Source organism: Kribbella qitaiheensis (assembly GCF_042657745.1).
Classification (GTDB): Bacteria; Actinomycetota; Actinomycetes; order Propionibacteriales; family Kribbellaceae; genus Kribbella; species Kribbella qitaiheensis.
On sequence record NZ_JBHSKE010000039.1, the window covers coordinates 1,170 to 49,668 of the forward strand.

Consider the following 48,499-nt stretch of genomic DNA (forward strand, 5'->3'; position numbering starts at 1 on the left):
AGCGGGCCAGGCTCGAACGGATCCGCGCCAAGCCCCGCACGTCGGGCAGGGGACGGGAACCGGTGCCGATCGAGGACCAGGAGTTGGTGCACCGCGCCCGCGTCGCCTACGAGGCCGCCCTCGCTCACACCGTCGACAACCACGCCACCGAGGACCAGGCCGCTGAGACCGTCGGCGATGACGGCAATGACGGCAATGACGGCGATGACGGCGAGGCGACGAGCGAGCAGGGCGCCACGCCGGACCAGCCGGCCGAGCGGGTCAGGGCGAATGTGACCGATCCGGAGTCGCGGCTGCTCAAGACCCGCAACGGCTGGATCCAGGGCTACAACTGCCAGACCGCGGTCAGCGACGATGAGTTCTTCGTCTCCGCCCGCGCAACCCAAGACACCAACGACATGGCCCAGTTCGAGCCGACCGTGCAAGACCTCACCATCACCACGGGCCGGCTGGCCGACCGCTGCGGCCGCGACGACCTCACCATCGGTGTGATGATCGGTGACGCCGGCTACGACTCCGACGCCAACCTCACCGCCGACGGCCCGGACCGGCTCATCGCCGACGCCAAGGCCCACACCATCGACCAGCGCGCCAGCACCGACCCCGCCACCGGCGACCCGGCCACCGACGCCACACCACGCGAGACGATGAACCACCGGCTGCGAACCCCCGAAGGCCACGCCCTCTACCAGCGGCGCTCCCCGATCGTCGAACCACCCAACGCCTGGCTCAAAGACCGCCGCGGACTACGCCGCTTCGCCCGCCGCGGACTCGCCGCCGCCCAAGCCGAACTCTCACTGGCCTGCGCGGTCACCAACCTGCTCAAACTCCACACCAAAGGCATCACCACCGCCCAACTCCAAACCGGATAACCAGCCACCGAGCCAGCCGCCCCGGCCAACCCCCCCGCCCCAGATCACCCAGCCACCCCCCCAACACCTGAACCTCGAGCTGACCGCACCCCACCCCAGCCAACCAAAGAGCAACAGGCTCTCGGACAGAAATGACCTGTCCCAGGTCCCTATACGGTGTCCAAGGTCCCCACAACCGCACCACCATCCGGCTGCCACACCCCCGAGAAGGTGTCCGCGGTCCCCACAATTGCACGGCACCGGCGCCGCCGGCGGATCCGGGCCGGGCGGCGGGCTCTCGGTAGCCGGTTGTTCGGCGGCTGGCGCCTTCGAAGCCGCCAGTCGGCGAACAAGCCGTCAGGGGCGGCAGATTCGGGGGCGGGGTTGGCCGAAGGCGGAGACCAGTACGCCGGTACGTCGGGCGCAGGGGACGCGGCGCACCGGCGTACTGGCCGCTTGCGGGGTTAGGCGCGGGCTACGCCGTCCTGGCGGGCGGCGTTGGCGACGGCGGTGGCTACGGCCGGGGCTACTCGGGGGTCGAACGGCGAGGGGATGACGTAGTCCGGGCGGAGGTCTTCGTCGGAGATGAGGGCGGCGAGGGCTTCGGCGGCGGCGAGCTTCATTCCTTCGGTGATGCGGGAGGCGTTCACGTCGAAGGCGCCGCGGAAGATGCCCGGGAACGCGAGCACGTTGTTGATCTGGTTCGGGAAGTCGGAGCGGCCGGTGGCGACCACCGCGGCGTGCCGGTGGGCGATGTCCGGGTGGACCTCCGGGTTCGGGTTCGCCAGCGCGAAGATCATCGCCCCGGGCGCCATCCGCGCGACGGCCTCCTCGGGCACCGTGCCGCCGGAGACGCCGAGGAACACGTCGGCGCCGTCGAGCGCGTCCACCAGCCGGCCGGAGAGACCGCCGGTGTTGGTGTCCTTGGCCAGCGACAGCTTCACCGGGTTCAGGTCGGCCCGGTCCTCGTGCAGAACACCCTTGCTGTCGACAACGGCGAGGTCGCCGACGCCTGCCCGCAGGAGGATCCGCGCACACGCTACCCCGGCGGCACCCGCGCCGGAGATGACCACCCGGATGTCCTCGATGTTCTTACCGGTGAGGCGGAGGGCGTTGCGCAGAGCGGCCAGTACGACGACCGCCGTACCGTGCTGATCGTCGTGGAAGACCGGGATGTCGAGGCGTTCCTTCAGCTTGCGCTCGATCTCGAAGCAGCGCGGCGCCGAGATGTCCTCCAGGTTGATGCCGCCGAAGGTCGGGGCGAGGCGGACGACGGTCTCGACGAACTCGTCCACGTCGGTGCAGTCCAGCGCGATCGGCACCGAGTCGACGCCGCCGAACTCCTTGAAGAGAAGGGCCTTGCCCTCCATCACCGGCAACGACGCGGCCGGCCCGATGTTGCCCAGCCCGAGGACCGCGGTGCCGTCGGTGACGACGGCGACCACGTTGGACTTCCAGGTGTACTTGCGGACCAGCGACGGGTCCTCGGCGATCGCGGTACAGACCCGGGCGACGCCGGGGGTGTAGGCCATCGACAACTCGGCGGCGTTGGTGACGTGCACGGCCGAGGTGACCTCGATCTTGCCACCGACGTGCAGGTCGAACACCGGATCACCGGCGTACGGGTCGGAGACGGCTTCGGACGGGAAGGCTTCGGCAACCATGGTGACCCTTCAGGAACAGCGGACCGGAGACAAAAGCAGAGCGGCCCACCACGAAGGGTGGGCAGCGGTTACAGGGAAGTGGGGGCTGGGGCGGTTCGATCGGGTGCGTCGAGCACCGCCATTGCCACTCGGGGGTCACCCGTGGCTACGAGTAAACCACAGGCGGCAGTGGTCTGCTCTGTGAGCACCCCCACAAGGCCTCGAAGAGGCCCGCGGAGGCGGCGGGACGGTGACGATCGAGTCTCGGCGACCGTTACCAGCCGACACGCACCTGCCTGCTGTGTCAGGATGCGGTCATTCCGGGCCGGTAACGTCTGGACCGGAATTCCAGAACAAGTGTCGAGGAGTCCTAGCGATGAACATCGTCCCCACCCTCCGCAAGCGTCGTGTCATGGCCGCCGCTGCTTCGGTCGCAGTGTTCGCTCTCGTCCTGTCCGCCTGTGGCAGCGATGAATCGAGCAGTGGCGGAGGTGGCGAGGACAAGGCCGCGGCAGCGGGTATCACGCTGGTCAAGTCCGACAAGCTGACCGTCTGCACGCACCTGCCGTACAAGCCGTTCCAGTACAAGGACGGCACCAAGGTCGTCGGCTTCGACGTGGACCTGCTCGACCTGCTCGCCAAGGACCTCGGCCTGGAGCAGGAGGTCGTCAACATCGAGTGGGCCCAGGTCACCTCGGGCGCCGCCTTCCAGGCGAAGAAGTGCGACATGGGCATGGGCGCGATGACGATCACGCCGGCCCGGCAGGCCGCGATCAGCATCACGGCGCCGTACATGGACGCCACCCAGGTGCTGCTGGTGAAGAAGGACGCCCCCTACAAGTCGCTCGAGGACCTGAAGGGCAAGAAGGTCGGCGTCCAGGCCGACACCACCGGCAAGGACTTCGCCGACGAGCAGGCCAAGAAGATCGGCTTCGAGGTGATCGTCTTCAACGACCTGGCGCTGCAGGAGAACAACGTGAAGTCCGGCCGGGTCGATGCCGCGATCAACGACAACGGCGTGCTCTACGACTTCGTCAAGGCGAACCCGGACACCGCCGTCGCGGCCGAGTTCAACACCGGCGAGCAGTACGGCTTCGGCGCGCTCAAGGACGGCAGCGGCCCGAAGCTGGTGGAGAAGTTCAACACGCTGCTCACCTCGGCCAAGTCCGACGGCAAGTACAACGAGATCTACAAGAAGTGGTTCGGGGTTGAGCCGAAGAAGTGAGCGCGCCCACCGACACCGTTGAGCGGAGGGGGCTGAGCCCGCGGCAGCGGGCCCAGCGCTCCCGCTGGATCCAGTACGCGATCCTGATCGTGCTGGCTCTGGTGGCGGCCTTCACGGCCGACTGGGGCCAGATCGGCAGCGTCTTCTTCAACCCGAAGTACATCAAGGCCGCCTTCGAGGACGGTCTGCTGCAGGCCCTGGTGAAGACGCTGGAGTACACCGCCGGCGCCTTCGTGATCGGCCTGTTCGGCGGCACCCTGCTGGCGCTGATGCGGCTGTCCAGCGTCGGCCCGTACCGGTGGATCGCGACCGCCTACATCGAGTTCTTCCGGGGCCTGCCGGCCATCATCGTGTTCATCGCGTTCAGCCTGCTGCCGCTGGCGTTCGAGGGTCTGACGATCCCCCTCGACCCGTACGGCGTGGTCTGGCTCGCGCTGGGCATCGTCGCCGCGGCGTACATGGCCGAGGTGATCCGGGCCGGCATCCAGGCGGTCCCGAAGGGGCAGATCGAGGCGGCCCGCTCGCTCGGCATGCCGTTCGGCCTGGCGACCCGGAAGATCGTGCTGCCGCAGGCGTTCCGGATCGTGCTGCCGCCGTTGACGAACGACCTGATCCTGCTGGTGAAGGACTCGTCGCTGGTGTTCATCATCGGCACCAGCGCCGAGGCGTACGAGCTGACCGGGTTCGGCCGGGATCTGGCGAACACCTACGCCAACCTGACCCCGCTGGTCACGGCCGGCTTCTGCTACCTGATCATCACTCTGCCGCTGGGCATCGTGGTCCGCCGGCTCGAGGCGAAGGCTGCGAGGGCGCACTGATGGCACTGGTGGAGATCAAGAACCTGCACAAGTCGTTCGGCAGCAACCACGTCCTGCGCGGTATCGACTTCACCGTCGAGCAGGGCGAGGTGGTCTGCGTGATCGGGCCGTCCGGCTCGGGCAAGTCCACGCTGCTGCGCTGCGTCAATCTGCTGGAGGTCCCAGAGGAGGGCCAGGTGATCGTCCGCGGCGAGGACATCACCGACCGGGACTGTCACCTGGACGCCGCCCGCTCCCAGATCGGCATGGTGTTCCAGCAGTTCAACCTGTTCCCACACCTCAACGTGCTGGCCAACTGCACGGTCGCCCAGACGACCGTGCTGAAGCGCAGCTCGGCCGAGGCCGAGAAGATCGCCCGGGCCAACCTGGACCGGGTCGGCCTGAACGACAAGGTGCTCGCCTACCCGATGCAGTTGTCCGGCGGACAACAGCAGCGGGTCGCGATCGCCCGGGCGCTGTCGATGGACCCGCAGCTGATGCTGTTCGACGAGCCGACCTCGGCGCTCGACCCCGAACTCGTCGGCGATGTCCTGACGGTGATGCGCAAGCTCGCCCTGGACGGGATGACGATGCTCGTGGTCACCCACGAGATGGCCTTCGCCCGCGAGGTCGCGGACCGGGTCGTCTTCATGGACGCCGGCGTGATCGTCGAGCAGGGCCCGCCGGCCGAGGTGATCGGCAACCCGCAGCACAACCGCACCCGCAACTTCCTCGCCCGGGTGCTCAACCCGACCCACGTCGAACCGACGTAGGACGGGCGATTCCTCGGGTTCGGGGCCGGTTCCGCTGCGCGGGACCGGCCCCGGCCGTCGTGACTGTGCATAGAACGGCCGCAGAGTGGAAGATGTAGGCGGTGGGCCGACCACAGCCCAGGAGATCAGCCCGCCAGGGAGGCACAGCACTGTGAGCAGCACCGGACGACCCGCCGAGGTTCACCTCAGCATTCCCGCGGACAGCGCCTACATCGCGGTTCCGCGGTCGGTGGTCGGCAATCTGGCGGCCCGCAACGACTTCACCGTGGACGCGATCGACGACCTGCGGATCGCGGTGGACGAGGCGTGCGCGCTGCTGCTCCCACAGGCCGCCGACGGCGTGCTCGAACTGGTCTTCGCGATCGATCCGCCGCAGCTGACCGTCCGTACCTCGGCCGTCGTGCCGAACGGGTGGAAGCCGGACACGACGTCCTTCGGCTGGACCGTGCTGACCGCACTGGTGGAGTCCGTCGCGGCCGAGACCGTCGACGGGCGGCTCACGATCACCGTGTCGGCGTCCGCCACCGCCTCGGAGAAGGCGTGACCGACGAACGACCCCTGGCCGAGCCCCAGGAACCTGACCTACGCACCCGCACTGCCACCCTCTTCCAAGCCATGGCGTCCGCGACCCCGGGCGACCCCGCGCACATCCTGGCGCGCGACGGCCTGGTCTCGCTGCATATGCCGCTGGTGGAGCACCTGGCCCGCCGCTTCCGCAACCGCGGCGAGCCGTACGACGACCTCGTCCAGGTCGCCACGATCGGCCTGATCAAGGCGGTCGACCGGTTCGACTCCGACCGCGGGGTGGAGTTCTCCACCTATGCGACCCCGACGATCCTCGGTGAGATCAAGCGGTACTTCCGAGACAAGGGCTGGGCGATCAGGGTCCCCCGCCGGCTGCAGGAGCTCCGGCTGTCGCTGACCGCGGCGACCGCGGAGCTGACCCAGGAGCGCGGCCGGGCCCCCACCGTCGCCGAGCTGTCGGACCGCCTGGGGCTGTCCCCCGACCTGGTGATCGAGGGCCTGGAGTCCGCGAACGCCTACAACACGCTTTCCCTGGACGCCCCGGACCAGAACGAGGCGGACGCCACCACCGTGCTGGACGGCCTCGGCGGCGAGGACGAGGCGCTGGAGAGCGTGGAGTACCGCGAGTCGCTCAAACCCTTGCTTGCCCAGCTGGACACCCGGGAGAAGCGGATCCTGACGCTGCGGTTCTTCCGTGGCATGACGCAGTCCCAGATCGCGGAGGAGATCGGCATCTCCCAGATGCACGTCTCCCGCCTCCTCGCCCGCACCCTGACCGAACTCCGCACCGGCCTCCTCAAGGAGTGACACCGGCTGGACCGGCCCTCAGGGCCCGGAGCTAGCGGACTGGACGGTCCTTGGTCGGATTGTCGGCCAAGGCCTCCATCGACACCTTCTGGAAGATCCCGACCAGTACCGCGACTGCCGCGATGGCCAGAATCACGGAAACGGGCTTGGTCGACCCACCCCAGAAGCTGACCGCCATCAGCAGTTGGATGAGCTGGGCGAACACGGCCGGCCCACGGCTCCAGGTGGACGTCCGGAACAGTCCACGAGCCACCAGCAGCAGCGCCCCGCCGTACAGCAGCAGGAAGGCCGCGGTGGTCAGTCCGAGAGTGAGCCTGTCGTTGCTGATCGTTATAGCTTCGACAATTCCGAGAACGGCGACCACGAGCCCTTCCCCAGCGACCACAGCCGAGGCTAGCTTGAGCGGGCGCGGAGCGGTGGACGGCGTGGATTCGGTCGGCACAACCGCAAGCCTAGTAGCAACCCGTCCAGGTCTGGTCGGCTCCTTCTTCCCCTGTGGTGAGGGCCATCGGCAGTGGGCGGCGGGCGCGCGGGGACGACGACCTCTGCCCCCGGCACCCATCAGGGTCGGAGAACTTCAGCCCCACAGGGATTCGAGGTTTTGCGTAACCCCGAGGCTGTTCGATCGGTTACCTGCAGTGAACGGGTGATTGCTGGAAGGTCAGCCCGTCCGTATTGCGGACGCGGTGAACCGCTGTGCACCGGTTCGTAGTGTTAAGGAAGTGTTGTGATCGGATCGACAAGTCCAGAACCCTTGTTTCGCTAACCCGAGATTGGGAACATGGTGTCGTTCGTGAAAACGTTCACAACGCTTCGCACCACCCCCGTGCGAGTACAGGCGCGCTGATTGGGCACAGACCACCATCAGCGCAGACAAACTACTGAGAGAGATGGGATCCGCCATGGATTGGCGCCACCGGGCCGTTTGCCTCGATGAGGACCCGGAACTGTTCTTCCCCATCGGCAACACCGGCCCCGCGATCATGCAGATCGAGGAGGCCAAGCAGGTGTGCCGTCGCTGCGACGTGCGTGAGCAGTGCCTTGCCTGGGCGCTGGAAGCCGGCCAGGACCACGGTGTCTGGGGTGGCCTGAGCGAGGACGAGCGACGCGCTCTCAAGCGCCGCAACGCCCGCGCTCGCATCCGCACCGCCTGAGCAGACCACGACGCAGGCCCCGCGGGATCCGCGGGGCCTTTCGATTGCCAGGCCAGAGATGAGACCGAACAACCTAGACCTGTACTTCGACTCCCGGGCAGCGCGTTGTATCTGAAGAACTGTGGACAAGGACCCACGGCTGTTCAGACATAACGACCCGGCTCACTCCTTCACCGGAACGTCGAGCACCACCGTCGTTCCGGGCCCGTCGTGGCGTGGGTGGAACTCCAGCACCCCGTCGAGCTCACCGATCACCAGGGTGCGCACGATCGACAGGCCGAGGTTGCCGGACGTCTCGGAGTCGAAGTTCTCCGGAAGCCCCTTGCCGTCATCGGTGACCACCACCCGCAGCCGACCGACCGAGCGTTGGGCGGCCACTTCGATCCTGCCCGACGCGTCTCCGCCCGCCCGGGTGCTGAACGCGTGCTCCACCGAGTTCTGCATGAGCTCGGTCAGCACCATCGCGAGCGGGGTCGCCACTTCGGAGTCCAGTACGCCGAAGCTGCCGGTCCGGCGGATCTCCACCTGGGTGGACACCGTCGACACGTCGGCCACCATCGCCGCCACCCGGTCCGCCACGTCGTCGAAGTCCACGTGCTCGTCGAAGGACTCGGACAGGGTCTCGTGCACGATGGCGATCGACCCGACCCGGCGGACGGCCTCGGCCAGCGCGGCCTGGGCTTCCGGCACGGTGATCCGCCGGCCCTGCATCCGGAGTAACGCGGCGACGGTCTGCAAGTTGTTCTTGACGCGATGATGAATCTCCCGGATGGTCGCCTCCTTGGTGACCAGTTCCCGCTCCCGGCTCCGCAGCTCCGTCACGTCGCGGAGCAGGATCAGCGCGCCCACGTGTTCGCCGCCGGCCCGCAGCGGGATCGCCCGCAGGAACAAGGTGGCCTCGGGATTCTCGATCTCGAGCTCCTTGGCGGCCCGGCCGGTGAGCACCGAGGCGAGCACGTCGTCCACCTTGCGGCCGCTGTGGATCAGCTCGGCGGTGATCTCCTTCAGCTTGCTGCCGACCAGGTCGGTGACGAGCCCCATCCGGCGGTACGCGGACAACGCGTTCGGGCTGGCGAACGTCACCATGCCGTGCCGATCGACCCGGATGCACCCGTCCCCCACCCGGGGAGTCGTCGACAGCAGGCGTTCCCCGCCGTACGGGAAGATGCCGTCGGTGATCATCCGGGCCAGGTCGGTGGCGCTCTGCAGGTAGGCGATCTCCAGCCGGGACGGGGTCCGGACCCCCAGCAGGTTGGTATTCCTGGCGATCACGGCGATCACCCGGGTGCCCCGGCGTACCGGGATCGTCTCGACCCGGACCGGGACGTCGTCGCGCCACTCGGGGTCGCCCTCGCGGCAGATCCGGCCCCCGTCGTACGCCTGGTCCAGCAGCGGCCGGCGGTCGCGCGGGATGAAGCTGCCGACGATGTCGTCCAGGTACGCCGTGGGTCCCGTGGTCGGGCGCATCTGCGCCCCGGCCCAGAACCCGAGTCCCTCGGTGTCGGGCAACCAGAGCACCAGGTCGGCGAAGGACAGGTCGGCCAGCATCTGCCAGTCGGACACCAGCAGTTGCAGCCGGTCCAGGTCCGCCTGGTCCAGCGTCGTGTGGTTCCGCGCCACATCGGTCAAGGACGGCACGGGGTCGAGCCTAGGGCACGGGGCGAGCAGACCTGCCCTTGCGCCCGCGGAGGCCCAGAGCCGCCCGCGCCGGGGAGCAGGCTCGACAGATCTCGCGGATGGGTGTTGATTGAGCAGGTCCAAGTGAAAGGATGCATCGGTGGAGTCGACGTACTGGCAGGACGTGATGGCCGCGGACTACGCGGTACCGCGCGACCGTGCGCTGACCGACCTCACCGAGGAGCTCGTCCGTGGCCTGGCCAGTACGAACCCGCAGGTGCGGGACGCGCTGGCCTATCCGACGCTCGCCACCTGGCTCGAGCGCGGGATCTACGACGACTTGCTGCCCGGTTTCGGTGACGGTCTCTGCGCGGGACTCGCCTATGGGCTCGGGGAGGACGGCACCGACACGGTGTTCCGCCGCTCCTTCACCGCGCTCACGCTCGCGGAGGTGATCCATCGCGACAACGCCGAGTTCCTGGTACACGACGAGGTGGTGATGCGCTGGGGTGACCGGCTGGCCACCTGGCTGCTGCGCGAACGCGACCTGCGCGGCTACGTCGCGGACTGCGGATGGGCCCATGCCGTGGCGCACGGCGCGGACGCGATCGGCGCGCTGGCGAGGTCCCGGCACTGCGACGCCGGCGTACTGCGCGCGCTGCTGGACGTGCTCGCCGACCGGATCGTGAAGGACACGCAGTACCGCTGGGTGCACGAGGAGCACGACCGGGTCGCGCACGCGGTGATGACGATCCTGCACCGCAACATGCTGACCAGCGACGAGCTCGAGCGCTGGCTGAAGCCGGTCGCGGCGACCGCGGCGCAGCAGCCGCTGATGCACGAAACGCTGCCGGAGTGGCCGACGCCGTCGGTCTTCAACGCCCGCGGCGTCCTGCACGTGCTGCTGAGCCAGCTCGCGATCGGGGTGAAGGGCTTCCCAATCCCCGGCGACGACGAACTGTTCGGCCGGCCGATCGAGGCCCGGGCCGACATGCTGCTGATGCTCACCGAGGCCGTCCGGTCCTCCCAGCCGTACATCTACCGCCCGGCGGCCAACCAGACCTAGAGCTGTGGGTCAGTCGCTCTTGGGCACCGCGACGCTCGCGACCGCGGCCCGGTGGTCGCTGCCCTCGATGTCGTACGTCTTGAACTTGCCCGGGATGATCCCGTCCGTGACGAGCACGTGGTCGATCTGGGTCCGGAACAACGCAAGGCGATCCGCCGGCCAGGTGCCCTGCAGACCGGCTCCCACCGATGGCGCGACGCTCCTGCAGTCGGCCCCGAGCGCGCTCCGGAAGTCCGCGTGGTCGGGGGTCGCGTTGAAGTCGCCGGCCACGATCGTCGGCTGACCCGCGGCACACCAGCGGTTCACCACCAGCAGGTCCTGCTTCCAGGTGGTCACCTCGGACGGCAGCGGCGGGTAGCCGTGGTACGCGATCAGCCGGAGCTTGCCGAGATTGCCGCCGGTGACGATCACGTGGCCGAACCGGGTGGTCGTCTGCGCGGTGTCCGTCGTACCGGGCTGCTGTGCACTGACCCTGCTGGGGTCGAGCGTCTCGGACCGGAACTCGACGTCGCCGAGCGAGTCCGACACCAGGACGCTGGTCGCGCTCTCCACCGCGGAGTTCGCCTGCTGGGTGTAGCCGCGGAAGTTCAGGCCCTGCAGGTGTGACTCGATCTCCTGCCGTACGTCGGCCTGTGCCTCGGGCAACGACACCAGGTCGGGCCGCCGGAGCCGGATGATCTTGGCGACCTCGGCGGCATCCGCTCCCCCGCCGAGCACGTTCGCCACCATGATCGTCAGCTCCCGGGTTCCCGGCGGTGGCGGATTCGGGTCGGAGAGGTACCTCGGCGCCGTCAGCACTCCACCGGTGACGGCCAGCAGGATGGTCAGCACGGCGGCGATCCGCCAGTTCCAGCGCAGCAGCATCCCCAGCCCGACCAGCAGGACGAGCACCAGCGCCTGCGGACGGAACGCGACCAACTGGGTGAACGGGGTGACCTCGTCCAGTCCGTAGAGCTCGGGATAGAGCGGTAGGGCAACGACCAGGAGGAACAGGACGGACAGGACGACTCGCCGAACTTGCCATGCTCCTGCTGTGTCCATGCCCCACCCTGAAGTTCTAGTCGCCGGAGGTCTAGTCGCTGCGCGTGGCTGAACGGTAGCGTTCGGCGTTGCGCCTGTGTCCCGAGGAGGTTGCTGTGTCCAAGCTGTCCGCGGTCAAGCCCGCGTACTGGATAGCCGGTGTTCTGCTGGCGTTGTCGATCGTCGTACCACTTCTAGTCTCCACCTACGCCAAGGACGAACCCCGATTGTGGGGGTTTCCCTTCTTCTACTGGTACCAGCTGCTCTGGGTGTTCATCTCCGCAGCGACGGTGAGCATCTCGTACCGGCTGGTGATGAGCGTGGAACGGAAACGTCGGGCGGCCCAGGGGCTCGACGGCGCGGCGGACAAGGAGGGTGACCTGTGAACGACGTCGACTGGGTTCAGCTGATCATCGTCATCGTCATCTTCGCCGCGGTCACGGTGATGGGCTTCATGGCCGCTCGCTGGCGCCGCACGGGTGAGCTCGACAGCCTCGACGAGTGGGGTCTGGGTGGCCGGGGCTTCGGCACCTTCATCACCTGGTTCCTGCTGGGTGGCGACCTCTACACGGCGTACACGTTCGTCGCCGTACCGGCGGCGATGTATGCGACCGGCGCGATCAGCGGCTTCTTCGCGGTGCCGTACACGATCGTGGTCTACCCGGTCATCTTCATCTTCATGTCCCGGCTCTGGTCGGTCTCGCACCGCAACGGCTACGTGACCCCGGCGGACTTCGTCGGCGGCCGCTATGGCAGCCGCGGGCTCTCGCTGGCGGTCGCGGTGACCGGCATCCTGGCGACGATGCCGTACATCGCGCTGCAGCTGGTCGGCATGCAGGCGGTCTTCGAGACAATGGGCCTCGGTGGCGACAACACCCTGGCCAAGGACCTGCCGCTGCTGATCGCGTTCGCCGTCCTGGCGGCGTACACGTACTCGTCCGGTCTGCGCGCGCCGGCCATGATCGCCTTCGTCAAGGACGGGTTGATCTACCTGGTGATTGCGGCAGCGATCCTCTATCTGCCGGGCCAGCTCGGCGGCTGGGACAGCATCTTCGACGCCGCGAAGACCAAGATGGAGACGACCAACCCGGCCACCGGGAAGCCCACCGGGTCGTTCATCCCGGGCGCGGCGGGCTACTCGGCGTACTGGACGCTGGCGCTCGGTTCCGCGCTGGCGCTGTTCATGTACCCGCACTCCGTGACCGCCGTGCTCTCGACGAAGAACCGCAACGTCGTACGGCGGAACGCCGCGATCCTGCCGGCGTACTCGTTGCTGCTCGGCTTGCTCGCGCTGCTCGGCTTCATGGCGATCAAGGCGAACGTCAACGTGAAGGGCCTGGACGGACTGGCGAACCCGCAACTGGCGATCCCGCGCCTGTTCGACCAGGAGTTCCCGGCCTGGTTCGCGGGCATCGCCTTCGCCGCGATCGCGGTGGGCGCGCTGGTCCCGGCGGCGATCATGTCGATCGCAGCCGCGAACCTGTTCACCCGCAACATTTACCGCGACTTCCTGAAGAAGGACGCCACCCCGGCACAGGAGGCCAAGGTCTCGAAGCTCGCGTCGCTGCTGGTGAAGTTCGGCGCGCTCATCTTCGTGCTCGGGATGGACAAGACGATCTCGCTCAACCTGCAACTGCTGGGCGGCATCTGGATCCTGCAGACGTTCCCGGCGATCGTGGTCGGCCTGTTCACCCGGTGGTTCCACCGCTGGGCGCTGCTGGCCGGCTGGGCGGTGGCGATGGTGTTCGGCACGATCTCGGCGTACAACGTGATCAACCCGGCGACCAAGAAGCACTTCGGTGGTTCGCTGGCGAACATCCCGTTCACCGAGACCCAGGTCTACATCGGCCTGACCGCGTTCGGGATCAACCTGATCGTGACGATCGTGCTGACGCTGATCCTGCGGGCCCTCAAGGTGCCCTCCGGAGAGGACGCGACGCACTCGACGGACTACCTCGCCGACGCGGGCGACCCGGGCGTCAAGGACCTCCCCGAGCTCCTCGACGAGGGTGGTGCGGCTCCGGCCAAGTCCTGACCGCACGGCTTCTCGCGGCCCCTGTCTCCGGTACGCCGGGGAGAGGGGCCGCGGCACTTTGTCGACCCGCCGTCACGGATTGCGGTTATATCGACACGCTGGGGAGTTTCGGGGTTCGGGGGATGCGGCGACCGGCGCGGCAGAATCGCCAAGATGTTGCTGGTCTTCCTCGTCATGCTGCTCGCCGCGGTCGCGGCGCTGCTGACTGGTGGCCGCTTCACCCGCCTGGCCGACAACACCCTCACCGGAGTCCACTGGCTCGCCGCGGCCGCCACAGGGCAGCTCCTCGGCTCGGTGACGGGCGGAATCGGCTACCCCGTCGGGCTGATCGGATCAGCCGTCTGCATCGGCGTCTTCCTCCGGCTCAACCTCTTTCGTCCCGGCGTGGCCCTGCTGGCCGTGGGCTTCGGGGCCAACGCTCTGGTCGTCGCCCTGAACGGCGCGATGCCCGTGTCGGTAGCGGCTCTCGAACGCGCCGGCCTCGACCGCTTCGTGGAAGACCCGCGCCACGAGCTGTCCGGAGTACAGACCCTGCTTCCCTGGCTCGGAGACGTAGTACCGGTTGCACTGCCGGGAATCGGTCAGGCGGTCAGCCCGGGCGACGTACTGATCGCCGCCGGCGCCGGCCTGCTCCTCTACGCCGGCATGGGTGGCACCGGCCGGGTCCCGGTGGAAGAACCACCCACCTGGACCGCCCTAGAAGCGAAAACCGCGCCCGACAACGCGCCGAAGTGACTCGACCACCACCGGGTCGTACTCCGCCCCGATCCCCAGCCCGATGTTCTCCATCGCCTTCCCCGCGCTCTGCCCGCTACCTTCACCAACAAGCTGCTCATACGCCAGCGCAACATTGACGATCCCACTCTCGACCGGGATGCTCCGGTCGCTCGCCCGGCCCTGGCGGTAGGGATCGTTGGAATGCCGGACGATCTCGGCGACGTGGTCCAGCACTCCGGACCGCTCGATGATCGAGGCCCCGATCTCGGCCGCCTGCTGCCGCTCCTCCCGGTTCCGCAACAAGGAAGCCCCACCAGGACTGGGATCCGCCAGCGCCAACTGCCCCACCCCGGACAACAAGGCCGCATACTCCAACGCCTCCATCCGCGGCGGCGTCAACCCCAGATCGTTGCCTATGGCAATGGCCAGCTGGGCCGTCCGCGCATTCTGCCCCGGACTGCTGAACCCGGCGATCTCCGTACTGCGGGCCATTGACCGCACGGTGGCCCGGTAGGTCCGCTGCGCCGACGCGAACCGGCGGAAAGCGATCTGCGTCAGCAACAACGGCACAATGATCAGCGGCGGCGCCCACAGGCCAAGCAGAGAGGTGCAAGAGGCCAGCAGCACCCCGCTGATACCCATGCCCAGCCCGATCCGGGCCAGCACCACCAGCTCATCGCGCAGGGCGGCCGGAAATGGTCTGTTGAAAGCCTCGGTTGCCTGCCCCGCGCCGACCAGCGCATCGCTGATCCCGGCTGTGAGCACAGCCAGGAACATCGCGGCGGTGATCGGTAGTGCGTGGGACCAGGTGCCGTTCCACTGCATGTCGGTTGGAATCACCGCGGAGAAGGCAGCTGTGGCGGCGGCTACCGACAGAACCCGCCGGGCCGAGATCACCACCTCCCAGCGAAGTCCCGCCACCACGCGAGGAACGAGGCCGGCGATGGTGGCAATGGTGACGACGGCAACCACCTGCGCGACATCGGGCGGTACGCCGACCTCGGGCCCCCGCAGCATCGCGTAGCCGAGCGCGGCGCTGGTGGCGATCGGAGCTCGGTTGCGACTCCGGTCCACCCTGAACTGGACCATCTCGCCGACGGCGATCAGGACGCCGAACGTGATCGCGAAGGACCAGCCGGTGAGGCCGCGCTCGATCGTCAGGATCAGTGCGGCCAGGCCGAGTGTGGCCGCGGCAAGGACGATGGCAACACCGCTACCCGAGACCCTGACCTGGTAGCTCTGGCTCTGTGCGTTCATCAAGCGATCGGACCCGCCGCTGAACCAGAGGCGCCGCCACCGCTGCCGAGGCTCAGGTCGTCGTGATCGACGCTGGCCTGCACGTTGCCGTCCGGTGCCGGCTGGTCGACGGCGGCCTTCCAGCCCTTGGCCCGGATCACCTGCACGAACGCGTCGACCAGCTCGGGATCGAAGTGGGTGTGGCGGTCCTGGACCAGGACCGCCAGAGTCTCCTCCACTCCGCGGGCGGGCCGGTACGAACGGGTCGAGGTCAGACAGTCGAAGGCGTCGACAATGCCGATGATGCGGGCGAAGTACGGAATGTTCCGGCCCGCCAGACCGGCCGGATAGCCAGTGCCGTCGTACTTCTCGTGGTGGTGCAGCACCGCCGACTTCACTTCCTCGAGGAAGGGAATGTTGCCGATCAGCTCGACGCCCCGGGCGGGATGCAGCCGGATCGCGTCCATCTCGGCGTCGTCCAGGCGCCCCGGCTTGCGGATGATGCTGGTCGGCACGCCGACCTTGCCGACGTCGTGCAGCAGTCCGGCATGCTCGAGCGCGCTCTGCCGCTCGTCGCTCAGCTGGAGCTGCCGGCCCAGCATTCCGACTCCTTCACTGACCCGCTCGGAATGACCGCGGGTGTAAAGGTCCTTGGTCTCGATCACCTGGATGAAAGCTCGCATGGTCGCGGCCTGCGCCGTCTTCTCCGCCTCGTACTGCGAAAGAGCCCACCGCGCGAGCACCAGCGGGCCGAGGATCAGCACACCCGCGAAGATGTTCAGGCCGCCGAGCCACACCACGGCCATCGACAGACCCAGCAGACCGTAGCCCAGGACCGGGATCGCGGTGGTGCGCACCACGTGCCGGAAGAACTCCCCCACACCGCCTGGCCCGCGTTCGAGGCTGAGGACCATCGAGACGAGCAGCGCGTTGACCACCTGCAGCGCGATGCTGGCCGCGGTGGTCGCGATGAGCGCGTCGGGCACCCGATCGAAGACCTCTGTCCCCACCGGGCCGTCCAGAGCCGCATAGGCCACCGCGGCACCGGCAGCGGACAACACGCGCTGGGCGCTGTTGAAGATGAGTTTGATCTTGGGCGCCGGCGCCTGAATCAGGGAGGCGACTGCCGCGACGATGACGGCTGCCGCCGGACCCGCGATCACGTACACGGCGACAAGAACCACCGAGACGAGTTCGATCTGTCGCTGGGTGTGGACCGAGCGCAACGAACTCGCGATCAGAGCGACCAGACACAGTCCCGCCACCACGAGACCGTTCTGGACCTCAAACAGGGCGAAGACCAACGTGGCGATGGCAAGGGCTGCTGTCAACGCGACAACAAGCCATAGGGCCCTGGCACGTGGGCGCCACGTCATGTCATGCCCCTCCATGCCAGAAGGATCACCAGTCCCAGACGTCACCGAACATAGTACGTCACCTCCGATCAGCGGTCGCGGTCTTGTGTCCCGCCGGGGTGCGGGCACAGGGGGGCAGACAGCACATCGCTGACTAGAACTAATTTTGCTCTTCAGGACTGCGCCGAAACACTGTAAGCCAGACCGTGACTCGCCGCACGATGCTCAACACCCTGTTGTGGTATGAGAGACTGTGACTCTTTGCAGTTGTTACAAGGAGGCTTTCAAATGGGCAAGACCGGCCGCAAGCGTCGCGCACGCAAGAAGAAGGGCGCGAACCACGGCAAGCGCCCCAACGCCTGAGTCAGGCGGCTACGTACAGCGAGGACCCCGGGTAAAAACCGGGGTCCTTGCAATTTGGTCACATGTCACAACAAGGCCAATAATCTCACTGGTTCGTATACCCAGTGCAGCAGACTGAGTACTCACCGCTAATCCGTCGAAACTCAATTCGTCAGCGACCAAACACGGATCGACATGAATTGTTCCGCCGGTCTTATCCCCTGCGGTCCGGCCTTCCAGAGATCCCGCCTGTGGACGACCGCCGCCCGGACCGGGCCTTCGTCCGTACAGTTAGCCGGTGGGATGGGGTCCCTGGCTACTGGATCCATCGTCGAGCAGCAGGACCGGAGGTGAGTCGATGTCGGTGTCGTTCGGTGAGTTGCTGCGCAGCCACCGGCGCTCGGCCGGTCTGACCCAAGCCGGGCTGGCTGAACTGGCGAACCTCAGTGAGCAGGCCATCAGCCTCCTCGAGCGCGGCACCCGACGCCGGCCACGGACCGAAACGATTCAGGCACTGGCCGATGCGCTCAGCCTCGATGATCAGGCGGTCAGCCTGTTCACTCGTGCTGCGCAGGCCGGCCGCAAGACTCTGGAGCGAGCATCGGGCGCATCGATCCAGGCGCCCAACTCCGGCGTCATACGCCAACTTCCGCCCGCGTTGTCCGACTTCACCGGTCGTAGCCGGGAAGTCGACCTTCTCGTCCGGACGCTGACCGTCGTCGACGAGCGGCCGGGGACGGTTCAGATGGTCGCGGTGACAGGGATGGGCGGGGTCGGCAAGACGTCGCTGGCGGTGTACGCCGCCCACCTCGCCGCCGACAACTTCCCGGACGGCCAGATCTACCTGGATCTCCGGGGCTACGGCCCGGGTGCTCCACTCAGCCCCGGTGAGGCGCTCATCCAGTTGCTGCGATCGCTGGGCGTCGACGACAGGACTGTTCCTGAAGGCACGAACGAGGCCGCGGCCGTCTACCGGTCACACCTGGCCGGCCGGCGGCTCCTGATCCTGCTCGACAACGCCAACAGGGCGGGGCAGGTCATCCCGCTGCTTCCAGGCGCGCCGGGCTCGGCGGTCATCGTCACCAGTCGTCGTGCGCTGACGACGCTGCCCGGCTTTCGGCAGGTCAGTCTCTCGCCACTTTCCGACGCGGATTCTGTTGAACTGCTGTCGAAGATCGCCGGGGATGCGCGGGTCGCAGCCGAAGGTGCCGCGGCCCGTTCCATCGCCGAACTGACCGGCCGGCTGCCACTCGCCGTCCGCCTCATCGGTGCGCGGCTCGCGGCCCGTCCGACCTGGCCGATCGAGCACATGGTGGGCCAGCTGCAGGACGAACACCGGCGACTCGACGAGTTCGGCACCGGAGAATCCGGAGTCCGCGCGAACATCGCCGGCTCGGTCGAGTTTCTGGCCGGCAGCGATGAGGACCTGGACATCCGGGCCGCGGCGGCACTGGAGCTGCTCGGCCTGCCGAACGGATCCGACCTGACCACGATCACAGCCGCCCAGCTGCTCGACAGCTCCGAAGCCGCCGCCGAGCCAGTGCTGGAGAGGCTCGTCGACCTCAACCTGCTCGAGTCCGTTGCTCCTGGCCGTTACCGGCTCCACGACCTGATCCGAGCCTATGCGCGCGAACGCGCGAGTCAGCACCTCTCCGAGGGCGCGAGGGAGGACGCGTTGGCGCGGGTGCTGAAGCTCTACACCGGCGTGGCCTGGCGATGTCAGGAGCTGACCCACCCCGACAGCCGAAGGCTCGCCATGGCAGGCAGGCCGAGCCGCTCTCTGCCGGCGCTACCCGAGGCCTCGATTGCTCTGACCTGGCTGGACAACGAGCGATCCAACCTTCTCGGTGCGTTCCACCAGGCGCGCCAGTCAGCCGGACTGCGCGGATATGTTCCGGAGCTCGCCCTGGCCCTCTTCGGCTACTTCATCGTCAACCTGCGCTGGTCCGAGATGCGCGCGATCGACCAAGTGGGCCGAGAGGTGGCGGCCGAGCTCGGCTATCAACGGCTCGCCGCATGGCTCGAGCACGATCTGGCGATTCCCGACGTCGAGCGGGGCGACCTCGGGCCGTCGCAGGCTCACTTGCTGCGAAGCCTGGAACTCTTCCAGGCGATCTCGGATCTGGCCGGTCAGGCACGCTGCTGCTCCTCCCTGAGCCACATCACGGAGCTGATGGGGCGACTAGACGAGGCTGTCGAATGGGGTGAGCGAGCGCTCGCCCTCAGTCTGCGGATCGGCGATCAGAGTGTCGAGGGAATCAGCTACATGGCGCTGGGGACTCTGCACGTGCGCCGGGGCGAGCATGAAATGGCCCAGCAGAGGTTCGATCTGAGCATCGCGCTGGCCGAGAAGGCAGGGAACCTCCGCTCGCTGTCGAGGCGATACCAGTACGTCGGCCAGGCCTACCTGGGCGGTGGCCTGAACGCCCTCGCGGAGCAGGCCCTTCTCAAGAGCCTCGAGGTCTTGGTCGAACTGGACGACCAGAACGCGGCAGCGGAGACGTTGCAACACCTCGCAACCAACCACCTGGCCGTCGGGGACCACACGGCCGCAACCGAACGCGCCGAAGGCGGCCTGCAGTTGGCTCGCGCCAATGGCAACAAGCTGCGCGAGGGCCGCCTGCTGATCGTGCTAGGCAAGATCAGTGCCGCCAAGGACGACCTGCCAGCGGCTCGTTCGCTCTGGCGGCAGGCCGCGGATGTACTTCGTCCTCTGTCCCCCAATGACGAGGCCGCCGCCCTCCAAGTCCTTGCCGACCACGAGGACGGACGGCGGTACGACCCCTCGGCCTCCGCGGAGAACTGAGGTCAGTCGGTGATAGTGATTTCGGCTCGGACCTGGTGGCCACCGGCCACTACACAGACCAAGCCGGTGAACTGGCCCGTGCCTATGGCAACTATCAGCGCGCGGGCCTCATCCTGAGTGAACCAGGCAAGGCCAAAACCGATGTCCGATGACGCACAGCGAACGGCGCGCCCTGAGACGAAGTCCGCCCCAGAACGCGCCGGTCCACCGGGTCGATCTGTCTGTTAGCGACGGCGAGGTTCGCCGTCCCACGTGCCTCGATTTTCTCGGAACCAGCACCAGCTCCGATCGCATTCCCAGCCCTCGGGCTTCGCCCGACGGGATGGGTCCTAGTCGGTGGTGGTGATTTCGGCTCGGACCTGGGTGATGCGGAGGAGGATCTTCTGGCGGAGGGCCTCGGGGGCATGTTCGTCGCCGCAGGAGCGGTGGACGAGCTTCTTGACGCAGCGCTCCAGGTCGTACTGGTCGAGGCAGGGTGCGCACTCTTCCAGGTGCTGGCGGATCTCGTCGTTGCTGGCGTCTTCGAGTTCGTTGTCGATGAAGACGTAAACACGCTGCAGGATCTCGCTGCAGTCCACGTCGTGGTGCTCGCCGCAGCTCACGACTCCTCCTCCTCAGCGGTCGCCGCGGCCTCGGTCGCGGCTGTGTTGTCCTCGTCCGAGGCGGGGATCAGGCCCCGCTCGCGGGCGTAGTCGGCCAGCAGCTCGCGCAGCTGACGCCGGCCTCGGTGCAGCCGGGACATCACGGTGCCTACCGGCGTCCCCATGATCTCCGCGATCTCCTTGTAGGCGAAGCCCTCCACGTCGGCCAGGTACACGGCCAGCCGGAAGTCCTCCGGGATCGACTGCAGAGCCGACTTCACGTCGGAGTCCGGCAGGTGCTCGAGAGCAACCGCCTCGGCCGACTTCAGTCCACCGGGAGTGTGCGACTCGGCGGCGGTGAGCTGCCAGTCCTCGATCTCCTCGGTGGGCGACTGCGTGGGCTGACGCTGCCGCTTCCGGTATCCGTTGATGAAGGTGTTCGTCAGGATCCGGTACAGCCACGCCTTCAGGTTGGTGCCGGGCGTGAACTGGTGGAAGGAGCTGTACGCCTTCGCGAACGTGTCCTGGACGAGGTCCTCGGCGTCGGACGGGTTGCGCGTCATCCGCATCGCGGCGGCGTACATCTGGTCAAGGAAAGGCAGGGCCTCGCGCTCGAAGCGCTCGGTCCGCTGCTCGGGTGTCTCGGTGGTCGTCGGAGTCGGCATCGTGATCGAGAATACCGGTGTCTTCCCAGTAGTCCGCGCGGGAGCCACACTCGTTGCCATCATGTTCGTCACAACAAGCTGCCCAGCGGGGTCATTCCCCGCCCGCCGAGCCCAGCCGGACTAGTTCGCCTGGACCGGTTCAGCCAGACACTTCCCGGGTCACCCATTCGAAAACAGCTTCGACCAGCACCTCGTAGCTCTCGTCCTGGGTGAGCTCCGCCCGCTTAGGCACCTTGAACGAGTGGTCGGCATCCGGGACGACGGCCATCTCCGTGAGCGGCGGGAACTCCTCCGGCGAGCCGAACGGGTCCTTCTCCCCCTGCACGACCAGCGTCGGCAGCCGCGCCGCCCGAAGCTCGTCGACCCGCGACTTGTCCGGCTTGCCCGGCGGATGCAGCGGGAACGACAGAGCCAGTACGCCGGACGCTCCCAGGCCGGCGGCGGTCCGGCAGGCCACCCGGGCTCCGGCGCTGCGTCCTCCCAGCACCAACGGGGTCCTGATCCGGAGCTGGCCGATGATCGCGATCCAGGCCTCGTCGAGGATCTTCGGCGCCGGTGCGAGCTTCTTCCCGGCACGGCGCCAGGGCTGCTCGATCAGGAACACGTTCACGTCCTGCTTCGGCAGCCGCGCGGCCAGCGCGGTCAGGTCGCCGGCCTCGATCCCAGCCCCGGCCCCGTGACCGAGTGCGAGCGTCGCCACCGGTCGCCGGGCCCGGTATGCCACGATCCGGGCCTCACCGTGCGGCGTCGCCACAATCCGTTCATCGGTCACGGGCCCCATCCTGTCATTGCGGGGCTACCGATCACGTCGCCGCGACCACGTGTCCGGCCCTCAGAAGAGGGTGATCTCCTCCGGCTCGTCCGGCTTGTCGATCGGGTCGACTCCATCAGGCGGCAGCGGGTCCACCAGATGGGGTCCGTTGTTCTTCACCGAGCTGACTGCTTTGGAGACGGCATAGGCCTCGAGCCGACCGGGCGCGGCGGGCACCAGGAGATCGAGCAGTTCGTCCGGATCCGAGCTGAGGGGATCCAGCCAGGCGTTGTAGCGCTCCGGCTCCACCAGTAGCGGCATCCGGTCGTGGATCCGGCCGAGCTCGTCGGTCGCGGTGGTCGTCAGCACGGTGCAGGTCCACAGCCAGGCCTCGTCCAGCTCCGGGTCAGCCACAGCCTTGTTGCGCCAGATCTCGTACAGCCCGGCCATCGCGAGCACGCCACCGTCGGCCGGGCGGATGAAGTACGGCTGCTTCACGGGCTTGCCGTTGACCTTCTGCTCCGACGCGTACCACTCGTAGTACCCGTCGGCCGGCAGGATGCAGCGCCGTACGGCGAAGGCCTTCTTGAAGGCCGGCTTCTCGGCAACTGTCTCCATCCGCGCGTTGATCAGCCGGCTGCCGATGGAGACGTCCTTCGCCCAGGACGGCACCAGGCCCCACTTCACCGTGGTGAGCTTGCGGACCACCTCGTCCGGCTGCTCCCGGTTCTTCCGCTCGACGACGGCGATCACCTCGTCGGTGGGCGCGACGTTGTAGTTGTCCGGCAGCTCCTGCACGGACTCCCTCACGTTGCCCGCCTCGATCTCGAACTCGACCACCAGATCGGCCGGATCCCGGCTGGACGCATATCTGCCACACATAGGTCGCAGCCTAGTCATCGCCGCCGACAAACTCCCGTACTCCGTGGGTGCCCGGTGGGTCCGCGAGTAGGGGACAAGGAGAAGGACAGCGACGGCGGATCGCCTACCCCGTGATAGGCGATCCGCCGCCGGTTCGCTGCGCCCGGTCGCCCCCCTGTAGACGGCCGGACGCAAGTCCTCAGGCGGGGCGTGCCAGTTCGTCCAGCACGCGGCCGGCCCACTGCTCGGAGGCCGGCAGGCCCTCGATCCAGATCCGGGCCAGCTGTGGTTCATCGGTGTCCAGGCGCCACTGGGTGATCAGGGCTCGGACCGTCTCGACCTGCTCCGGCAGGTTCGGCTCGCGATCGACGAGCGCCGCCGCGCGGTGTGAGCCGAGGCGCCCCAGTACGTCACCGCCGCAGAAGACAATGCGCAGGCACTCCGCGATGTCGATGAGCCGGAGCTCGCGGTCCACGGCCGACGTACCCGCCGGACTGAGCGGTTCGACCACCACCAGTGCGTGGGTCGCCGGTACGGAAGTTCCACGGAGCTCTGCCTCCCGATAGATCTCGCCGAGCCGGGACCGCAGGTGCGCCAGGCTGGACAGCCCGGTCAGCGGGTCCTCGCAGGACAGCGAGTGCAGATAGATGAGTGACGCCTCGGCCCAGCTGGAACTGAGTGCGCGTACCGCCGCGAAAGCCGGCTCGCCCCCGGCGATCGAGCGGTACAACGCACCCAGCCCATCAAGTGCCTCGAGCAACGAGACTCCGTCTTCCGCCAAGCGGCGGCCGACCTCGTCACTCGCAGGCACGACATCGGCACCGTCACGCAGGGCCTCGGCGATCGCGAGATAGGCACTGCGGTCGGTACCAGCTGTGCCGTGCGGCTCCCTCCTTCCGCACGGTTGCTCAGGTGACGACGCTTCCGGCCGGCCCCGGGCGGGCGACCCCGCCAGGTTCAGGGACCGGATGGGGCGCAGGTCGAGCCGTCGGCGGATGTCCGCGAACAGCGACATGTCCCCTCCTCGGGTGGTCCCTTCGTCTCCCGACCGGGTGGCCGGAAGCGTCGTTCTGGGAGAGAGACAGCGCCGTGACGCGTTCATGACGCGGATTTCAGGAACCTTTTTCGCGTAACCTCGGCACCGCCGCTGTCGTCATGAAAGGTGTGCGGAAGCGTCCCTCATGGGAACCTTGATCCCGGCAACCAAGTGACAGACGGTGACGAAGCAGTGACAGACCCAGGGGGCAGTTCGATGGAGACGCCGGAAGGACCGAGCGACGCCGAACTCATCGCGCGCGTCCGGAACGGCGACCTCGAGGCGTACGGCGAGCTCTTCGGCCGCCACCACCACGCCGCCGAGCGGATGGCGCGCCAGCTCGTCCCGCCGAATGACGCCGACGACCTGGCCGGCGACGCCTTCGCCAAGGTGCTCGACGCCCTCCGCAACGGCGGCGGCCCGGACATCTCCTTCCGCGCGTATCTGCTCACCACCGTCCGCCGCGTCCACGTCGACCGGATCCGCGCGGGCAAGAAGGTCCAGACGACGGACGACATCGCGGCGTACGAGCGGGAGCCGGAGACCTTCGACGACCCGACGGTCACCGGGTTCGAGAGCGGTGCCGCGGCCAAGGCGTTCGCGTCCCTGCCGGAGCGTTGGCAGGCCGTCCTCTGGCACACCGAGGTGGAGGGCGAGAAGCCCGCGGCCATAGCGCCGATGCTCGGCCTGACCGCCAACGGGGTCTCTGCGCTTGCCTACCGAGCCCGCGAGGGCCTGCGGCAGGCGTACCTGCAGCAGCACCTGGCCGATGTCGCCGGGGACCGCTGCCGCTGGACCAGCGAACGTCTGGGGTCCTACGTCCGCGGCGGCCTCACCAAGCGCGAGAACCGCAACGTCCGCGAGCATCTGGACGACTGCGCCAAGTGCACCGCGGTCTACCTGGAGCTCGTCGAGGTCAACAGTGCGCTGCCGGCGCTGCTCGCCCCGGCCCTGCTCGGTACTGCGGGGCTCGGCTACCTGGCCGCTGCCTCCGGCGCCAAGGTCGGCTTCGTCGGCTTCCTGGTCACCGGCTGGCGGAAGGCCACCGAGAACAGCACCCGTACTGCGGTCGGCGCCGGCACGGTCGTCGTCGTGGCCGTGGCTGCCGTGCTCGCGGCGATGGCGTTGACCGGCAACGAGACTCCCCCGGTAGCGATCGACAAGCCGCAGACCCAGCAGCCGACCCAACCGCCGGGGAACCCGCCCACGGCCAATCCACCGACAGCCAAGCCACCGACGGTGAAGCCGCCGGTGGTCCCGCCGACGCAGCCGGAGCCGGAGCCGACTCAAACGACGACTGAGCCGACCACGGCGCCGCCGACCACCGCGCCCACCAGTGAGCCGCCGGCTCCGACCCCGACGCCGGTTGAGCCGACAACGCCGATCTTCGACGAAGGGCTGCTGACGATCAGCGCGCCACAGGGAGGTGGAGCGCCCGGGGGTGCCGCGCCGGGTGCCCGGTCCGTGGGAACTCGGTCCGTGATGGTGGAGTCCGCGGCGGCCGCCAAGTGGCTGATCACCATCAAGGTCCCGGCGAACAACACGAAGCCGGTGACGATCGGGATCAAGTACGGCGGTTCCCTGAGCTGGCCGGTCAGCGGCAGCCCGGCGGGGTGGACCTGCGTTCGCGCCGCCGACGCCAAGAGCGGCAAGTGCACGGCGCTGAATCCGAGTGCGCCGGCCACGGTGCCGCTGAGCTTCGCCGATCTGACCGGCGGATCAGTGGCGGCCCGGACGTTCACCGTCTCGGCCAAGGCCGGCCGGCTCTACGACGACGACTCCGAGACCATGACGGCACGGGCGCGGACGGACGAGAACCTGCTGAAGCTCAGCGTCCGCAAGAGCGACCCGGACGTCTACTACCGCACCCTCACGGTTGCCCCCGGCACCGACCGGACCGCCGTCACGCTGAAGATCCAGTACGGCGCGGCGCTCTCCTGGCCGATCAAGGGCACCCCGGCCGGGTGGAAGTGCAGCCAGCCGGCGAAGACCTGTACTGCGCTCAACCCGGCGCGACCGGCTCCCCTGTACGCCGAGTTCGCCGTACCGGACGGGTCTGCCGCGGCGCGCACGTACTCGGTGAGCGCGACAGCCGGGCTGGTCAGCGACACCGACTCCGAGACCCTGCCGGGAATCCGTGCGGACGAGTCGCTACTGCAGATCCTCACGCCGGGCCCGAAGGAAGACCCGAACCCGTTCGTCTACAACCGCTTCCTGAAGATCAGCGGAACCAGCGGCCCGGTCACCCTGGAGATCTCCTGGGGCCGCAACCTGAGCATGCTCTCGTCCCTCCACCGCGGCTGGACCTGCTCCCGCTCGATCGACATCCGCCGAGCCACCTGCACCACAGACCACTACACGAAGTCCCTCAACACCGAGTGGGCCTCCTGGCCAGGCAGCGGCCCAGCCAACACCGTCACCGTCAAGGCCACCACCCCGTCCAGCTACGACACCGACACCGCCCCCATCCCCCCAGCATCCTCACGCCGCTGACCACCCGGCGCCGGACAGGCCTGCCAGACCGGGAAGCGGGGCAAGGGGCTGGTCGCGGCGCCCACCACGGCACTGCGCCGAAGGCGCGGCCTCACCGCAGTACAGAGAAAGCGTTTTGCTTGAGAAGACGACCGCGCCTAACCTGGTGCTTGTTCGCGGTGATGGAACCGAGTAGCGCCGTTCACCCGTGCAAGAGAGAGTCGCCGGCAGCTGGGAAGGCGACGCACGGACCGGTCGTGAAGACACTCCTGAGCGAATGAGACGCAAGAGGCCGGACCACCAAGGTCCGGTGAAGGTGTGGTGGCACCGCGAGATTCCCCTTCGCCCACACCTCCGGGGTTCGAGATGACCAACGGAGGTGAAACAGCGATGCGCATTCTCAACCACGAGATCCCCTCAGCAGTAGGCCAGACCGTCACGGTGGCCGGCTGGATCCATCGAAGACGACGGCTGGCAGCCGTCAGCTTCCTGGTACTGCGGGACCGCTCCGGCCTGAGCCAGATCGTCGTCAAGACGCCGGAAACCCAGGCCCAGCTGGACGAACTCGGCGAGGAGACCGTCGTCCAGGTGACCGGTACGGTCGCCGCCAACCCACAGGCACCGGGTGGAGCCGAGATCGTCGACCCGGTGATCGAGCCGCTCACCGAGCCGGCCGAGACCCCGCCGATCGAGCTGTGGCGCCCGACCGTCGGAGCCGGCCTGCCGGTGGTCCTCGACAACGCCCCGGTCGCTCTGCGCCACCCGGCGATCCGGGCCGGCTGGGAGGTCGGCGCGGCCGCCCTGCACGGTTACCGCAAGACGCTCGACAGCCTCGGGTTCACGGAGATCCAGACGCCGAAGATCGTCGGTACCGCGACCGAGTCCGGCGCGAACGTGTTCGCCCTGGACTACTTCGGCGGCCCGGCGTATCTGGCGCAGTCGCCGCAGTTCTACAAGCAGACGATGGTCGGCGTGTTCGAACGCGTCTACGAGGTCGGACCGGTCTTCCGGGCGGAGCCGCACGACACCGTCCGGCACCTGGCCGAGTACGTCTCGCTCGACGCGGAGTTCGGGTTCATCCATGACCACCGCGACGTGCTCGCAGTACTTCGGGACGTCATCGCCGGCATGCTCGCAGCAGTGGGCGAGCGCGCTCCCGCGGCGCTGGAGCGGCTGCAGGTGGAACTGCCCGAGATCCCCACCGAGGTGCCGATCCTGCACTTCAGCGAGGCCCTCAAGCTGGCCGGCGCGAACCCGGACGAGCCGGACCTGTCCCCCGCCGACGAGCGGGCGATCGGCGAGTGGGCTCTGCGGGAGCACGGCAGCGCGTTCGTGGCTGTCGAGGGATACCCGATGGTGAAGCGGCCGTTCTACACGCATCCGCAGCCGTCGGACCCGCGCTGGTCCAACTCGTTCGACCTGCTGTTCCGCGGCGTCGAACTGGTCACGGGTGGGCAGCGGCTGCACAGGTACAGCGAGTATGTGGCGGCGCTCGAGGCTCGCGGTGAGTCCGCGGAAGCCCCGGCGTACAGCTCGTACCTGCAGGCGTTCAAGCACGGGATGCCTCCGCACGGCGGCTTCGCGATCGGCCTCGAACGCTTCGTCGCCCGGCTCACCGGCGCCGAGAACGTCCGCGAGGTCACGCTGTTCCCCCGCGACCTGCACCGCCTGACTCCGTAGTACCGGCTGCGTTCCTCCTCGGCGTTGATCCTCGCCGAGGAGGAACCAGTCGACAGCCGTCCGGCAACTCACCAGTCCAGGATGGATGATGTTGGGATGCTGAGTGAGGTGGAGCGGGCTGTGCTGGCCGCGGTTGACGACGGCTTGGTCGTGGACGAGCTGCGCGAACTGGTGCAGATCCAGAGCGTGGACGGCACCGCAGGTGAGAGTGCGGCGCAGGTTTGGTGTGCTGAGCGGTTGCGGCGGCTGGGGATGGAGGTGGATCACTGGGAGATCGATCTGCCGGCCGTCACCGCCGATGCCGAGTTCCCCGGGATGGAGGTCGAGCGGGCCGAGGCCTGGGGGTGTGTAGGAGTGCTCGGCAGCAGCGGCTCGCCTGGGCTGGTGTTGAACGGGCATCTGGATGTGGTGCCGCCGGGTGACCTGGCGCTCTGGCCGGACGGGGATCCGTTCTCGGCGCGGGTGAGTGGCGGAATCATGTGGGGGCGCGGGACCTGCGACATGAAGGGTGGCGTCGCCGCGATCATCGGCGCGGTGGCCGCGATCGTTGCCGCGGGCATCACCTTGCGGAAGCCGCTCGCGGTGCACACGGTGGTCGGCGAGGAGGACGGTGGCGTCGGGGCTTTCGCGACGCTGCAGCGCGGTCATACCGGCGAGGCGTGCCTGATCGCCGAGCCGACGGCCGGCCGGGTCATCCCCGCGAACGCCGGCTCGCTGACCTTCCGGCTGGAGATCTCCGGACTCGCGACGCACGGCTCGACCAGGACCCGCGGAGTCAGCGCGATCGAGAAGTTCCAGCTCATCAACCGTGCCCTCGCGGACCTCGAGGCCGAGCGCAACCGCGACCCGCACCCCCTGCTCGAGCACCTCGACCTGGCGAACCCACTCTCCGTCGGCACGATCCACGCAGGCGACTGGGCCAGCACGGTCCCGGACCTCCTGGTCGCCGAGGGCCGGTACGGCGTACGCCTGGGCGAGCCGGTCACCGCCGCCCGGCAAGACTTCGAGCGGGCGATCGCCGAGGTGTGCGCCAAGGACGACTGGCTGCGCGATCACCCGGTCAAGGTCACCTGGCCCGGCGGGGTGTTCGCGTCCGGCCTGCTCCCGGAGGGCGATCCCCTGCTCGAGGACACCCTGCGGGCAGCCACCGACGCCGGGGCGAACGCAGTACCGGAGGTGAAGGGCGGGCCGTACGGGTCGGACCTGCGCCTGTACGCCGCTGCCGGGATCCCCACGTTGCAGTACGGCCCGGGGGACGTCCGGTACGCGCATGCCACCGACGAACACGTCGTACTCGCCGAAGTCCTCCACTGCGCCCGAGCCTACGCCCTCCTCGCCGTACGCCGCTGCGCCTGACCAGCCCGAGGCCAAGCCAGCGCAGGTGGTCCACCGAGACCGCCCGGGTGGTTCGCCGACCCAAGCCGCTCCAGCGTCTCAGCCCCAGCGTCGGAGCCGGGGGCGTCGATGTCCGAAGTCGTCTGCACGGGTTCAGCGCTCCGAAGTGGCCGGTTTGCAAGCGAGTGCGAGTCATTGCGGTGTACCGAAGTCGTCTGCACTACGTCCTGAGTTCGGGGTCTTCTCGAGGTTGGAGACGCGACTTTGGGCCAGGACGAGGTATCTGAACGTGGCGTGCTGACGGCGTCAGACGAGCTGTGGGAGACCGCCGTACGACAGGCCGCCGTGATCAGCCGCCTGGCGACGCTGGATTGCGCGGGCGTGAGCGCTGTGGACGAGGCAGCTGACGAGCTGGGGTCGGCGTTCTTGTGGCAGGAGATCAGCGCAGTGGTCGTTACGGCCCACGCTGGCGCGGTACTGCCCAGGATGATCACGCTGACCATCGCGAGTGCAAGTAGGCATTTGCTTAGAGCTTTCTTCATCGACAGAGCGACGGGTACACGGTCGTCGTCCCGGCCGTCCCGCTCCGGGGTATCGCCAGAGACGCGTCGTACCTGTCCGGCGTACTGGCCGGGATCAGCGGTCCGAAGGTGCTGGTCGGACACTCGTACGGCGGTGCCGAGATCACCGAACTCGCGGACACGGCGGGCGTGAAGGCACTCGTCTACGTCAACGCCTACATCCCGCAGGCCGGCGAGACGCTCGGTGCGCTGACCTCCCAGTTCCCCGGCAGCCAGATCGGACCGGACACCACCGACACCATCACGTACCCCGGTGGCACCGACCTGGTGATGAAGCCCGGGTCGTTCCCCGGCGTGTTCGCCGCGGGCCTGCCGGCCACGGAAGCTGCCTCGCTGGCCGCCTCGCAGCGCCCGGTCGCCGCCGCGGTGTTCGGCGAGCCGGTCCAGAAGAGCGCGCCCGCCTCGATCCCGAAGTACGCGGTGGTCAGCAGCGGTGACAAGGCGATCCCGCCTGCGGCCGAGCGGTTCATGGCCAAGCGGGCCGGGGCCACCATCGTCGAGGTCAACGCCCCGCACCTGGTGATGCTCGCCGAGCCGGGCACGGTCACCAAACTAATCGAGAAGGCCGCGCCCGGACCGTCCGCATGACACCAGTCAGATCGATGTCGAGAATGCGGTACCAGTCCTCGTCCGTCAGAAGTTCCGTGGTCACGCGGTCACCTCGTCGAGGCCGAAGATGCGGGCGGTGTTGCCGCCGAGGATCAGCTCGGCCTCCGCGGCGGTGAAGTGTGCCAGCTCGACCCGCAGGCGTTCGTACTCCATCGTGAACTGCGGTGCGGCGGTGGCGAACAGCAGCCGTTCCGGGCCGAACTTCGCCACCACGCCCTCCAGGAAGTCCTCGCGGTACATGCCGCTCGTGTGCACGTGAACGTTGGCGTTGCCCAAGGCGAGCTGCGCATCGAACTGGGACATCCCGGAGATGTTGAACTGGCCGCCGTTGGTCAGCACGAACGTGTTGTCCGGTGTCCATTCCGCCGCCGCTCCCAGCTGCAACGGCTCGGCGAACAGGTGGTAGCCGGCAGCCACCATCACCGGTACCGCCAGGTCGGCCGCACACTCGACGATCGGCCGGACGAGGACGTCGTCGTTGATCCGGAAGCGCTCCTCCGACGGATGCAGGAAGAGACCACGCGCTCCCTCGCCCACCGCGCGCCGCAGTTCTCCGATCGCAGCCTCGCCCTCCCAAGGGTCGACCCGGCAGAGCGGGATCAGCCGGCCGTCCGACTTGCTCGCGACGTCGGCAAGGGCGTCGTTGGCTGCTGTGAAGTCGCCGCGATGCGGATGCATGGGTGCAGCGATGGCGACGTCGGTGCCGACCGCGTCCATTCCGGCCAGGGCTTCCGCGGCGTCGAGTCGATAGCCGAAGTGAGAGGCGCCGAGGAACAGCAGTCCGTCGATGGTCGTCATGCCGCCAACCCCAGCAGCTTCTCTGCGTTGCCGCCCAGGACCAGACCGGCCGCTTCCTCGCCGAGCCCGGAGATGACCACCTTCTGCTTCTCGAGGTTGGGCGAGCTCACCGGACCGTCGCTGCCGAAGACGACCCGCTCGGCGCCGACCCGGGCGACCGCGGTTCGGATCTTGTCCGGATAGGGCATGGCGGAGGTCTCCAGGATGATGTTGGGGAACCGCTCGGCCACGTCGAGCGCCTCGTCGACGTGGAAGTAGCCGCCCATGTGTCCGAGGATGATGGTCGCGTCGGGACACGCGGCCGCGGCCTGAGCGATCGACAGCGGAGTGCTCAAGGGCTCGTCACCGCAGTGGAACAGCGTCGGCACGCCGAGTTCGCCGGCGAGCCGGACGAGGTCGATCGTCGCCACCCCACCGGGGTGCTGCAAGGTCGACACCGGATGCAGCTTCAGTCCCTTGAAGCCGAGCTCGGTGACTGCCTGCTTCAGCAGTTGCTTCGAGGTCTCGAGGTGCGCCGGGTTCAACCGGAGGAAGCCGTAGAGCCGGTCGCGGTACTGCTCGCACGCCTCGGCGATCAGCTCGAGACCCTGGGGATTCAGGCCCGGCAGGTCCGTCAGCGTCATCACCGCCGACCGCTCGACCCCGGCCTCGTCCATCGCGCGGATACAGTCCGCCGCGGACATCTGCCAGCCGAGCGCCGTGCTCTCCTCGATGTGCATGTGCAGGTCGAAGATCATCTGGTCCTCCATCCTCGTTGAAGCCTTTGTACTGCGTACTGCGTCAAGCGGGGGCTCCACCAGCACCGGACTCCCTCACGTACGTGGTGATCTCGCACGACCCGTCGCTGCTCAGGTACATGTCGGAGAAGACGGCCGGGCTGGCGGGCGAGATCGCCTCGGCCTTCGACCCGCCCACCGGCTGCCGCTTCCGCACCCGCTGCCCACTGGCCACGGACCTGTGCGCCGTCGAAGAACGTCCGCTCGTACTGCGGGACGGTCCGCACGCCGTCGCCTGTCACTACCCGCTCACCCACCGACGGGCCGGAGCGGGAATAGGTGGTGTTGCAGACTAGTTGCTTTTTTGCATGCGTATAGACATCTGGTCCGATGTGGTCTGCCCCTGGTGCTACATCGGCAAGCGACGTCTCGAGCAGGCGCTGGCGGAGTCCGGCGACCAGGCCGAGATCACCTGGCACAGCTTCCAGCTCGACCCGTCGTCGACCAACGACGACCCGCGGGACCTAGCCGAGCGCCTGGGTTCGAAGTACGGGCGCGGCCGTGAGTGGGCCGTCCAGGCGAACGAGCACGTGACCTCGGTGGCCGCGGCGGCCGGTCTGGAGTTCAACCTGCAGGACGCGAAGGCGGCCAACACCGTGGACGCTCACCGGTTGATCCACCTGGCTCGCGAGCTGGCGGAGTCCGGCGAGAAGGATCTTCATGGGCTGCTGAAGGAGCGGCTGATGAAGGCCTACTTCACCGACGGGCTCCCGGTCGGCGACCACGCCACGCTCACCCGCCTCGCGGTTGAGGTCGGCCTGCCCGAGGATCGCGTCACCGAGGTGCTCGCCGGTACGACGTACGAGGCTGAGGTGGCCGCGGACCAGGCGCAGGCCCTCGCGTACGGCGCGAACGGGGTGCCGTTCTTCGTGATCGACGAGATGTACGGCGTGAGCGGCGCTCAGCCGGTCGAGGTGTTCCAGGAGGCCCTGCGGCGGGCCAACGCCGACCGGAAGCCGGTGACCCTGATCACCGCTCCCGGCGCCACGGACCCCTCCGACGCTGCCTGCGGACCCGACGGCTGCCCGATCTGACCGCCTGACGGCCCGGCGGGCCGCAGTACTCCCAGGCGCGGTTCAGGGGTGGGTACAAGACACACGGGGCACCTGGTGACCCCAAGGCATTGTCGGACGAGGTAAGAAGGAGACATGACTGTCGTGCGCGCACTGGCCAGGCCGTTGCTGTCCGCTCTCTTCGTCGTCCAGGGCGCGAAGGCGATCCGGGACCCGGAGCCGCATGTCGCGAAGGCGAAACCCGTCGCGGACCGCCTCGTACCGCTGATGAAGAGGGTTGCTCCGGCGCAGGTCGGCGACCGCATTCCCGAGAGCACGGCCAACCTGGTCCGCCTGAACGGCGCGGCTCAGGTCATCGGCGGTCTCGCGCTGGCGAGCGGCAAGGGCCGCCGCCTCGGCGCCGTGCTGCTGGCGGGTTCGCTGGTGCCGACCACGCTGGCCGGGCACTCGTTCTGGCAGGAGTCCGACAAGGCTGTGCGGTCGGCCCAGAAGGTCCAGTTCATGAAGAACCTGGGCATCATGGGCGGTCTGCTGCTCGCCGCCGTCGACACCGAGGGACAGCCGGGTCTCGCCTGGCGGGCCACCCACAGCGCGAAGGTGGCGAAGCGGGAGACCAAGCGCAGCGCGAAGCTCGCCAAGCGCGAGACCAAGCAGTTCGCCAAGGCCGCCCGTCGCGAGGTCAAGCTGGCCGCGGCCAGCGCGAAGGCCGAGCTCCCCTTCACCTGACCGGCGCCGCGGGCGTTCCCGCTAGGCTCAGGGCAGAAGTTCGCCCAACGAGCCGAGGAGTGGGATGGGAACGCAGCAGGGCTGGCCGGCACCGCGAGCCGAGGGACCGGTCACCGGCCGGGTCACCGTGCCCGGGTCGAAGTCGATCAGTAACCGCGCGCTCATCCTCGCCGCGATCGCGGACGGCCCGTCGACGCTGACGGGCCTGCTCGCCGCCCGTGACACCTCGCTGATGCGGTCCGCCCTGGTCTCCCTCGGCGTCGGCATCACCGAGAAGGACGGCCTGGTCACCGTCACCCCGGGCTCCCTCAAGGGCCCGGCGAGCGTCGACTGCGGACTGGCCGGCACCGTGATGCGGTTCGTACCTCCCGTCGCCGCGCTGGCCGACGGCGAGGTCGCCTTCGACGGCGACCCGTACGCCCGCGAGCGCCCGATGAACGTGATCCTAGGTGCCCTGCGCACCCTCGGAGTACAGATCGAGGACCAGGGCACCGGACGGATGCCGTACTCCGTGAGCGGGTCCGGCGCGGTCCGGGGCGGCAAGGTCACCCTGGACGCGTCCGGGTCGAGCCAGTTCGTGTCGGCGCTGCTGCTCGCCGGAGCGCGGTACGACGAGGGCGTGGACATCCGCCACGACGGCAAGCCGGTCCCTTCCCAGCCGCACCTCGACATGTCCGTCGGGATGCTCCGCGAGCGAGGCGTCCAGGTGGACGACAACGAGCCGAACCGGTGGGTCGTTGCCCCCGGCCCCATCCGGGCCCTGGACACCGCGATCGAGCCGGACCTGTCCAACGCGGCCCCGTTCCTGGCCGCCGCGGTGATCACCGGCGGCTCGGTCACCGTGACCGGCTGGCCGACCGAGACCACCCAGCCGGGTGACCACCTCCGGGAGATCTTCACCCGATTCGGCGCCGAGGTGTCGCTGTCCGCCGACGGGCTGACCGTGCGAGGGACCGGCCGGATCCAGGGGGTCGACCTGGACCTGAGCCAGGTGGGTGAGCTCTCGCCGGTCATCGCCGCGGTCGCCGCCCTCGCCGACGGCCCGTCGTACCTGCGGGGCATCGCGCATCTGCGCAACCACGAGACCGACCGGCTGGCCGCGCTCGAGACCGAGATCAACGCGCTCGGCGGTGACGTCATGCAGACCGCCGACGGCCTGGAGATCCGGCCGAAGCCCTTGCACAGCGGGCTTTTCGGCACGTACCACGACCACCGGATGGCGCACGCCGCCGCCGTACTCGGCTTGGCGGTGGACGGCGTCGAGATCGAGAACATCGGGACCACGGCGAAGACGATGCCGGAGTTCCCCGACCTCTGGACGGCGCTGGTCGGCTGATGTCGCGGTACGACGAGGAAGCCAAGTACGACCGGCCCAAGCGCCGGACCCGGCCGCGGACGAAGGACCGGCCGGCGTACGACGACGCCGTCACGGGGTTCGTGATCACCCGGGACCGCGGCCGCTACACCTGCTGGGTGGGCGAGTCCGATCGCGTCGTGACGGCGATGAAGGCCCGGCAGCTCGGCCGCAAGGGTGTCATCGTCGGCGACCTGGTCAAGCTCGACGGCGACGCCACCGGGGACGAGGGGACGCTGGCCCGGATCGTCGAGGTACTCCCCCGCAAGACTCTGCTGCGCCGATCGGCCGATGACGACGACCCGATCGAGCGGCCTCTGGTGGCGAACGCGGACCAACTCGTGATCGTCGTCGCGGTGGCGAACCCGGAACCCCGGACCCGGCTGATCGACCGCTTCCTGGTCGCCGCGTACGACGCGGGCATGCGGCCGTTGCTGTGCCTCACGAAGACCGATCTGGCGGATCCGGATCCGCTGCTGTCGATCTACCGGCCGCTCGGGGTGGAGTCCGTCGCCACCCAGCGCGACGGGGATCTCAGCGAACTGGCCGAGCAACTCCGGGACCGGACGAGCGTGATGGTCGGGCACTCGGGGGTCGGCAAGTCGACGCTGGTGAACGCGTTGGTCCCGGGTACGAACCGGGCGATCGGGGTGGTGAACGACAACACCGGCCGCGGTCGCCATACCTCGGTCAGCGCGTTGCTGCTGCGGCTGCCCGACGGCGGGTGGATCGTCGATACGCCGGGAATCCGGTCGTTCGGGCTGGCGCATGTCCAGCCGGATCAGCTGATCAACGCCTTCGGCGACCTGGCGGCCGAGACGCGGGACTGCCCGCGCGGCTGCACGCACTCCGAGAGCGAGCCGAACTGCGCTCTCGACGTAGCGGTCGCCGAGGGCCGGGTCGACGCGGAACGCGTCGCCTCCTTCCGGCGCCTCCTGGCCAGCCGCGAAGGCCGCGACCTCGAAACCACCTGAAGCAGTTGCCCAGGCCCGGATCCGGCAGGTTGCCGCAGGCCCGGACTTCCGGGGCTTACTTCTTCGGAAGCTGGCCGTTCCAGACAGCCCTCGCGCCGGCGTCGCCGGTGCGGATGGTCTGCCAGATGACGAGGAGGCTGATCACAACCAGCGCCGCGCTGACGACGAGTTCCAGCGGCCTGCTCTTGGTTGCCTTCGCACCCTTACCGCTGGCCAGCGAGGACGGTCCGCCGAGCACCAGAAACGCCACGATCGCAACCACCGCGAAGATCAGGCAGTACCAGAACAGCAGCTTGCCGCGGTTCTCGTGCAGCTGGACGATCGGCTGCAGCTCAGGGATCGCCGCCAGGAACGCCAGGCCACTCTGGCGGGCGACGTACGCGACCACCAGTGACCCCAGTCCCAGCAGCAGCGTCGGCCAGCGCAGCAACCACCGCCACTTGGGCACCACCGCGAAGACGATCGCGATCAGCGCACTGACCGGTAGCACCACCACTGCCACGTGGATGACCAGCACGTGCAGCGGCAGATCTCCGATGCGCTCGAACATGAGGCCTCCTGCAGTCGTTGTTGTCTGACACTAACTGCACGTTCAACCACGACCGATGGTTCAAACGCACCCGAGACCGACCCGCAACTCTCGACCACTTCTACACCACCAGCACCCCGTCTACACCACCCGCGTTCCGGCAGTTCCATGCCCGGTCCCGCGGACGCCCACCACTCACCAACCTCGCACACCAACCGTCCGCCGCGGTGATCCACGCCGGACGCCTCGAGCATCGGCCGGGTTGGTGAGTGGTGGCGGTCCGTGGTCCCGGCTCCTCAGTGGGCGGGCGGCAGGTTAGCCTTCCGGCATGCCCTCGCATACCGACGACTTGCGGCTCGCGCACATCCTTGCCGACGACGCCGACTCCACCACCATGGACCGCTACAAGGCGCTCGACCTCCACGTCGCGACCAAGCCGGACCTCACCCCGGTGAGCGAGTCCGACAGCAAGGTCGAGGACGTGATGCGCAAGACGCTGGCCCGGGCCCGGCCGCGGGACGCGTTCGTCGGCGAGGAGCAGGGCACCACCGGGTGGGGTGTCCGCCGCTGGGTGGTCGACCCGATCGACGGCACCAAGAACTACATCCGCGGCGTCCCCGTCTGGGCCACCCTGATCAGCCTGATGATCGAGGACCAGGTCGTCGTCGGCGTCGTCTCCGCCCCCGCGCTCGGCCGCCGCTGGTGGGCGTCGTACGGCGACGGCGCGTGGACCGGCCGCGCCCTGATGTCCGCCCAGCCGTGCCGGGTCAGCGACGTCTCCGACCTAGGCGACGCCTCGCTGTCCTACTCGTCGCTCAAGGGCTGGGAGAAGCTCGGCAAGAAGGACCAGTTCGCCGGCCTGATGGACTCGGCCTGGCGCACCCGCGCCTACGGCGACTTCTGGTCCTACATGCTCGTCGCGGAAGGAGCGGTCGACATCGCCGCCGAGCCCGAGCTCAACCTGTACGACATGGCCGCCCTCGCGATCATCGTCGACGAAGCCGGCGGCAAGTTCACCTCCCTGGACGGCACCCCCGGCCCGAACGGCCCCAACGCCGTAGCCACCAACGGGCGGCTGCACGACGAGGTGCTCGAGCGGCTCAGGTAGGGCGGCGAACCTCCAGGCCATCAAACGCACGCTTTTCCCCGCGCGTCACGCCTGGGTGATCCCGCCGAGGAGGTCGATTGATGGCGTGGAGGTTCGCCTACAGCGGAGGTTCGTTGTCCATGTGCGCCTCCACCGCCATCCCGAAGTCCCGGCGAGCGGCGGGGAGCGAGTTGTACCAGCCGGCCGAGAGCTGGAGTAGCTGCCAGAGTTCGTGGAGCTCGTTCGGGGTCGTGGTGTAGGGAAAGCGGACCTGCTGGAAGGGCGGCATGCGGAGGGCGAAGCGGCCGACCGCCAGCAGTTCGGCGGATTCGCTGTACAGGCGGACCTGGCCGCGGCCTGCCTTGCGGCCCAGTGCGACCACGAAGTCCTGGACGTCGACCGTGGTGACATCCCGATAGCCCTCGAAGCGCATGGGATCGCTCGGGGCGTCGTACACGAACAGCGCCAGGATGAAGACCGGGTACGTCGGCAGCGACCGGTACGCCGCGACCGCGAGGGAATCGTCGGCGGCAACCGCTCGCGCGAGTTCGGCACCCTCGGCGCGGGACATGCCGGCGAGCTTCACCAGCATCGTCGGCTCGTCCTCGACCGCGAGCACGAAGGGTGTCATCGGCGCGATCGACGGCGCGATGTACTCGTCGCAGGCGCTGTAGGTCCGCACGGTCATCCGCTCGGCCACCACCGGAACCTCCGGCGTCACCTCGACCCGCGGCAGGTCGATCGTGGCGAGGTCGAAGTCACCAGTCGCGTCGACGCCGAGTGGCTCGGCGCTGAGGGGCTCGGCATCGGGTTTGGGGTTGCGGCGTTTCCTCGAGAACAGTCCCATCCCTCGATCCAACCCCATCGGGGTGAACGGCGTCGCCAGGTTGCACCTTCAGGACACCGCCCTTGCAAGGTTTGGTCACCGGCGGAACGCAGTACCGACAGGTCGGGTGACCTACGGAACCCCTGATCGCCTAAAGTGACCACTGGTCTACCCCCGATCGGAAGGACTGTCGCGATGGTCGACGGAGGCGCTCAGAGCACTGAAAGCACCGCGATTCCCGGGGTGGACGTCACGAAACCGAGCATCGCCCGGACCTACGACTACCTGCTCGGTGGCAAGGACAACTACGCCATCGACCGTGCGCTCGGGGACAAGTTCATCAACGACCTGCCCGGGTCCCGCGCGATCGCCTTCGACAACCGCGGCGCGCTCACCCGGGCGGTTCGCGAGATCGTGACGACCACACCAGTCCGGCAGTTCATCGATCTGGGCAGCGGCCTGCCGACGGCGGACAACGTGCACCAGGTCGCCCAGCGGTACGCGGTCGGCTCGAAGGTCGTCTACGTCGACAACGACCCCGTCGTCCTCGCCCACGGCCGCGCGCTGCTCGCCGAGAACGAGAACACCACCGTCTTCCAGGCCGACCTCCGCGATCCCGAGGCGATCTACGAGAGCGAGGAGACCCGCGCCCTGATCGACTTCGACCAGCCGGTCGCGGTCATCCTCAGCGCGGTCCTGCACCACCTCAACGACGACGAGGACCCGGCCGCCATCGTCCGCTTCTGGCACGACCGGATCCCCTCCGGCAGCTACGTCTTCATCAGCCACTTCCGCAGCGAGAACGACCCCCGCAGCGCCCAGATGCAGGAACTCCTCCAAGGCTCCGTGGGCCGCGGCCGCTGGCGGACCGACGAAGAGATCCTCGCCCTCTTCGGCGACGGCTTCGACGTCCTCCCACCCGGCCTCGTCTCCGCCGCCGAATGGCGCCCCACCGAACCAGTAGACGACCTGACCGACTGGGAACGCCTCATCGCAGCAGTCCTAGCCGTAAAACCCTGACCCCGTACTCAACCCCACGCCGCTCCTCCGTCGCCCAGGGCCCGGAGTACTAGGTGGTGGTGTGGCGTTGGAGGAGCCAGACGGAGGGGACGGCGAGGGTTGCCAGGACTAGCAGGATGTGGAGGGTGGCGCCGTAGAGTTCGACCGCTTTGATGCTGAGGACGGCGGCCAGGTAGCCGACGGCTAGTTGGCCGATCGGGCTGGCTATGAAGGAGCCGAGCATGTCGTAGGACGCGACACGCGAGAGTTTGTCCAGCGGGATGTGCTGACCGAGGGCGGTCTCCCAGCCGATGCCGAACAGCTCGAAGCCGAGGCCGACCACGAAGGCCGCCGCGGCGATCGTCAGCGTGTGCGGCACCAGTGCCAGGCAGACGAACATCGGCGCGGACACGAGCATCCCGATCATGCCGACACGGAGCGGGTAGCGCGGCTTGACCCGGATCATCAAGATGCCCCCGGCAATCAATCCGGCGCCGAAGCAGGCACTGACCACGCCCCAGCCGACCCGGCCGAAGGTGTCGTCCGCGATCACCGGGCCGAGCGTGCTGTAGCAGGCGGTGAAGATCATGTTCAGGAACAGGAACGACAGCACGACGACCCAGACCCACTGCCGGGAGATGAACTCCGTCCAGCCCTCCCGCAGGTCGGACAGCATGGACGTCGGCACCCGCTCGATCCGCGGCATCCTGAGCCGGGCCAGCAGGGCCGCCGCGAGGAGGAAGGTGACCGCGTCCACCAGCAACCCGGCCGCGGGTCCGGTGAAGCCGACGATGATGCCGGCCACCGCGCCGCCGCCGATCATCGCGACCGACCTCGCGAACCCGGATACCGCATTGGCCTGCGGTAGTTCGGCCCGGTCCACGATCGCCGGCAGGATCCCGACCATCGCCGGCATCACGAACGCGGCGGCGATCCCGTTCACCGCCTCGATCGCGGCCAACTGCCAGATCTGCGCGTGCCCGGACAGGATCAGGGCGGCGGCGAGCGCCTGGGTCAGGCCGCTGACGGTGTTCGCGACCACCAGCACCAGGCGGCGCGGCAGCCGGTCGGCAATGACGCCGCCGATCAGCAGGAAGACCACGTTCGGGATGCTCCGGGCGGCCAGCACGATACCGACCGCGGTCGCTTCGTCCGACACGTCCAGCACGGCGAACACCAGCGCGATCGGAGCGATCGACGAGCCCAGCAGCGAGACGAACCGGGCGCTGATGAAGATGCGGACGTCGCGGTGACGCAGTACTGCAAGGTCCTCGCGCCAGGTCAACCCGTCACCGGACGTGACAGGACCGAGCCGTGGCTGCGGCGGGCGGGGCGGGCAACGGTCACCATCCGCATTCTGCCAGACCTGCCGTTCACGGCCGGATCTCGCTACATTTGGGTATTGGGCTCCGTCGAACAGCAGGAGGCTCCGTGAAGATCAACGACGTATTGCGCGGTAAAGGCAACCAGGTCGTCACCATCTCCCCAGAAGCCACCGTCACCGAACTCCTCGCGCTGCTCGCCGAGCACAACGTCGGCGCCGTGGTGGTGAGTCCGGACGGTACGTCCCTGGCGGGCATCGTCTCCGAGCGCGACGTGGTGCGGCTGATGCACGGTACTCCGGACGCGGGCCAGGTCCGGGTCAGCGCGATCATGACCTCAGAGGTGCACACCTGCGGGCCGGACGATCACATCGACAACCTGATGCGGCTGATGACGGACCGCCGGATCCGGCACGTCCCGGTCGTCATCGACGGCTCCCTGGCCGGCATCGTCAGCATCGGTGACGTGGTCAAGACCCGGATCGGCGAGCTCGAGTTCGAGCGCGAGCAACTCTCCAACTACATCTCCGGCTGACCTCACCGCCTCCCTCGGTACGGCGACAACTCGGCCGCCGCCGGGTTGTTCGGCCTGCCATGCTCCCGGCGGGGTCTAGATTTCCGGGCATGGAGCCGACACCGCCGCCGACCGGACCGGTCGGACCGCCGCCCGGGTCACAGGGCCCAGGCCACCCCGGACCGCCGCAAGGCAGCGGCCCGCCCTACCCGAACCAGCCCGGCCAGAACTACCCACCGCCGCCTCAGAGCTACCCACCGCCGCCCCAGGGCTACCCACCGCCTGGCCAGGGCTATCCAGCGCCCGGCCAGGGCGGCTATCCGCCCGGTCAAGGTGGTTACGGGCAAGGTGGTTACCCGCCCGGGCAGGGCTTCCAGCCGTACCCCGGCGGCAACCAGCCGGGGCAGCGGCGCGGTACGAGCACGTTGGCGATCCTGACCTTCATCTTCGGGTTGCTCGCCGCCGTGCCGGTCGCGATCGTGCTCGGCATCATCGCGCTCACCAAGATCGCCAAGACCGGCGACAAGGGCCAGGGCCTCGCGATCGCCGGTATGACGTTCGCCGGGCTCTGGGTGGCGGGCTTCATCGCCGCGGCCGCCCTGGCCGATCCGTCCGAGCCGGACCGGGACGCCTCCGGCCAGGTCACCACCACGCAGAACGTGTCGTCGAACAAGCTCCGCGTCGGCGACTGCGTGACGGAGATCAAGGAGGGCGAGGTCCGCGACATCAAGGTGCAGCCTTGCAATCAGCCGAACGGCGGCAAGGTGTACGCGGTGTTCGACCTGCCCGCCGGCAAGTGGCCCGGGCTCACCCAGGTCCAGGCGGCGGCCGAGAAGGGCTGCACCGACCGGTTCAAGGCGCTCAAGCAGCCGGCCAACCAGCCGTCGGACATCTGGTACCTGCACCCCACCGAAGACAGTTGGAGCCTCGGCGACCACGGCACAACCTGCCTGGTCGCCCCCAAGTAGCACCGAGCGCCGCGGCCCGCAGTACTACGGGACGCGGCGCCGGCGTACTGCGAAGCGCGGGTACTGCGAAGGGCGGGGTGCTGCCGGGTCCGGCGTTGCGGGACCGGGCCCGGCAGCACTTCGGTTAGTACCTGGTCACTGCGGCGTAGGCATCGACGATGCCGTTGCCGTAGAACCCGTTGAAGCTCCGGGTGCCCTCACAGAGCGCCTTGAACTCGTCAGGCCGCCCCTCGTTGGTGTAGGTCTGCAGTGGCGGGGTCGGGCAGGGCCGCTCGGCCGCAGTACCGAGCAGGATCTTCGCGACTCGGTCGGGAGCCAGCCCGTACGAGTTGTGCCGACCCTTCTTGCCGTACTCGCTGACGATCAGCGCGGCGACACCCGTCGCGTGCGGCGACGCCATCGACGTCCCCTGCAGCACGTAGTAGTACCCACAGCGGGTGAAGTCGGTGACCCCGCGCGGGCACTGCTTCTGCGCTCCGGCCGCAAGGCCGGTGGCGGTGATGTTGCCGGCCGCGTCGACGAAACCGGCCACTTGCAGCGCGTTCAGCGGATACGTCGACAGGATAAGGTTCGCGTTCGTCCGGTGTGCCGGCGTACCGAAGAAGTCGCGGAACCAGCCACCCGGCGCCGACACCTCGATCTGCTCGAGCCCGTAGTTCGAGTAGTCCGCCTTCTTGCCGGACGGCCCGAGCGCGGAGACGCCGATCACGTGCGGCCCCTCGACCGGCAGGTCAACGCAGGTCGCGTTGTCGATCGGCCGCGGGTAGGCGGTCCCGACCGGGAAGTCCGGGCTACTGATGTCGGTCCGTGGCTTGCCCAGATCCTCGTGGTTGTTGCCGAGCGCGCCGACCAGCGTGACGCCCTTGTTGTGCGCGTAGTTCAGAGCGCGGCGCATGATCTGGATGATGGCCCGCTGTTCCGCCTGGGCTTCCGGACTGTCGGCCGGGTTGCTCACGCAGTTGTAGAGCCACGGGTCGACGTAGAAGGACATGTTCACCACGTCCAGGCCGACGTCACCCGCGTAGGTGAGCGCCTCGGTCACCGGGCCGAGGAACACGAACCCGCTGTCCTGACCGCCGCGGATCTCCACCAGCGTCACGCCGGGAGCGACACCGGAGACACCGGTCCCGTTGGCGGCGGCGCCGATCGTGCCGGCCACGTGCGTGCCGTGACCGCTGTCGTCCCAGCCGACCGGGTCGACACAGCCGCGGAACTCACAGACTCCGTCGATCTCGGGCAGGTCGGGCGCGAAGTTGCGCGACAGCTTCCAGTCGAAGTTCGGCGCGATGTCAGGGTTCCGCGCGTCGATCCCGGAGTCGAGGACGCCGACCTTGACTGCCTTCTTGCCTGGCTGGACCTTGCGGGCCAGATCCGAGCGCACCATCTTCAGGCCCCAGAGCTGCGTGTCCAGCGGATCGAGCTGCCGGCCGTTGTTCTTCTTGGTCGAAGCCTTGCCCTTGGCAGCAGAACTCTTGCCCTTGGCAACCGCACCGACGTGCTCCTGCTCGACCAGGTTCGGCCGGGCCTGCGGCAGTTTCCCGATCGGACGGCTCCGAGCGGCGCCCTCGATCGCCGACGAGGCCGACACCTGGCCGACGAAGCCGGACGCTGCGGCCCGAACCGTCATCGTGCCGAGGTTGGCGTTCTCCTTCACGACCTGGCCACCCGCCGCCTTGACGGCAGCCAGCGCCTGGGCGTGGTTCGCCCCGGCCTCGAGCAGAACCAGGTACTCGGTGTTGCCCCCAGCCACCGCCGTCGTACCGGCTCCGGCGGTGACCGGAACTGCCAGCGTCGCGGCCAGCAGCGCGGTGGCAGCGGTGGCTGCGCACAACGATCTACGGACGTCTCTCACGAGCGGATCCCCTCCCTGAAGTGAGTGTGACCCGCACAAACTAAGCCCGCGCGGCGCGGTCCACCAGAGTCCGGGAAGGGGCCGACGTTGTCAGGATCCGGCAATCAAACGGCTGACCGGATCGGCCCGCCTGAGCCGTCAGCTCAGTTCGGTGATGTCGCCCATTCCCAGCCCGGTGAGTTGGTGGCGGACGTCGTTGGCCTCCCCCACGACGACCACCAGCAGCCCGTTGGTCCCGACGTAGCGGCGGTAGGCCTCGGTGGCCGTCTCCGCGGTGGCCGCGGCGATCTGGGCGAGGTAGGTGTCCGCGAAGTCGAGCGGAACACCCGCGGCGATGTTGCTGCCGACCTGCTGGGCGATGGAGTCGGCCTGCTCGTACCGCAAGGGCGCGGTACGGATCAGGCTGTCCTGTGCCTCCCGGACCTCGCGCTCGGTGAGGCCGTCGCGGGCCTCGCGCAGGATCCGCAGCGCGTCGGTGATCGCCGCGCCGGTCACCTCGGTACGGACCGAACCTCCGAGGCTGAAGGTGCCACCCTTGCGCGGTGCGGTGAAGCTGGTCCGGGTGCCGTAGGTGTAGCCCTTCTCCTCGCGGAGCACGGTGTCGACGCGGGAGGTGATGGTGCCGCCGACGACGTGGTTCGCGACCGCGGCCGCTCCCCAGATGTCCTCGCGGCGGTCCGGTCCCGGGCAGCCGATCAGCAACTGGCTCTGCACCGAACCCGGCCGGTCCACCAGTACGAGCCGGTCGCCGGTGACGAACAGCGGCTCAGGAGTCTCGATGGCCGAGCCTGCTTCGGACGTCCACGAGCCGAACGCGTCGTCGATGATGCCGGCCACGTCGACGCCGGTGGCGTCACCCGCGAACAGGATCTGCGCTCGCGCCGGGCCGATGTTCTCCCGGTAGAACCGGGCCACCTCGACGTTGGTGAGCGGCCGGATGGTGTCCGGAGTACCGGCGGTCGGGCGGGAGCGGCGGGTCTGCGCGTCGAACAGGTGCGCGGCGAACGCCTCGCGTGCCCGGTACCCGGCGTTGGCGCGCTCCTGGTTGATCTCGCCCAGCCGGATCGTCACGTGCCGCCCGACGTCGGCCTGGTTGAAGGCCGGCCGGGTGACCGCCTCGGCGAGCAGCTTTACGGCCGGCGCAAGCTGCGACACCGGCACGGAGATCTCCACGTGCAGCGCGTCGGAGCTGACATCCACCCCGTACGCCGCGCCGTGGCGCTCCAGGGCGGCGGCGAACTCGTTGGCGGACTTCAGCTCGGTGCCCTCGTCGAGCGTGCGCGACATGATCGTCGCGACCCCCTCGAGCTCCCGCGGCTCCGCCACCAGCGGCATGGCGATGGTGACCCGCACGGTGGCGACGTACTGCCCCGGCCGGTCGAACACGTGGACCGGCGTACCGACCGCGGTCGCCGTACTGGTCGCTGCCGGGAACTTCCACGGCCGCGGCGGTGCGACAGCGGGCGGTGTGGTCAAGGCCTGGCTCGTCATTCCTGCTCCCCTGCTTCCCCGGCGTTCGCCGGTACTGCGGCGGTCTCCGGTGCTTCTGCGCTCGCCTGGTCTTCCGCGGTCTCGTGGCCTGCGGTCTCCGGGCGGCGGTAGGTCACCTGGGCGCGGCCGCCGGCGCGGATCCACTGCTGCGCGGCCGCCTGGACCTGCTCGGCGGTCACCGCGCGGATCTGGTCGATCCGGGTGTTGATCCGGTTCGCGTCGCCGAACAGCAACGCGTGGTGCGAGATCTCGTCGGCGCGTCCCGCACAGGTGGCCAGCTGCTCCAGCCAGTCACGCTCAGCCTGCGCCTGCACGGTGAGCAGCTCGTCGGCGGTGATCCCGCCCTCGGCGAGCTTCTCGACCTCCTCGGCCAGCGCGTCCTCGACCTTCTGCAGGTCGATGCCGTCCGAGGCGATGCCGGTCAGCGTGCCGAACGAGACGCCGCCGATCAACGGCAGCGCACCACCCGACACCGACTGCGCGATCTGCTCGTCACGGACCAGGCGGCGGTTCAGCCGGCCGCTCTGACCGCCGGCGAGCACGTCGAGCGCGAGCGCCGCCGCGTCAAGCTCGGGCGAGCCGTCCACCGGTAGCCGGAACATCATCGTGATCAGGTCCGAAGGGACGTCCTCGACCACGTCGTCGCGGAACACCCCTTCCAGCGGACCGACCGTCCCGTCCGGAGCGGCCGGCGGCTTCGGGATCGCCGGCAGCTGACCGAAGTACCGCTTGGCCGCGTCGAACGCGTCCTCCTCGGACACGTCGCCAACGATCGTCAGGACCGCGTTGTTCGGCCCGTAGTGGCTGCGGAAGAACGCCTGCACGTCCTCGAGGCTCGCGGCGTTGAGGTCCTCCATCGAGCCGATCGTCATGTGCGCGTACGGGTGGCCGTCGGGGAAGGCGAGCCGGACCAGCCGCTCGTACGAGTCGCCGTACGGCCGGTTGTCGTAGCTCTGCCGCTTCTCCTCCTTCACCACGTCGCGCTGGTTGTCGAGGTTCTCCTGGTTCACCGCGTCGAGCAGGTAGCCCATCCGGTCGGCCTCGAGCCACAAAGCCAGATCGAGCCCGCCGCTGGGCAGCGACTCGAAGTAGTTGGTGCGGTCGAAGAAGGTGCTCGCGTTGAGGCTGGCTCCGGCGTTCTCCAGCAGACTGAAGTGCTGCCCGGACTCGACGTTGCGCGACCCCTGGAACATCAGATGCTCGAAGAGGTGCGCGAACCCGGTCAGACCCGGAGGCTCGTGGCGAGACCCCACGTCGTACCAGAGATTCACAGCGACGATCGGCACAGCCCGGTCAGAGCTGACGACAACGCGCAACCCGTTGTCCAACGTCTGCTCGGCAAGGGGGTAAGTCAGCGGCATATCGCCACCCTACGTGCTCCCCCACCCCTACCCCCCGACCGTTCGCCACCAGCGCACACCCAGGCGATGGTCTACGTCACGACCCAGTGGTACTTGCCGATCTGGCGGTCGAAGAGGCAAGCGATCCGCCAGTCAGGCGCCACCCTCATTCCCGCCTCGAACGCCTTCTACCGACGTGGCTGCCTGCCGCCGCTGAACTGTTGCATATATGCTACCCCTGTGGATGCTGGTGCACTGGTTCGTGAGGCCCGGCTGAGCGCCGGCCTGTCCCGCACTGCGCTCGCAGCGCGCGCCGGCGTTCCGACCTCGACGGTCTCCCGGATCGAGAACGGTTCGAGTGACCCGACACTGACCATGCTTTCGCGCCTGATCAATGCAACCGGCCGGCGCCTGTCGCTGGCCGTCACCGAACAGCAGACCAACCTGTCCATCGAGACGCTCCCCGACGCCTACTCGGAAGACGCGAAGAGCAAGATCAACTGGACGCGGCTACGAGCCTTCATCGACCACGTCACCGCACACGAAGACCTGACAGCCGAAGCGATCGGCACTCCCCCGTCCCGAACCGGGAACATCGCCTTCGACTCCCTCCTGGCAGGCATCGCAGAGAAGCTCGCCGACGACGCAGGCATCCCCCGCCCCCGCTGGACCCGCTCCGTCCCCGCGGCCCCAGCGCCATGGGAAACGCCCGGCACCCCCCGACGGATCAAGGAAGCCCGCGCCCACGCCCCCGAACAACTAGCCTCCCGCAACATCTGGCTAGCAACCCAAGACCTCTGGCGTGTGACGCCACCTGAGCCACACCGCAACAGCAGGTAAGGGTCAGTCGCCGGCTCCACTGCAGTCGGTTGGGTTCCAGGTGCCGGTGGCAGTGCCGGACAAGACCGGGTTCGGGCAGGCGCCCGCCGCCTCGGTAGCTCAGTCGATCACCTGCGGGACGGCGTTCACTGGCCGCGCATGCATAGCCGGCCCGCCAGCCGGGGCCTGGGATGTCGAACTGCGCCTAGCGGGCACAACCGCGAGGGCGGCCTCGCCCTGGATGGCCCGGATGGTGAGCCGCGCTTCGAGTTCGTCGGTGGTGGCGATGAGTACCAGGTCGACGAGGTCGATCACCGGCTCGGGCCGATTGTCCCCAAATATGGGCACAATCGCAGTATCGAGCGTCTGGCACCCGGGAGACTTCGCTTGATGCGGAGGAGTCTCAATATCTGCGCCAAGCCGTGGGATGGGCATGTCCTTGGTGAGCGCTGCGGTGTTGAAGCCGGGGGCGTACCTGGCAATTTCGAGGGTGGGCGAGCGGCGTACGGAGCGACAGACACCCCAGGTGTTAAGGGTGTCAAGCGGCGGTGGTTTGGGTGCGGTGTGCCCA

47 protein-coding genes are annotated in these 48,499 nt (G+C 68.5%); 27 read left to right on the forward strand and 20 right to left on the reverse strand.

The features are described 5' to 3' along the window. On the forward strand, nucleotides 1-872 hold an 872-nt coding region (locus ACFPJ1_RS25430), incomplete at its 5' end, for a transposase (RefSeq protein WP_380107615.1). A 443-nt stretch (nucleotides 873-1,315) separates the two neighbouring features. Here the strand turns inward: ACFPJ1_RS25430 and ACFPJ1_RS25435 are convergent. Beyond that, complete coding sequence (locus ACFPJ1_RS25435) at nucleotides 1,316-2,515, reverse strand: NAD(P)-dependent malic enzyme (protein WP_380107617.1); 1,200 nt, start codon at nucleotides 2,513-2,515, stop codon at nucleotides 1,316-1,318. A 355-nt stretch (nucleotides 2,516-2,870) separates the two neighbouring features. Between ACFPJ1_RS25435 and ACFPJ1_RS25440 the strand changes: the two genes are divergently transcribed. From ACFPJ1_RS25440 to ACFPJ1_RS25460, 5 genes are all read left to right on the forward strand, one after another. Beyond that, complete coding sequence (locus ACFPJ1_RS25440) at nucleotides 2,871-3,719, forward strand: ABC transporter substrate-binding protein (protein WP_380107619.1); 849 nt, start codon at nucleotides 2,871-2,873, stop codon at nucleotides 3,717-3,719. Further along, a complete protein-coding gene (locus ACFPJ1_RS25445; protein ID WP_380107622.1) occupies nucleotides 3,716-4,537 on the forward strand; it encodes an amino acid ABC transporter permease in 822 nt (273 codons plus the stop codon). The genes ACFPJ1_RS25440 and ACFPJ1_RS25445 overlap by 4 nt, the downstream gene beginning before the upstream one ends. After that, complete coding sequence (locus ACFPJ1_RS25450) at nucleotides 4,537-5,289, forward strand: amino acid ABC transporter ATP-binding protein (protein ID WP_380107623.1); 753 nt, start codon at nucleotides 4,537-4,539, stop codon at nucleotides 5,287-5,289. Before ACFPJ1_RS25445 ends, ACFPJ1_RS25450 begins: the two co-directional genes overlap by 1 nt. A 151-nt stretch (nucleotides 5,290-5,440) precedes the next feature. Next, nucleotides 5,441-5,833, forward strand: a complete 393-nt coding sequence (locus ACFPJ1_RS25455) for an ATP-binding protein (protein WP_132290291.1) — start codon at nucleotides 5,441-5,443, stop codon at nucleotides 5,831-5,833. Next, nucleotides 5,830-6,621, forward strand: coding sequence for an RNA polymerase sigma factor SigF (locus ACFPJ1_RS25460; protein WP_380107626.1), 792 nt, complete (start codon nucleotides 5,830-5,832; stop codon nucleotides 6,619-6,621). Before ACFPJ1_RS25455 ends, ACFPJ1_RS25460 begins: the two co-directional genes overlap by 4 nt. Before the next feature lie 31 nt (nucleotides 6,622-6,652). Here the strand turns inward: ACFPJ1_RS25460 and ACFPJ1_RS25465 are convergent, their stop codons facing one another. Beyond that, on the reverse strand, nucleotides 6,653-7,063 hold the full coding sequence (locus ACFPJ1_RS25465; protein ID WP_380107628.1) for a hypothetical protein: 411 nt from the start codon (nucleotides 7,061-7,063) through the stop codon (nucleotides 6,653-6,655). 460 nt (nucleotides 7,064-7,523) lie between these two features. On the opposite strand from ACFPJ1_RS25465, the gene ACFPJ1_RS25470 reads away from it, so the two are divergent. Beyond that, a complete protein-coding gene (locus ACFPJ1_RS25470; RefSeq protein WP_012922773.1) occupies nucleotides 7,524-7,775 on the forward strand; it encodes a WhiB family transcriptional regulator in 252 nt (83 codons plus the stop codon). A gap of 162 nt (nucleotides 7,776-7,937) precedes the next feature. On the opposite strand, the gene ACFPJ1_RS25475 is transcribed toward ACFPJ1_RS25470, so the two are convergent. Next, the gene (locus tag ACFPJ1_RS25475; RefSeq protein WP_380107629.1) at nucleotides 7,938-9,413 is read right to left on the reverse strand and encodes a sensor histidine kinase; all 1,476 of its coding nucleotides are present in this window, start codon (nucleotides 9,411-9,413) and stop codon (nucleotides 7,938-7,940) included. A gap of 139 nt (nucleotides 9,414-9,552) precedes the next feature. Here ACFPJ1_RS25475 and ACFPJ1_RS25480 point away from each other — a divergent pair, with 139 nt between their 5' ends. Next, nucleotides 9,553-10,458, forward strand: a complete 906-nt coding sequence (locus ACFPJ1_RS25480) for a DUF2785 domain-containing protein (protein WP_380107631.1) — start codon at nucleotides 9,553-9,555, stop codon at nucleotides 10,456-10,458. Nucleotides 10,459-10,467: 9 nt separating this feature from the next. Here ACFPJ1_RS25480 and ACFPJ1_RS25485 read toward each other — a convergent pair whose 3' ends face one another. Then, nucleotides 10,468-11,499 (reverse strand): endonuclease/exonuclease/phosphatase family protein, encoded by a 1,032-nt coding sequence (locus ACFPJ1_RS25485; RefSeq protein ID WP_380107633.1) that lies wholly within the window; start codon nucleotides 11,497-11,499, stop codon nucleotides 10,468-10,470. A 95-nt stretch (nucleotides 11,500-11,594) separates the two neighbouring features. On the opposite strand from ACFPJ1_RS25485, the gene ACFPJ1_RS25490 reads away from it, so the two are divergent. The 3 genes from ACFPJ1_RS25490 to ACFPJ1_RS25500 all read left to right on the forward strand — a co-directional run bounded on the left by ACFPJ1_RS25490 (nucleotide 11,595) and on the right by ACFPJ1_RS25500 (nucleotide 14,248). After that, on the forward strand, nucleotides 11,595-11,864 hold the full coding sequence (locus tag ACFPJ1_RS25490) for a DUF3311 domain-containing protein (RefSeq protein ID WP_380107635.1): 270 nt from the start codon (nucleotides 11,595-11,597) through the stop codon (nucleotides 11,862-11,864). Beyond that, on the forward strand, nucleotides 11,861-13,513 hold the full coding sequence (mctP, locus tag ACFPJ1_RS25495; RefSeq protein WP_380107636.1) for a monocarboxylate uptake permease MctP: 1,653 nt from the start codon (nucleotides 11,861-11,863) through the stop codon (nucleotides 13,511-13,513). The genes ACFPJ1_RS25490 and mctP overlap by 4 nt, the downstream gene beginning before the upstream one ends. A gap of 153 nt (nucleotides 13,514-13,666) precedes the next feature. Beyond that, entirely contained in the window at nucleotides 13,667-14,248 is a 582-nt protein-coding gene (locus tag ACFPJ1_RS25500) for a DUF5317 family protein (RefSeq protein ID WP_380107638.1), read from the forward strand. On the opposite strand, the gene ACFPJ1_RS25505 is transcribed toward ACFPJ1_RS25500, so the two are convergent. Both ACFPJ1_RS25505 and ACFPJ1_RS25510 read right to left on the reverse strand, forming a co-directional pair. Further along, nucleotides 14,210-15,487 carry an HD-GYP domain-containing protein gene (locus ACFPJ1_RS25505; protein WP_380107639.1) on the reverse strand — a complete coding sequence of 426 codons (1,278 nt, stop codon included), beginning with the start codon at nucleotides 15,485-15,487 and terminating at the stop codon, nucleotides 14,210-14,212. The genes ACFPJ1_RS25500 and ACFPJ1_RS25505 overlap by 39 nt on opposite strands. Beyond that, complete coding sequence (locus tag ACFPJ1_RS25510; protein WP_380107642.1) at nucleotides 15,487-16,857, reverse strand: HD-GYP domain-containing protein; 1,371 nt, start codon at nucleotides 16,855-16,857, stop codon at nucleotides 15,487-15,489. Before ACFPJ1_RS25510 ends, ACFPJ1_RS25505 begins: the two co-directional genes overlap by 1 nt. A 252-nt stretch (nucleotides 16,858-17,109) precedes the next feature. Here ACFPJ1_RS25510 and ACFPJ1_RS25515 point away from each other — a divergent pair, with 252 nt between their 5' ends. Then, on the forward strand, nucleotides 17,110-17,184 hold the full coding sequence (locus tag ACFPJ1_RS25515) for a 50S ribosomal protein bL37 (RefSeq protein WP_369759046.1): 75 nt from the start codon (nucleotides 17,110-17,112) through the stop codon (nucleotides 17,182-17,184). Nucleotides 17,185-17,521: 337 nt separating this feature from the next. Next, nucleotides 17,522-19,969, forward strand: a complete 2,448-nt coding sequence (locus tag ACFPJ1_RS25520) for a helix-turn-helix domain-containing protein (RefSeq protein WP_380107644.1) — start codon at nucleotides 17,522-17,524, stop codon at nucleotides 19,967-19,969. Between the two features lie 329 nt (nucleotides 19,970-20,298). Here ACFPJ1_RS25520 and rsrA read toward each other — a convergent pair whose 3' ends face one another. The 5 genes from rsrA to ACFPJ1_RS25545 form a co-directional block, all read right to left on the reverse strand. After that, nucleotides 20,299-20,571, reverse strand: coding sequence for a mycothiol system anti-sigma-R factor (gene rsrA / locus ACFPJ1_RS25525; RefSeq protein WP_132193089.1), 273 nt, complete (start codon nucleotides 20,569-20,571; stop codon nucleotides 20,299-20,301). After that, on the reverse strand, nucleotides 20,568-21,215 hold the full coding sequence (locus tag ACFPJ1_RS25530; RefSeq protein ID WP_380107646.1) for a sigma-70 family RNA polymerase sigma factor: 648 nt from the start codon (nucleotides 21,213-21,215) through the stop codon (nucleotides 20,568-20,570). The genes rsrA and ACFPJ1_RS25530 overlap by 4 nt, the downstream gene beginning before the upstream one ends. 139 nt (nucleotides 21,216-21,354) lie before the next feature. Next, on the reverse strand, nucleotides 21,355-21,996 hold the full coding sequence (locus ACFPJ1_RS25535; protein ID WP_380107647.1) for an alpha/beta hydrolase family protein: 642 nt from the start codon (nucleotides 21,994-21,996) through the stop codon (nucleotides 21,355-21,357). 51 nt (nucleotides 21,997-22,047) lie between these two features. Beyond that, on the reverse strand, nucleotides 22,048-22,848 hold the full coding sequence (locus ACFPJ1_RS25540) for an SOS response-associated peptidase (RefSeq protein WP_380107649.1): 801 nt from the start codon (nucleotides 22,846-22,848) through the stop codon (nucleotides 22,048-22,050). A 178-nt stretch (nucleotides 22,849-23,026) separates the two neighbouring features. Next, on the reverse strand, nucleotides 23,027-23,842 hold the full coding sequence (locus ACFPJ1_RS25545) for a hypothetical protein (RefSeq protein ID WP_380107651.1): 816 nt from the start codon (nucleotides 23,840-23,842) through the stop codon (nucleotides 23,027-23,029). A gap of 237 nt (nucleotides 23,843-24,079) precedes the next feature. Here ACFPJ1_RS25545 and ACFPJ1_RS25550 point away from each other — a divergent pair, with 237 nt between their 5' ends. The 4 genes from ACFPJ1_RS25550 to ACFPJ1_RS25565 all read left to right on the forward strand — a co-directional run bounded on the left by ACFPJ1_RS25550 (nucleotide 24,080) and on the right by ACFPJ1_RS25565 (nucleotide 30,519). Then, nucleotides 24,080-26,356, forward strand: a complete 2,277-nt coding sequence (locus tag ACFPJ1_RS25550) for a sigma-70 family RNA polymerase sigma factor (RefSeq protein WP_380107652.1) — start codon at nucleotides 24,080-24,082, stop codon at nucleotides 26,354-26,356. 369 nt (nucleotides 26,357-26,725) lie between these two features. Continuing rightward, nucleotides 26,726-28,015: an aspartate--tRNA(Asn) ligase gene (gene aspS / locus ACFPJ1_RS25555; RefSeq protein ID WP_380107654.1), complete on the forward strand. Its 1,290-nt coding sequence runs from the start codon at nucleotides 26,726-26,728 to the stop codon at nucleotides 28,013-28,015. A 96-nt stretch (nucleotides 28,016-28,111) separates the two neighbouring features. Further along, a complete protein-coding gene (locus ACFPJ1_RS25560; protein WP_380107655.1) occupies nucleotides 28,112-29,371 on the forward strand; it encodes an ArgE/DapE family deacylase in 1,260 nt (419 codons plus the stop codon). A gap of 572 nt (nucleotides 29,372-29,943) precedes the next feature. Beyond that, nucleotides 29,944-30,519: an alpha/beta hydrolase gene (locus ACFPJ1_RS25565; RefSeq protein WP_465261085.1), complete on the forward strand. Its 576-nt coding sequence runs from the start codon at nucleotides 29,944-29,946 to the stop codon at nucleotides 30,517-30,519. A 60-nt stretch (nucleotides 30,520-30,579) separates the two neighbouring features. On the opposite strand, the gene ACFPJ1_RS25570 is transcribed toward ACFPJ1_RS25565, so the two are convergent. Both ACFPJ1_RS25570 and ACFPJ1_RS25575 read right to left on the reverse strand, forming a co-directional pair. Next, nucleotides 30,580-31,338 (reverse strand): amidohydrolase family protein, encoded by a 759-nt coding sequence (locus ACFPJ1_RS25570; RefSeq protein WP_380107657.1) that lies wholly within the window; start codon nucleotides 31,336-31,338, stop codon nucleotides 30,580-30,582. Then, nucleotides 31,335-32,087: an amidohydrolase family protein gene (locus tag ACFPJ1_RS25575; RefSeq protein ID WP_380107659.1), complete on the reverse strand. Its 753-nt coding sequence runs from the start codon at nucleotides 32,085-32,087 to the stop codon at nucleotides 31,335-31,337. Before ACFPJ1_RS25575 ends, ACFPJ1_RS25570 begins: the two co-directional genes overlap by 4 nt. A gap of 71 nt (nucleotides 32,088-32,158) precedes the next feature. Between ACFPJ1_RS25575 and ACFPJ1_RS25580 the strand changes: the two genes are divergently transcribed. The 5 genes from ACFPJ1_RS25580 to rsgA all read left to right on the forward strand — a co-directional run bounded on the left by ACFPJ1_RS25580 (nucleotide 32,159) and on the right by rsgA (nucleotide 36,181). Further along, nucleotides 32,159-32,410 carry an oligopeptide/dipeptide ABC transporter ATP-binding protein gene (locus ACFPJ1_RS25580; RefSeq protein WP_380107661.1) on the forward strand — a complete coding sequence of 84 codons (252 nt, stop codon included), beginning with the start codon at nucleotides 32,159-32,161 and terminating at the stop codon, nucleotides 32,408-32,410. Between the two features lie 12 nt (nucleotides 32,411-32,422). Next, complete coding sequence (locus ACFPJ1_RS25585; protein WP_380107662.1) at nucleotides 32,423-33,148, forward strand: DsbA family oxidoreductase; 726 nt, start codon at nucleotides 32,423-32,425, stop codon at nucleotides 33,146-33,148. A gap of 114 nt (nucleotides 33,149-33,262) precedes the next feature. Next, nucleotides 33,263-33,853: a DoxX family protein gene (locus tag ACFPJ1_RS25590; RefSeq protein ID WP_380107663.1), complete on the forward strand. Its 591-nt coding sequence runs from the start codon at nucleotides 33,263-33,265 to the stop codon at nucleotides 33,851-33,853. Between the two features lie 64 nt (nucleotides 33,854-33,917). After that, complete coding sequence (gene aroA / locus ACFPJ1_RS25595; RefSeq protein ID WP_380107665.1) at nucleotides 33,918-35,189, forward strand: 3-phosphoshikimate 1-carboxyvinyltransferase; 1,272 nt, start codon at nucleotides 33,918-33,920, stop codon at nucleotides 35,187-35,189. After that, nucleotides 35,189-36,181 carry a ribosome small subunit-dependent GTPase A gene (gene rsgA / locus ACFPJ1_RS25600; RefSeq protein ID WP_380107667.1) on the forward strand — a complete coding sequence of 331 codons (993 nt, stop codon included), beginning with the start codon at nucleotides 35,189-35,191 and terminating at the stop codon, nucleotides 36,179-36,181. Before aroA ends, rsgA begins: the two co-directional genes overlap by 1 nt. A 55-nt stretch (nucleotides 36,182-36,236) precedes the next feature. On the opposite strand, the gene ACFPJ1_RS25605 is transcribed toward rsgA, so the two are convergent. Beyond that, entirely contained in the window at nucleotides 36,237-36,731 is a 495-nt protein-coding gene (locus ACFPJ1_RS25605; protein ID WP_380107669.1) for a DUF2231 domain-containing protein, read from the reverse strand. Nucleotides 36,732-37,038: 307 nt separating this feature from the next. Here ACFPJ1_RS25605 and hisN point away from each other — a divergent pair, with 307 nt between their 5' ends. Beyond that, the gene (gene hisN, locus ACFPJ1_RS25610) at nucleotides 37,039-37,818 is read left to right on the forward strand and encodes a histidinol-phosphatase (protein ID WP_380107671.1); all 780 of its coding nucleotides are present in this window, start codon (nucleotides 37,039-37,041) and stop codon (nucleotides 37,816-37,818) included. 97 nt (nucleotides 37,819-37,915) lie between these two features. Here hisN and ACFPJ1_RS25615 read toward each other — a convergent pair whose 3' ends face one another. Next, entirely contained in the window at nucleotides 37,916-38,644 is a 729-nt protein-coding gene (locus ACFPJ1_RS25615; protein ID WP_380107672.1) for a hypothetical protein, read from the reverse strand. Nucleotides 38,645-38,818: 174 nt separating this feature from the next. On the opposite strand from ACFPJ1_RS25615, the gene ACFPJ1_RS25620 reads away from it, so the two are divergent. Then, the gene (locus ACFPJ1_RS25620; RefSeq protein WP_380107674.1) at nucleotides 38,819-39,643 is read left to right on the forward strand and encodes an SAM-dependent methyltransferase; all 825 of its coding nucleotides are present in this window, start codon (nucleotides 38,819-38,821) and stop codon (nucleotides 39,641-39,643) included. A gap of 49 nt (nucleotides 39,644-39,692) precedes the next feature. Here the strand turns inward: ACFPJ1_RS25620 and ACFPJ1_RS25625 are convergent, their stop codons facing one another. Beyond that, on the reverse strand, nucleotides 39,693-40,907 hold the full coding sequence (locus tag ACFPJ1_RS25625; RefSeq protein ID WP_380107675.1) for an MFS transporter: 1,215 nt from the start codon (nucleotides 40,905-40,907) through the stop codon (nucleotides 39,693-39,695). A 146-nt stretch (nucleotides 40,908-41,053) separates the two neighbouring features. On the opposite strand from ACFPJ1_RS25625, the gene ACFPJ1_RS25630 reads away from it, so the two are divergent. Continuing rightward, the gene (locus ACFPJ1_RS25630; RefSeq protein ID WP_380107676.1) at nucleotides 41,054-41,479 is read left to right on the forward strand and encodes a CBS domain-containing protein; all 426 of its coding nucleotides are present in this window, start codon (nucleotides 41,054-41,056) and stop codon (nucleotides 41,477-41,479) included. Between the two features lie 89 nt (nucleotides 41,480-41,568). Next, a complete protein-coding gene (locus ACFPJ1_RS25635) occupies nucleotides 41,569-42,426 on the forward strand; it encodes a DUF4190 domain-containing protein (RefSeq protein WP_380107678.1) in 858 nt (285 codons plus the stop codon). A gap of 124 nt (nucleotides 42,427-42,550) precedes the next feature. On the opposite strand, the gene ACFPJ1_RS25640 is transcribed toward ACFPJ1_RS25635, so the two are convergent. The 3 genes from ACFPJ1_RS25640 to ACFPJ1_RS25650 form a co-directional block, all read right to left on the reverse strand. Then, on the reverse strand, nucleotides 42,551-44,278 hold the full coding sequence (locus ACFPJ1_RS25640) for a S8 family serine peptidase (protein ID WP_380107679.1): 1,728 nt from the start codon (nucleotides 44,276-44,278) through the stop codon (nucleotides 42,551-42,553). Between the two features lie 138 nt (nucleotides 44,279-44,416). Then, entirely contained in the window at nucleotides 44,417-45,769 is a 1,353-nt protein-coding gene (locus ACFPJ1_RS25645) for a M16 family metallopeptidase (RefSeq protein WP_380107680.1), read from the reverse strand. After that, nucleotides 45,766-47,130 (reverse strand): M16 family metallopeptidase, encoded by a 1,365-nt coding sequence (locus ACFPJ1_RS25650; protein ID WP_380107681.1) that lies wholly within the window; start codon nucleotides 47,128-47,130, stop codon nucleotides 45,766-45,768. Before ACFPJ1_RS25650 ends, ACFPJ1_RS25645 begins: the two co-directional genes overlap by 4 nt. Nucleotides 47,131-47,349: 219 nt before the next feature. On the opposite strand from ACFPJ1_RS25650, the gene ACFPJ1_RS25655 reads away from it, so the two are divergent. After that, on the forward strand, nucleotides 47,350-47,949 hold the full coding sequence (locus tag ACFPJ1_RS25655; protein WP_380107683.1) for a helix-turn-helix domain-containing protein: 600 nt from the start codon (nucleotides 47,350-47,352) through the stop codon (nucleotides 47,947-47,949). A gap of 99 nt (nucleotides 47,950-48,048) precedes the next feature. Here the strand turns inward: ACFPJ1_RS25655 and ACFPJ1_RS25660 are convergent. After that, nucleotides 48,049-48,499: hypothetical protein (locus tag ACFPJ1_RS25660; protein ID WP_380107685.1), on the reverse strand; the 451-nt coding region annotated here is incomplete at its 5' end.

Coding starts and splice junctions, on each gene's coding strand:
- ACFPJ1_RS25435 (WP_380107617.1), bottom strand. CDS start 2,515: ATGGTTGCCGAAGCCTTCCCGTCCGAAGCCGTCTCCGACCCGTACGCC.
- ACFPJ1_RS25440 (WP_380107619.1), top strand. CDS start 2,871: ATGAACATCGTCCCCACCCTCCGCAAGCGTCGTGTCATGGCCGCCGCT.
- ACFPJ1_RS25450 (WP_380107623.1), top strand. CDS start 4,537: ATGGCACTGGTGGAGATCAAGAACCTGCACAAGTCGTTCGGCAGCAAC.
- ACFPJ1_RS25470 (WP_012922773.1), top strand. CDS start 7,524: ATGGATTGGCGCCACCGGGCCGTTTGCCTCGATGAGGACCCGGAACTG.
- ACFPJ1_RS25485 (WP_380107633.1), bottom strand. CDS start 11,499: ATGGACACAGCAGGAGCATGGCAAGTTCGGCGAGTCGTCCTGTCCGTC.
- ACFPJ1_RS25500 (WP_380107638.1), top strand. CDS start 13,667: ATGTTGCTGGTCTTCCTCGTCATGCTGCTCGCCGCGGTCGCGGCGCTG.
- ACFPJ1_RS25505 (WP_380107639.1), bottom strand. CDS start 15,487: ATGAACGCACAGAGCCAGAGCTACCAGGTCAGGGTCTCGGGTAGCGGT.
- ACFPJ1_RS25510 (WP_380107642.1), bottom strand. CDS start 16,857: ATGGAGGGGCATGACATGACGTGGCGCCCACGTGCCAGGGCCCTATGG.
- ACFPJ1_RS25520 (WP_380107644.1), top strand. CDS start 17,522: ATGTCGGTGTCGTTCGGTGAGTTGCTGCGCAGCCACCGGCGCTCGGCC.
- ACFPJ1_RS25530 (WP_380107646.1), bottom strand. CDS start 21,215: ATGCCGACTCCGACGACCACCGAGACACCCGAGCAGCGGACCGAGCGC.
- ACFPJ1_RS25535 (WP_380107647.1), bottom strand. CDS start 21,996: ATGGGGCCCGTGACCGATGAACGGATTGTGGCGACGCCGCACGGTGAG.
- ACFPJ1_RS25540 (WP_380107649.1), bottom strand. CDS start 22,848: ATGTGTGGCAGATATGCGTCCAGCCGGGATCCGGCCGATCTGGTGGTC.
- ACFPJ1_RS25545 (WP_380107651.1), bottom strand. CDS start 23,842: ATGTCGCTGTTCGCGGACATCCGCCGACGGCTCGACCTGCGCCCCATC.
- ACFPJ1_RS25550 (WP_380107652.1), top strand. CDS start 24,080: ATGGAGACGCCGGAAGGACCGAGCGACGCCGAACTCATCGCGCGCGTC.
- aspS (WP_380107654.1), top strand. CDS start 26,726: ATGCGCATTCTCAACCACGAGATCCCCTCAGCAGTAGGCCAGACCGTC.
- ACFPJ1_RS25560 (WP_380107655.1), top strand. CDS start 28,112: ATGCTGAGTGAGGTGGAGCGGGCTGTGCTGGCCGCGGTTGACGACGGC.
- ACFPJ1_RS25570 (WP_380107657.1), bottom strand. CDS start 31,338: ATGACGACCATCGACGGACTGCTGTTCCTCGGCGCCTCTCACTTCGGC.
- ACFPJ1_RS25575 (WP_380107659.1), bottom strand. CDS start 32,087: ATGGAGGACCAGATGATCTTCGACCTGCACATGCACATCGAGGAGAGC.
- ACFPJ1_RS25585 (WP_380107662.1), top strand. CDS start 32,423: ATGCGTATAGACATCTGGTCCGATGTGGTCTGCCCCTGGTGCTACATC.
- ACFPJ1_RS25590 (WP_380107663.1), top strand. CDS start 33,263: ATGACTGTCGTGCGCGCACTGGCCAGGCCGTTGCTGTCCGCTCTCTTC.
- aroA (WP_380107665.1), top strand. CDS start 33,918: ATGGGAACGCAGCAGGGCTGGCCGGCACCGCGAGCCGAGGGACCGGTC.
- rsgA (WP_380107667.1), top strand. CDS start 35,189: ATGTCGCGGTACGACGAGGAAGCCAAGTACGACCGGCCCAAGCGCCGG.
- ACFPJ1_RS25605 (WP_380107669.1), bottom strand. CDS start 36,731: ATGTTCGAGCGCATCGGAGATCTGCCGCTGCACGTGCTGGTCATCCAC.
- hisN (WP_380107671.1), top strand. CDS start 37,039: ATGCCCTCGCATACCGACGACTTGCGGCTCGCGCACATCCTTGCCGAC.
- ACFPJ1_RS25615 (WP_380107672.1), bottom strand. CDS start 38,644: ATGGGACTGTTCTCGAGGAAACGCCGCAACCCCAAACCCGATGCCGAG.
- ACFPJ1_RS25620 (WP_380107674.1), top strand. CDS start 38,819: ATGGTCGACGGAGGCGCTCAGAGCACTGAAAGCACCGCGATTCCCGGG.
- ACFPJ1_RS25635 (WP_380107678.1), top strand. CDS start 41,569: ATGGAGCCGACACCGCCGCCGACCGGACCGGTCGGACCGCCGCCCGGG.
- ACFPJ1_RS25645 (WP_380107680.1), bottom strand. CDS start 45,769: ATGACGAGCCAGGCCTTGACCACACCGCCCGCTGTCGCACCGCCGCGG.
- ACFPJ1_RS25650 (WP_380107681.1), bottom strand. CDS start 47,130: ATGCCGCTGACTTACCCCCTTGCCGAGCAGACGTTGGACAACGGGTTG.